The organism is Pseudidiomarina fusca (assembly GCF_032227045.1).
Taxonomy (GTDB): domain Bacteria; phylum Pseudomonadota; class Gammaproteobacteria; order Enterobacterales; family Alteromonadaceae; genus Pseudidiomarina; species Pseudidiomarina fusca.
Genome location: NZ_JANFPJ010000007.1, coordinates 1 through 43,585, shown reverse-complemented (window position 1 = coordinate 43,585; position 43,585 = coordinate 1). Strand labels below are relative to the sequence as shown.

Below are 43,585 nucleotides of genomic sequence, written 5' to 3'. Positions count from 1 at the left end.
GGGCGCTCGACTCGCAACAAGTTGCTCGCGTTTGTGGCGGGCGTTATACGTTTTCGGAGTACTGAGTTGGAGCAACTTTCAATTAAGCCAAATTACTTGGTCAAAACCGATAATATTGGATTTCTATTTCCGGTTGTCTGGTCTTCAATCGCTCTAATTTGGGGTGTACTGTTCCACGAAGTGTCAGGTGCAATTTTCATATCAATAATGTCATTATTCTTTGTATGGTTAACTTACAAGCTGACTTCGTTCGTTTTAAGCTTTCAGCAACATAGTGGTATCGTATCGAATGGGCATTATGATCAGGCTATTAAGTTTTTATGGTTTGTATCAGCGTTCGGTTTTCTTGTGTCTATAGCAAATGCCGTACTTTTTCAGCCAGAAAAACATATGTATTACCAAGCCGTATTTTCAATAGTCAGTTTTGGGTTTGCACTAGCCTCGGCGCGAAAATGGGGCTGTCACTATGTGGCTAAATGATATTTTAGCTAAAGCACGTATAACAAGGCGCAGCACTCGCGGCCTGCGGCCGCTGGGATGCCAACCGCTGCGCGGTCGTCACCCGTGTGCTTTGCGTTAGGCTTTTCAGAGATCGAGATGAAGTGGTTTAAAAGAATAATCATATCCTTATCGATAATCGGAGCTTTGCTCTTGGCTGTAGGAGCTGGGTTTGTCTGGTATGTCTTCTCCGATATTCAAGGACGCGATCACCTTGCCGACCAAGCTCTGATCTCAGATTTGGAAATAAACATGGGGAAGTACAAGAAATTAATCTCTATGTTCCGGGAGGACTCTCCAGCCACCGTTATTCACCCAACTTGGATAAGTCCTGATAATGTAATTTCAGAAACACGCTGGGATGAATACAAAACTCTATTTTCAGAGCTTGGCCTTGATGCGGGCATGAGGTCTTGGGGCGGTAATAGCATCTGGTTTATATCTACTGCCCAAGGTTTAGTGACAGGCGGTTCAAGTAAGGGCTACATGTACAAGCCAGAAAACCCCAAGCCCCTGTTTTCTAGCCTAGATAAAATACCAGAGGGCTTAGCAAGTAATGTCAAAGGATATAGGAAAATCAACGATGAATGGTATATCGTCTTTGACTGGGATGATTAAGTCTAACAAATGGCTGCTAGGGACTGCATTACGCTGCGCTTCATGCAGCCCCAGAGCCAGGCGTTAGTTTTTTGTAGAGATGGAGCTTAGTATATGTTTAAGAAGTTTATTTTGGCGCTAGGCATTATTGTGTTACTTACTGGTTGTAGTGCAACAGGACCTAAGTTTACTGAAACTGAAGCACCAGAGGTAAATAAGGCTAAAGTGTATTTTTATCGGCCTTGGGCTATGTTAGATGGCGCTGCATCGCCAGTAGTGCAGATAAATGGCGTAGATAGTTTTGAGATAGGTAATGGTGGCTTCCATGTAATAGACCTTAGTCCAGGCAATACAATAATTGCAGTTAAAGAGGGTGGCTTTATGTCCAATTGGCGTGCCGGTCCGTTACAGATATCTTTCGATGCACAAGCCAATAACACTTATTTTGTTCGCTTAACTGCGGCTCTTGATAACGCAGCTTATGTTGGTGGCGTAGCCAGTATTTCTGGTAACTACTCGCTTGGATTGGTTAATCCAGAAATCGCCAAGCAAGAACTGCGTGAAACTAAGAAAAACTAACAAGGCAAGTCAGCATCGCACCTTCGGTGCTGGACTCGCTAACGCTCGCCGCTGCTTGCGGCGTTAGGTAACTCAATGAACAGTGCCATCGATGATATTAGCGAAGATTACCAGGATTGGGGCTTAGATAATTTATCGTATAAGGATGGGTTACTCACCCTGAACCTAGTTACTTATATAAACGGCGATGATCCTATTAGGTTCATGGTGGTGTTCACCGATACCGTTTTATTCGAATCATACGATGAAAGTAGCCATTTTCAGGATTACCATTTGAACCGTGACTCAGGAGTTATTGGGGTATATACAGCATCGAGCTTACTTGAATATGCTAAAACGAAAACAAACGTCATGTGTTTAAGCAACGATAAGCTATCCCATTACTCCGTAATGACGACAAATGAAATCATTCATGTGTTAACCAGAACTGAGCCAGTGGTGGTAAATGTTACCTAACAAGCGCCATCAAAACGCCGCTTCGCGGCTCGACTCGCAACAAGTTGCTCGCGTTTGTGGCGGGCGTTAGGCATGTCTATGCATAAAATCATTATTATCTTAATTTTTTTATTATTTAACGATGAGTCAAGAGCTAATAGTGCTGTTGATAATATACCTAATTATGAGACACATGAGTTTCAGAGAGCACAAGAGCAAAACTATTCTGGTATGGTTTACATTTGCGTAGAGCTTTCAAAGAAAAATAATTACGCTGAAGATGGAGAGGCGCTTCTTGAAAAATTCAGAATAGCTTCAAAAATATCGCCAGAACACTCGGCAAAGATTAGAAAAGACGCTCAGCGTTGGTGGGCAAGTAAGCCTCAAAACATTGATTACAAATTTTTCTGGGACGATATGTGTGAAAAGCCTATGCAGAACATGCGTGGTTTTTTTGATCTTTAGTGGTTAAGTGTATTCCAGTTTTGATGTACGGTTTGCCTAACAATCCGCGTCATTCGGGGCCTGCGGCCCCTGCGACGCTCACAAGTTCGCGCGCATGCGCGGGGCGTTAACAGGTACTATATGGATAAGTATTCCCTAAAATTCGACGCGTTGGACCGAGAATCATATGCAGTATTCTTTTCTCTGGATGAAGCTACGGAGAAGTCTTTATCTGAATATCCGGAAACATTGAGCCGAGCACGGGGAGCTTTACACTTTGCTCACTTGCTTAGAAGCGGGGGAGAAGGGGATGGTAGAGAAAAGATGGCGGGTTCATACTTGCGAGCCTCATTGGCGGAATATGTTGCGATCGATGAAATGGCCAAGATAGAACTTCAAGATAAAAGGTTCTCTTTATTGGATACTGACTGCCCGCTTCCGCATGTACTAAAAATATTACGTAACTTCCAGATGCATATTGGAACGACAAAAGTTACAGAAGAAAATATGCAAATTTTATACTTGGAAGAGCCTTTCACCTTGGGTAAGTGGGTTGTGACGGATATTCATACAGGTAATTTACTTAATCTCCACGCCTTCCAAGCATCAAAGAAAAAGCCTCCCATCTACAGCGAGGAAACGGCAACGAAGATGGTGCAATGGCTAAATGATGCACAAGCTGCTTTTGGGTTTCCCGATCTGATATACAGAGGGGTGATGGATGCGTGTAATAGGATTGGTGCGAGAACCTGTTAACAAGGCCAGGCACAGCGACGGCTTTTCCGTTACGGCTGCGCCTCCACTACAAAGCCGCGCGTGCTGGCGGCGTTAGGCTAAAACATGAACATACTTATACTGACCTACGGAACCCGAGGCGATGTGCAGCCATATATCGCATTGGGGCAAGGCTTAAAGCGAGCTGGTCACTGTATCACATTAGCCACGAGCTCACGATTTAGAAAGATTATCGAGCATGCTGGGCTGCACTATGCATTCATGAACGACGGCATGCTAACTTTATTGGATGCCCCAGAAGACCAAGGCGCATTGGAAGACACAAACAACATATTTCAAGTTGTGAAGCGCACGCTAGGCTTACTCAAGAAAATAGGCCCAATACAGCGTGCCCTCGTGGACGAGAGTTGGGTCGCAGCACAGCAGTCCAAACCAGATATTATTGTGTTTCACCCCAAGGCCTTTACCGCCCCCGACATTTCCGAAAAGCTCGGTGTTCCAGTTCTGATGGCGCTTGTCGTGCCAGGGTTAGTGCCTACTGCTGAATATCCAAACATGATGTTGCCGCGGCTGAGGTTGGGTGGATGGTATAACAAATTCTCCTACAGCTTTGTGAATCGGCTGATTGGGTTGTCAGTGGCTAAGTACGCTCGAGCTTGGCGCAAGGCTCATCATCTGCCGAAAGCAAAGCGCTTTAGCCTCTTACATACCGCCGATGGCACACCCATTCCTGTTATTCATGGCTTTAGCAGTTTGGTCGTACCACGACCTGATGATTGGCCCCAAACTGCTAGTATCTGTGGTTACTGGCATACTGAAGATGACGACCATTATGAACCCTCACCAGAGCTTTCAGCCTTTTTGAACACAGGTCCACCGCCGGTGTATGTTGGTTTCGGCTCGATGACAGGACGTGACCCTGAACGGCTAACAGATATCGTCATTGAAGCACTTCAAAGAGCAGGCGTGCGGGGGATTCTGGCAACAGGCTGGGGCGGTATGGAAATTAAGGCATTGCCGGAGAGTATTATTGCAGTTGACCAAGTACCTCATTCGTGGCTATTCCCTCGTGTGTGCGGGCTTGTGCATCACGGAGGCGCAGGAACTACGGCTGCTGCCTTACAGGCGGGTAAAGCGTCTATTGTTATTCCGTTCTTTGGAGATCAGCCCTTTTGGGGAAATCGCTTACACTCGTTGAATGCCGGAGCCGCCCCTATCCCATTGAAAAAGCTGACGGTGGAAAGACTTGCGGCAGGCATTAAAGAGATAACCACAAATCAAACTATAATCGAACATGCCGCAGCGCTGGGAGCGAGTTTGCGAGAAAAACACGGCGTGGAGAAAGCTGTTGCAATAATTGAAAGCCTTGTATGCAAGCCTAACCAAGCATTGCAGCGGACAAGCCGCTGAATGCGGCGTTAGGCAGGTCAGTGCTATGGCATGGTTAGGAAGAAATGCAGTTTTTCTGATTAGCGGTTTCATCTTACTGCCAGCTGCTACATATGCACTATTAATGTGGTTAGCTTTTGGTTATGGTTTTGCTCGTGAACAATCCATATATGCAGTTTTAGTAGCACCGTTAATTTTGTCTTATTTTGCCGTATATATTTTATCTATTCGGTTTGCACTTAAACGGCTGAAGTTGTGCGGTAGTTACGGGTACTGGGATGTGTTGCCTGTTGTCTATTTTACAGCCCTATTTTTGTTTTTTTTCAGCGGTGGCTTGGGTTTTGATATCGCCTAACAATCGCCATCAAAAACGCGCCCTTTGGGCGCTCGACTCGCAACAAGTTGCTCGTCGCCCGTGTGCTTTGCGTTAGAGCTCATCATGAATCTGTTCGATCTGCGTAATCCATTTGTAGCTCTTATTGTGTTGGGGAGCTTAATAATCCTGATTTATTCTTCTTGGGGGATATATGCTGTCTCTGAGAGGAGTAGGCAGTTTGATCAATTTGAGCAGTATCGCGCTCATTGGCAGTCATTGAATCTCAAAAACTATGCTTATGTTATTGAAGAAGGCTGCATGTTGAGCTCTACGACTTCAGCTACAGTCCAAAAAGGAGAGCACATTTTCGAGCAGTTCGAAAAGCAACATTTTGGCGGTAAAGCAACGATTGCTTATTTGTTTGAACAGACGGAGCAAGCTATCAAGGAAGCACACCAATTGGAGTTGAGATATAACAGCGATTACGGATTTCCAGAGGAAATACGTGTCGATTGGTCCAAAGATATTATTGATGACGAGTGTTCTTATCGGGTCACGGAGTTTAAACAAAATGAGCTCTAACAAACGCCATCAAAAACGCGCCCGTTGGGCGCTCGACTCGCAACAAGTTGCTCGCGTGTGTGGCGGGCGTTATAAGGCAATGCAATGTGGAAGCATGTAATAACATCAAGTATTCAAGCCGCCTTTGTGGGGGCTGTTCTACTTATATTGGTTAGCCTGCCTGCGTATGGCGGTGCAGCAACAATATTTGGCTTTATTGCATTTCCTATAGCGGTGTTCTGGTGCATTGTGTTGGCGTACCCATTGATTAAGATTCGTCAGAAATATCAACTTCCGGAATATGCGTATTTTGTAATTGACTTAGCGGTCGGTTTTATATTTGGTGCGCTCACACCGGTTTTAATGTTTGGCGTGACTGGCACCGAGTTCAGTTTTCAATCAGCCACTTTTCTGGGTCTTTATGGTCTATTCGGTGCAGCGTGTGCCGTTACTGCATGGAACTATGTGCGTAAAAATGTCAGCTTATAACAAGGCTGTAAACCGGACCCAAATTACTACGCGGCAGTTTGTGCATTCGCTTCGCTCACTGTCGCACAAACTACCGCTCCGTAATTCGGCCCGGTTACAGCAGCGTTAGGTGCTAAAGGAGAGTCAAATGGAATTATCAAATTTTTTACCATTCGTAATGTTGCTGGTTTTTTCTGGACTGTCATTGCGAATATGGAAAACGGAAAGTAACAGTCAAGCAGTTTTAATGATTTGTATGGGCTGGGCAGCTATCAGTGTTCTCAGTTTAGTCGGTAGTATTATGCTATTTGTTGCAGGAGGTATAATTGTGCCAACTATTTTATTCACACTGTCCCCAGTTGCAGCCTATGTGGCAAATCAGTTTAAAAATGTACAACGCACCTAACAAAACAATAAACCACATTCGCTTCGCTCATTGGGAAAAAGCCTCGCTGGCACTTCGTGCCAAAGCACTCGGTTTTTCCCGTTATTGTAAGCGTTAGGCGAACAAGGAGTGTTTTTTTGATTCTTAGGTTTTTAATGATTCTCGCTGCGGCATTTTTCATGTCAGCGTGTACCACAGGAAAGCTCTATTACACCGAGCAATCTGGTAATCGTATTTTGGGTTGCGATGTGGAATTCGTTGGCCTTCCCAGCGTAGACAAATTTGCTGTCGAATATGCGTTAAGTCTTTGCGCTAAAAGTGTCGTCCATAAAGGTCATCAACTGGATGGCAATCAGCAATATCTCGTAAACCTAGACACATCAATTCCTGAGGCGCCATGTGGTCATGCTTGGAACCACGATCTAGCAAAAGCTAAATTTACAGAAGGCTTACTATCAAAGAAGCAATATGGTTATATTGTTGCTCACATAGATCTGGGGCTTGCGGTTGTAAATGAGTGTTCACCTAACAATGCGTAACACTCGCTCCCGTTGGTCGCTGGGACGCCAACCCGCTGCGCAGCTCGTCGCCCGTGTGCTTTGCGTTAACTGTCACGGAAGACCTCAGTGAAATTTGAAGTATCGAGCAATCTCAAAATCAGTCCCGAAGATGTCGATGGGCTCCTCACCATGAAGGGCGTGAATAGGGAGCTGAGTCCCATCATCCGTATGACGGCTCCCTCAGAGTGGTCAAGCAAGCCAATCTTTGAATGGCCTACGGGTAAGGTGCTCTTTTCTAGCTCGATACTCCTTTTCGGTATCCTTCCCATCGATCGGCACACGTTCTTCTTTCAATCCATTGATCGCCAACGGGGTTTTGCGGAGGCGTCGAGCTCTTTAACCAATAAGCTGTGGCACCATCGGCGGGAGATCGATAGAAGCGAGGCATCATGCCGAGTCACCGATACGGTCGAGTTCCAGTGTAGGTTGCCCCTGCTGGCATACGTTCTGGGGCCTGTTTACCGGTTCATCTTCAAGCACCGTCATCAGGTGCTAAGGTCTTTCTACGGTGGCAGCGCCAGTTAACCAGTCAATTAAGTTCGTTCCGGCCTGCGGCCTCCACCGGACGCCCCTGTTGGGCCGCCGCTTATTTCAGCGTAAAATTTTTTGCCTAACCTCGCAGACTATGCTGTAATACGTTGTAGTCACTAGGTATGAGGGGCATAGTCATGAGCGTCACCACAGTTCGCCTTCAAGCAGAAGTTGAACAGCATCTGGAAGCAATCGCCAGCAGGCTACACCGTAGCAAAGGCTGGGTAATTAACCAGGCATTGTCGGAATACATAGAAAAGCATCAGCTTGAGCAAGAGCGGTGGAAACAAACGTTAGAGGCAATGGAGTCTGCTGCCCAAGGTAAGGTTGTTGATGCCAGCGAGGTCCACAGTTGGCTTAATAGCTGGGGAACCGAAAACGAGCAAGATGCGCCGAGGTCAGGTAAGTGAAGCTGGTTTACACGGACGAAGCCATTGATGATTTGAAACGCCTCAGGGAGTTCATTGCGGTGCACAGCCCGTCGTCGGCAGTCAGGATTGCCGCCGAACTGGTTGGCAAAGTCGAATTACTTCCAGACTTCCCCAAAATGGGCGCACCAGTTGAAATGGCACCGGTGCCTGACTCTGTTCGAGATATGGTTTTCGGAAAATACGTCGTTCGATATTCAGTTCATGCCAGTGCCATCATTATTCTCCGAGTGTGGCATGGTCTTGAGGGTGAACGATAGCAATTTAACCAAACACGGCACTCGGACGCCCTTGTCTCCGCTTCGCTACGTCAAGGTCACCGGTGCGCTCTGCGTTATGTATAGGTACCCCATGAACCTTGTCGCTCCTTACTTGGAGGGAGGTTAGGTGGACACAAAAACGTATAAGTTAATCATTTAATCATTGGAGTATTGATGCTTAAAAAATTACTGCAGCATGTGGGTGCGTTTGTAATAGTTATGCTAGCTTTTGCAATGCTCAGTATACCGGCAATTGGCTTTACGTATTTACTGGCCTGGCTGCTAAGTTTCCTGTTTGATATCAATTTCGACAGTGCGATCACTCACGGTGTGCTCTTGGTACTAGCGGCTATTTGGACATTAGCTACCATCAATAGCAAAGAGGGCAGCGAAGAACTCTCCAACATGTTAACGTTGAAGCGCTAACGCATCAGCTGTCATAAAAACGTCATGTGGCACTGTTAGGTTGGCTGATTATCACAAATGAGATAAGTGAAACGATGACACAACACTTAGTACGTGAAACGACGTTAGGCGGGGCCATTATTCTCGGGCTTGGCTCAATTTTGGGTACTGGAGCGTATGTGAGTGTCGGCTTGAGCGCTGAATTAGCTGGGCCAAATCTAGTTATTGCCATTATTCTGGCTGCATTTACGGCGTTATTTAATGGCCTAAGCTCGGCTCAATTAGCCGCGGTACATCCAGTAAGTGGTGGCACCTATGAGTATGGCTATAAGTTTCTTAACCCCACCGCAGGCTTAACTGCGGGCACCTTATTTGTGCTCGCAAAAAGCGCATCAGCCGCTACCGCAGCACTTGCTGTTGCATGGTATTTGCATGGCTATCTCAATACACTTGTAAACACCCCAGCTTGGACCATTCATGGGATTGCAGCGGGATTATTGTTGCTTTTTACTAGCTTTGTACTCAGTGGGGTACGCCGTACCAATGGGCTCAATGCTATTCTCGTAACCCTTAGCCTGATTGGTTTAGTGGTGTTTATTGTTGCTGCATACAGTGAACCTAGCCCACCATTGATTTTTACCGAAGCATCGTTACAGCAATACGATAATGGTATGTTTTTTGCTGCTGCGCTGATGTTTGTAGCTTTTACCGGGTATGGCCGTATTGCTACTATGGGCGAAGAAGTGGTAAACCCACGCCAGACTATTCCCAAAGCCATTGTGCTCACGTTGGCTATCATTAGTCTGTTGTACATAGCCGTCGGCCTAGCTATTTTGCATGTTAGCGGTGCCGAGAGTTTTGCTCAGAGTAACTTTAATATAGCCCAATTAGTGGAGCATTCGACCTGGCATGGAGTGATCGTGCTAGGCGGTATTGTAGCCATGTGTGGCGTTATTCTAAATCTAGTACTTGGCGTATCGCGGGTCGTCTTGGCTATGGGCCGCCGTGGCGATTTACCTCGCAGCCTTGCTCGTCTCGATAGCCAACAAAAATCAGCACCAGCTGCAACTTGGTTAACCTTTGCCGTGATGGCTTTGATTGCTCTCGGTGGCGGTATTGAAACTGCATGGACATTGAGTGCTTTTACGGTCTTGGTCTATTATGGGTTAACTAATCTAGCTGCGCTTAAAGTTCAGCAAGCACAGCGTTTTGTGCCTAAATGGGTGTCTTTTTTGGGCTTAATCGCTTGTCTTGGTTTGGCTGTTTTTATTCCCTGGCCTACCATTGTTCTAGGCACTTTTTTAGTGTTATGTGTTATCGTTTTAAAACGAATAACATCCATAACTAACGGTAGCCCATGAGCCATCACCATCATGATCACAGTAAAGATCTTTCTTCCGAACGACTAGGCTGGGCCTTCGTTCTCAATTTCTGTTTTACTATCATTGAGTTTATTGGTGGGATATTAACCAATAGTACTGCGATTTTAGCTGATGCGGTACATGATTTAGGTGATAGCTTAGCCTTAGGGTTAGCTTGGGTACTCAATAAATTGGGGCGCAAGCAAGCTAATCCGCAATACACCTATGGCTACCGTCGGCTCAGCTTGGCGGGTGCTTTCATCAATGCGCTGGTGCTGATTGCTGGGTCTGTGTGGGTGCTCACTGAAGCGATTCCACGCCTGTGGGATCCGCAAATGCCTGTTACCGAGGGCATGATAGGCTTAGCGATTTTAGGCATAGCGGTGAATGGCTTTGCCGCTTATAAGTTATCAGCGGGCAAAACCTTAAATGAACGCGTGATTAATTGGCACCTACTAGAAGATGTTTTGGGTTGGGTTGCGGTATTGATTGTTGCCATCGTATTGATGTTTGTTGAATGGCCTATTCTCGATCCGTTGTTATCAGTAGCTTTTACGATTTTTATTTTAGTTAATGTAGTTCGTAACCTATTTCAGACGGCACGGCTGTTTTTTCAGGCTGCGCCAGACCAAAATACGATAAGCTCTGTTGAGCAACAACTGCGCCAGCTGGAGCAAGTAAAGGATGTGCATCATTTACATTTTTGGTCGTTAGATGGTGAGCATCATGTTTTAACTGCACATGTGGTCGTAGCTGTCGACTTAGATATAGCGCAGCGGCGCTTATTCAAACAACAAATTGATGCGGTACTGATGCCATTTGCATTGAGTCATACAACCATTGAATTAGAGTTTCCTGGTGAATTATGCCGTGACAACGAGTACCACGAGCATGAACACGAACACGAGCATCATCACCACCATTCACATTAAACCCAGTAGGTTTAGGAGGTAGGTATGTCGACGTCATTTCAAGGTAAAGTTGCTTTGGTTACCGGTGCCGGTTCAGGCTTAGGTGAAGCTATTGCTAAAGCCTTAGCGAGTAAAGGCGCGAAGGTGGTACTAACAGATATCAACCTAGCAGCAGCAGAACGAGTTACTAAGGCTATTCAGCAAGCCGGTGGTGATGCTACTGCTTTTCAGCAAGACACAGCAAAAGCCGAAGCTGCAGAGCAAGCGGTTAAGTTTGCCGAAGCCACTTACGGCGCATTACATTATGCCGTTAACAATGCGGGTATTGGTGGTGCTCAAGCGCCAGCGGGTGAGACCGATTTGGCTGAATGGCAGCGGGTGATTGATATCAATTTAAACGGTGTGCTGTATGGCATGAGATATCAAATACCTGCCATGCTTAAGGCTGGGGCTGAACACTGCGCTATTGTTAATATGGCATCTATCCATGGCATGGTGGCAGCACTTGGAAATGGTGCTTATACCGCCGCTAAACATGGGGTGGTGGGACTCACGAAAAACGCCGCAGCTGAATACGGCCCACAAGGCTTACGCATTAATTGTGTGGGCCCTGCCTACATAGACACACCATTATTAGAGAGTTTACCGCAAGAGTTACGCGATCAATTGGTGAGCCGGCACCCGCTAGGGCGTTTAGGCCGAGCCGATGAAGTTGCTCCGTTGGTATGCTTTTTATTGTCGTCTGAGGCATCTTTCATGACCGGTGGTTATTACTTGGTTGATGGTGGCTACACCAGTATTTAATGCTGTTAGCAACGGTCAGTCGTTACCGGTTAGAGTAACGACTGGCTATGCTAAGCGGGTCAACAAGACCCATGTTGTTGAGAAATTAAGCAAATCTAAATGCCAGCGGTAATAAAAAGACGACGACCGCCGCCCAAGCTACATAAAAGGGTATCAGTTTAATTTGCCACTGCTCCAACTGAACAAATCCTACTCGTGCTCGAATAAACAAGAAGTAATACCAGGCATAGCCGGCTAAACTAGTTAGCAACAATAAGTTTGCCCCTAAAACGGCGATTCTATTGGGAGTCAGACCGAGCTCTAAAATGCGGCCACCTATTGCCAAGAGGGCCAGAAGGTCAACACACAATGCTGTCGCAACTAGCAGCAATTGCAAATAATCAAAGAGACTAGGGCCTTGTGCAGGCGCTTTTGAACTGACACTGTAGAGCACTAATCCAAGTACCAGAATCAGCATCATATTTAACCCTAACAGTACATCTCGTTCTAAATTGAAGCCTTTGCCGGTGACGAGCATCACCATTAAAAAGACACTTAACAGCAGCGTAAACAAAGGAGTAAAGATCCGAGCAAGCACCGGTGCCATCGTCTCTATCGCCCCTTGTTTTGCGCCTACTAGATAGCCTACGATGACCACCGCGCCCATAGCTCCACAAGGAATGATCCATTGACTGGCGAACCATTCCACATCAATGTCAATAAACGAGAAGATACCTATGGTAAATGCTGTTAAAACGGCTCCGCCTAACGCAACAAGCACAAAATAAATAAAGTATTCGCCCGAGAAGCGGATAAAATCCATCTGCTTGGCATCCGAACGCCACCAGTTTCCGCTGTAGGTGACACCTACCATAAACCACAACAACAGTGGCAAATGCAGCATGGCCAAGACAGCCGTATCACCACCAGGTTGCCACGGCATAGCATTCATATAGATAGCCGCAAACAGGGTACAACTACCGACAAACAGCCAGCCCCGTTGCCCCAGCTGCCGTTCAATAACCCAATAGGCTGCTAACATGGGCAAGCAAAACAATGAAATATTATAGGCAAAAAACCATTCATGAGATGCCATGGATACCCCAAATAAAAGGGGAGCTTTAATGGCTATGGCTGCTACCAGCGCTAACAGCAATACCGTCAGCAGAGAAGCCGAACTAGTAGCAGGGCTAAAGACAAGATTTCGCCATAATCGGCCCGCATGTACCTCCGCAAATTCATGCGAAATAGCTGCGATTTGACCAAGCCGTTTGGTGGCGACTAAAAAGGCTTCGTCGGCTGCTAAACCGGCACCGATGAGTGCGTCGATTTCATCGCGTAAATGGCTTTCTAATTCATCCGCATCTTCTTCTTGAATGGCCGATTGGCGTAATAAATAGCGTCGCCATTCAGCAATATTTTGAGTCAGAACAAGATGGTCATCAGGCGGGTTGGAAGTCATAAGGATTATTCCATAATGTGTTTAGGGCGTTGTTGATCACCTGCCATTGTTGGCGCTGTTCAAGAATGGCTTGTTTGCCAAGGTCAGTAATGGCGTAGTATTTACGTTTTCTGCCGCTGTCAGCTAGGCGCCATCGGGCTACCAGATAACCTTGTTTTTCTAACCGATGTAATAAGGGGTACATCATGCCGTCAGTCCAAGTGAGAATGCCGCCAGATAGTTGCTCAACCCGCTTAACGATTTCATAGCCATAAGTTTCACCTTCAGCAATAACGCCTAATACAATAGGAGTGGATGATGCCGCCATCAGATCTTTGGATAAGTTCATATGTAACCTAATGAGTAAAATAAAATGCTTATACCTAGAACTTCTAGGTATAAATTCTATACCTAGATCTGTTATGTATGCAAGAACTATCATTTACTGCTAGGTTTAAGTATCAGTACTTATTGATAAATCAGAAGAAAGGAGCGTGCTATGGGTTTTTTATGGTTTTTATTGGTAGGCATTATTGCCGGTTGGCTAGCAGGTACCTTAATCAAAGGAGGCGGTTTTGGGCTGTTAGGCAATATGGTGATAGGTATTATTGGTGCCATGATTGGCGGCTTTTTGTTCAACGCACTTGGTGTTGCTAGTGGCGGTGGCATCATTTGGAGTATTGTGGTGGCAACAGTTGGAGCGGTGGTATTGCTAATTATTGTGCGCGCCCTTAAAAAGGCTTAGTTAGGTTAAGCAGGTCACCCTAGCTAGGCTTCTTTTCGAGCTGTGCTAGGGCGACGTTTTGCTGCAACTCGTTAGGTTGTTAGCTTATCTTGCGTGCGCAGCTCAAAATCGCTGGCATCGTGGCGTTCATGCAACTGCTTATGCAATTCTCCCCACGTTTTGTTGACGATACGACCGCGCTGCACTGCTGGGCGTTGTGCTATGTGTTCAGCCCAGCGCAAAACATGTTGATAGGTATGAGCTTCTATAAACTCTGCAGCATCATAAACTTGGTTGGTGACTAAGGCACCATACCAAGGCCAAATAGCCATATCGGCGATACTATATTCAGCGCCCGCCACATAGGGATGCAAGGCCAATTGCTTATCTAAAACATCAAGCTGCCGCTTTACTTCCATCGTGTAGCGATTAATCGGGTATTCAAATTTTTCTGGTGCGTAGGCATAAAAATGCCCAAAACCACCACCTAGAATAGGTGCGCTAGCCATTTGCCAAAACAACCAGTTAAGCGTTTCCGTTCGTGCAGCGGGTTGTTTAGGTAAGAAAGCATCAAACTTTTCAGCAAGATACAATAAAATCGAACCACTCTCGAAAACTCGTGTGGGTGGTGTGGTCGAGGTATCTAAAAGTGCTGGGATTTTTGAGTTTGGATTCACCTCGACAAAGCCACTGCTGAACTGTTCACCTTCAAGAATTTGAATCAAATGAGCATCGTATTCGGCGGCTTGAATGCCCTGCTCAATTAATTCTTCCAGCATAATAGTGACTTTCACGCCGTTGGGGGTAGCTAGCGAGTAAAGCTGTAGAGGATGCTTGCCACGAGGCAGCTCAGCTTGGTGAGTGGCGCCGGCCTGAGGGCGATTAATACTAGCAAACTTGCCACCGCTTGCTTGATCCCATTGCCACACTTTAGGTGGTGTATAAGATTGGGTCATACCATACTCCTTGTTATGCAGAGAATGGTTAGTTTAACGCAAAGCGGTGGCGTTTGGACTACTCTACCTCAATATCATTTTCTACCGATTTTACGCCTTCAATGCCCTCAGCCAATTGTTCGGCTAAATCGGCTTCGGCATCAGTTTTTACCAAACCACTTAGGACCACGTGGCCGTTAATAGTTTCTACATTGATTTGACCAGCGTTTAATTGGTCCGCTTCAAATAAGGCAGTTTTAACCCGAGCGGTAATTGCACTATCACTTAAAAAGTCGCCGGCGCGCTCTGAGGCATCTTTAGCGTAGTCGGCAGCATCATTGACTGCTTGCTTAGTAGCCTCGGTCGCTTGCTCTAAACTCGATCGTGCTTTATCGCGAGTTTCTTCTTGCTGCTGCTCAGAACAAGCAGCTAAACCACCTGTAGTTAACATAGCTACAATCACAAGAGTTGCTGTTGTTGGTGCTTTCATGATCAACCTCCATTAAGGTGATGAGTTAATGCAAATAAACGAAAAAATAGCATATACTGGTACTAAGCTTAGTAGAGCTTGATGGTATTTCTAGGTGGTTTACAAAGCTTTTGCGCTTTACATTAAGAAAAGATGGTTAAAGTTTGTTAAGAATGGGAGCTATGCAGGGTGCGCACTATTGGTAATGTTTTGTGGTTTTTGTTGGGCGGGATCCTCATGGGATTAGGCTGGCTATTAGCCGGTGTTATCGCATTTATTACGATTGTTGGGATTCCGTGGGCGCGTTCTTGCTTTGTGATTGGAGTGTTTGCTTTCTTCCCCTTTGGTAAAGAAGCTATCAGCCGTAACGAACTGACTTTGAGAGAAGATTTAGGAACAGGGCCATTAGGATGCCTAGGTAATATTGTTTGGTTTGTACTGTTTGGTTGGTGGCTGGCGCTGGGGCATTTAATATCGGCCGCGGCTCTTATTTTAACTATTATTGGTATCCCTTTTGCGATTCAACATATTAAGTTGGCGGCCCTAGCGTTATCCCCAGTAGGAAAAACCGTGGTCACCATTGAAGAAGCCAGTGCCGCTCGGCAGTTTAATGCCAGTGAAAAAATCTCGAAAATGCGCAATAAATAACAGCTTAATTAACTATGCTCGCTAATAATAAGAAGGATTTATGATGCAGTGGATGATTTATGGAGCTAACGGCTACACCGGTACTCTCATTGCGGAGCAGGCCGTCGCACGAGGCTTGCAGCCTATCTTAGCAGGTCGTAATCAGGCAGCGATAGAAGCCTTAGGTGAGCGCTTAGAATTACCGGTTCGTGTGGTAGATCTGGCCGACCAAGCGGCGTTGCACCAGGCCTTGGCCGAAGTTGATTTAGTCTTGCATTGTGCGGGGCCGTTTGAGCTCACCGCCGAACCTATGATTGAAGCCTGCCTAGCAACTCGTACTCATTATTTGGATATTACGGGTGAGTTGGCTGTGTTTGAATATGCCCATCAGCAACATCAACGGGCGCAAGCTGCAGGGATTGTACTCTGCCCAGGCGTTGGCTTTGATGTGATTCCGACCGATTGTCTAGCGGCACGGTTGCAGCAGCAATTACCTGATGCCACTCATTTAACTTTGGGGTTTGATTCGGCTTCACGGATGAGTCGTGGTACCGCAAAGACAAGCGTCCGGCGTTTAGGTGAAGGTGGTGCGATTCGCCAGCAAGGTGAGATAAAGATGGTTCCGTTGGCTTATAAAACACGGGACATAGATTTTGGTGGTGGTTCTAAATTAGCCATGACGATTCCTTGGGGCGATGTAGCGACCGCTTTTTACAGCACCGGTATTGGTAACGTTGAGGTATTCATACCCGCGTCACCTAACCTAGTTAAAAGATTAAAACGATTGAATCGATGGCGTTGGCTATTGCGATTAAATTGGGTTAAAAACTGGTTAGCGAAGAAAATAAATACACAACCCGCAGGCCCAGATCAGCAGCAATTAGAGCAAGCGCACACCTATGTTTGGGGTGAAGCGACGAATCGTGCAGGCGATCGGGTAGAATTGAAATTAACCGTAATGAATGGCTATAAGCTGACCAGCTTAGGTGCGCTGGATGTAGCGCAACAGGTTTTAATGCAAGCGCCAGAAGGTGGTTATTATACCCCTTCTAAGTTGCTTGGACCCGAGCTGGTTGACCGCTATTTAGTGACATCATGACGATTGAATCATAACGGAGATAAAGCATGTGTTGGTCACCATTGACACCCCTAATGAAAGTTACTATAACGGCGGTCATCGCAGGATTATTTACGTCTGTAACGCTAGCACAGGATGTTGATAACAGCTCAGAGCAACAACAAGGCAAAGATCCTGCGTTTGCGGTGACGGATGTTATTGGCACTTATTGGGAGCTTAGCGAAGAGCAAAAGCGAGGGATTTTTCAGCTACGTACTTACGAGCCAAATTTTATTCTGCCCGTGATCCATAGTTCGGATATCAATGAGCAACCTGTGTCTCCTACTCGAGGTCCCGCTAGTACCTTAGATAGCTACAAGCCGAATGAAGCTAAGATCCAGATCTCATTGCGTACGAAGCTACTTGAAGACGTGATTTTACCGGGCGCTGATTTGTGGGTGTCTTACACACAGACCTCGCTATGGCAGGTGTGGGATGGTGATAATTCATCTCCCTTCCGCAGCACGGATTACAACCCTGATGTGTTTGCTGTTGTGCCTATTCCAGAAAACCTTGATGTGTTGCCGGGTAAGGCGCGCATCCGCTTTGCTAAAGTAGGTTTTGCACACGAATCTAATGGACAAACGAAACCGGATTCGCGCAGTTGGAATTACTTTCACTTTGGTGGAATGATTGAGTACGGTGATTTATCGTGGGAAACCACCTGGAAGCAACGAGTGAATGAAACCGGTGATGACGATGATAATCCAGACCTTATCCGCTACCGTGGAAACTTTGAGAACCGCTTGTTATGGCGGGACTCGTTAAACACCTACAGCGTTACTCGCGTTACTCGAGAGTTATCTTGGGATAAAGGGTCGTGGCAAGTTGACTTTACCCACCCGCTTAACTCAAGTAAGCCCGACGGGTTACGTTTTTACATTCAATTCTTCTCCGGTTACGGTGAAACCTTATTGGATTACAACCACCGCCAAAACCGCATTGGAATAGGGTTTTTGTTGTTAAACATTTAAAAGGATGAGACATGAAGAACTCGACTAAATGGCTGTTGCGCTTGGTAATAATCGCCGCTATTGGCTGGTTCGGTTTTACCTACGTACAGTCGTTGGTATCGGCGCCACCTGAACATATCTCGAGTGGTAATGGACGCATCGAGGCCGTTGAAATTAATGTAGCAGCAAAAACGCCAGGCCGAATTACGGCTATTAAGGTACAAGAGGGCCAAATGGTGGCGGCTGGAGACGAGCTGGCGTTGATGGATACCGCCTCGCTTCAGGCGCAGTTGCACCAAGCCCAAGCGCAACTGCGACAAAGCCAGAGCCAAGTCGTTGCCGCTCAAAGTGAGGTTACTTTACGCGAGTCGGAGCAAGTTGCCGCGCAAGCGGTATTGGCTCAGCGGGTGGCGGAATTGGAGTTGGCGCAAGCGCGTTATCAACGAACCCAGCAGTTGGCCCAACAAGGCTCCATGTCGGCGCAAGATTTAGATAATGCTAAGGCGGCCTTGGTTGGGGCTGAAGCCGCTATTGCTGCTACCAAGGCGCAAGTTGCTGCCGCTGCGTCAGCCATCACGGCTGCGCAAACTCATGTCGCTGGTGCCGAAGCTGCAGTTCAAGCAATGCAAGCGACGGTCGAGCGTATCCAAGTTGAGTTAGATGATAGCTTGTTACTAGCACCACGAGCAGGGCGAGTGCAATTTATTGTCGCCCGCGAAGGCGAAGTTGTGGGCGCTGGTGGTCGAGTGCTTAATTTGCTGGATTTAAAAGAGGTCTATATGACTTTCTTTTTACCCACTGCCGTGGTCGGTAAGCTGGCGATTGGGAGTGAAGCTCGTATTCTGCTCGATGCTGCCCCCAATTATGTGATTCCCGCTACTATTTCATTTATTTCAGACGAAGCACAATTCACCCCGAAAACGGTAGAAACTGCATTGGAGCGCGAAAAACTGATGTTTCGGGTACGGGCTCAGGTGTCGCCTGCACTGCTTGAGCGCTACATCGACCAAGTAAAAACCGGTCTACCAGGGGTGGCCTATGTTCGCACCGATAGCTCTCAGCCGTGGCCCGCGCGATTACAGTTAGCGGCACCGCAAGCAAAGGGTGAGTAATGATGAACACAACGGCAGTGATTCAAGCCGCTGCGGTTTGTCACTGTTATGGTGCTACGCAGATACTTACGGATATTGAGCTCGCCATTCCTGCGGGGGTGACGGTAGGCTTGATTGGCCCTGATGGGGTGGGTAAATCAACCTTGCTGTCTTTAATTGCTGGCGCGAGAAAGTTACAGCAAGGTCAGCTTACGGTGTTGCAAGAAGATGTTCGGTCGAGCCGTGCGCGGACGCGTTTGTATCATCGGATTGCGTATATGCCGCAAGGTTTAGGTAAAAATCTTTACCCAACTTTGTCTGTCTATGAGAATGTAGAATTCTTTGCTGATTTATTTGGCTTAAGCAAACATATCCGTAAACCACGTATCATGCAGCTGTTGCAAGCGACTGGGTTGGCCGTTTTCGCCGATCGTCCAGCGGCAAAATTATCCGGCGGCATGAAACAAAAGCTAGGACTTTGTTGCGCGCTGATTCATGATCCTGATTGCCTCATTTTAGACGAACCCACCACCGGAATTGATCCCTTGTCGCGGCGACAATTCTGGCAACTTATCGCGCGCATTAAAGCACAACAGCCGGCGATGACAGTGGTTGTTGCTACTGCTTACATGGAGGAAGCCGCGGTCTTTGATTGGCTGATTGCTATGCATGATGGCCGTATTTTAACCCAATGTAGTCCCGCTGAATTATTGCAACAAACCCAATCAGAACACTTAGAGCAAGCCTTTGTAAGGTTGCTGCCGGATCACGCCGATTATCAACCATTCGTGTTGACGCCACGAGAGCATGACAGCGCTGCTACCGTGGCTATTGAAGCGCGTCATTTGACCATGAAATTTGGTGATTTCACGGCGGTAAAAGACGTTAATCTAACCGTCTATAAGGGTGAGATCTTCGGCTTTTTAGGTTCGAACGGTTGTGGCAAAACCACCACCATGAAGATGCTTACCGGCTTACTACAAGCCAGTGCAGGAGAGGCCTTCTTATTTGGTGCCCCAGCTGAAAAAAGCTCGGTGGCTATGCGAAAGCGTGTGGGCTATATGACCCAACAGTTTTCGTTGTTTGGTGAGCTGACAGTAACACAAAACTTAGCCTTACATGGACGCCTATTCGGGTTGCATGGTGCTGAATTAAAGGCGCGTATTAACACCATGGCGGAACAGTTTGCGTTAGGTGAAGTACTTGATGAGTTGCCTGATAGCTTGCCATTGGGTGAGCGCCAGCGCTTAAGTTTAGCCGTGGCTATGATTCATCAGCCCGAGCTCTTGATCTTAGATGAGCCGACCTCGGGCGTAGATCCCATTGCGCGCGATATTTTCTGGCGCATCATGATGCAATTAGCCCGCGAGCAGCAAGTGACTATTTTTATTTCCACCCATTTTATGAATGAGGCCGAGCGCTGCGACCGAATTTCTTTGATGCATGCAGGTGAAGTCTTAGTGAGCGATACTCCGGCAGCAATTACCGCCAGTAAACAGGCTGATTCGTTAGATGATGCCTTTGTGGCTTACTTGCAAGATGCCATCGCCGCGCAGCAGCGTACTACCGGTGCTACGGAACCGTCGCAAGCTGCAGAATTAGAGGTATCAACTAGACCAACTAGTAACACGGCAAAACAGCCATTAATATTTAGTTGGCAGCGTCTCTGGAGCTATTTGAGGCGCGAGAGTATCGAGTTGATTCGAGACCCCATCCGGTTAGTTATGGCCACGTTAGGCAGCGTCATTCTCATGGCGGTATTGGGTTATGGCCTTAACATGGATATCGAAGATTTATCTTTTGCGGTGTTAGATCAAGACCAAACTAGTTTGAGCCGTGACTATGTAGCTAGTTTAAGTGGTAGTAGGTATTTCGATGAGCGTCCTCCTCTGAGCAGTTACACAGAGTTAGATGCCCGTATGCGTAGTGGTGAGTTAAGTTTGGCGCTAGAAATACCAGCTGGATTTGCGCGTGATTTGCATCGTGGGCAAGGGGTTGAAATAGGTGCTTGGATAGACGGCTCACTGCCAATGCGCGGTGAAAATGTGCAAGGCTACGTGCAGGGTATTCATGCGCATTGGTTACAAGAGCAGGCACGTTTGCAGGGTTTAGATGGGTTGCAAGGCTTAGCTCAGATTGAGTCTCGATTTCGTTATAACCCTGATGTGAAAAGTCTACCAGCCATGATGCCAGCGGTGATTCCACTGCTGTTACTGATGTTTCCGGCTATTTTGACGTCGCTGGCGGTGGTGCGAGAAAAAGAGTTGGGCTCGATGCTAAATTTTTATGTGACGCCAACCTCCAAGCTCGAATTTTTGTTAGGTAAGCAACTGCCCTATGTCGCTATTGGCATGCTTAATTTCGTTATTTTGATGGTGCTGGCTGTTTATTTGTTTGATGTGCCTATTACCGGGAGTTTGACCGCTCTGACGCTGGCTTCGTTACTGTATGTGATTATTGCCACCACGTTTGGCTTGATCATGTCGGCTTTTGTAAAAAGTCAGATAGCTGCGCTATTTGGCACCACCTTAGCCACGATTTTACCGGCTGCACAATTTTCTGGTTTGATTACCCCAGTGCCCTCACTGGAGGGCGGCGCGCGCTGGTTAGGCGAGGTGTTTCCAACCACCTATCATATTATTGTCACCCGCGGGGTCTTCTCAAAAGGATTAAGTTTAGCGGACGCCGGCTCGGCACTGTGGCCATTAGCCGTTAGTATTCCGATTTTATTGGGCATCGGTGTGTGGTTATTGAATAAGCAGGAGCGCTAACATGCAAATGAAGAATATCCTGCATTTGGGATTGAAAGAATTACGCGCCATAGCCAGAGACCCCATTCTATTGCTGATTATTGTCATGGCCTTTACCTTATCGGTTTATACCGCAGCTTCAGCTATGCCAGAAACGCTACACAATACGCCGATTGGTGTGATAGATGATGATCGATCACAGCTTTCTAGCCGCATTGTCCAGGTGTTTGATGAGCCCTATTTCATGCCACCAGAGGCGGTTGATAGTCACCAAGCCGATCGGTTCATGGACGAAGGACGTTTTACCTTCATCGTACACATACCTAGTGGCTTTCAGCGTGATGTCTTAGCGGGTAACCAACCGGCTCTTCAAGTCTTAGTAGATGCCACTCGAATGAGCCAAGCTTTTACCGGTAACGGCTACATTCAGGCCATGATTCAACAAGAACTGCAAGACTTTGCACAAACGGATACTCAAGTTCCAGTGCAGTTAAGCATGCGTTCGCGATTTAACCCGGAACTCAATGGCAGCTGGTTTTCTGCCATCAATGAGGTGATTTCTCAGATCACCATGTTGTCGATTATTCTGACCGGAGCTGCGCTCTTACGTGAACGTGAACATGGAACCGTTGAGCATTTGCTAGTGATGCCGATTACTCCGTTCGAGATCATGGCTGCCAAAGTTTGGTCAATGGCATTGATTGTGTTGGTGGCGGCTAGTTTATCGCTACTCGTGGTGGTTGAAGGAGCGTTACAGATACCTCTAGCGGGTTCAGTCGGCTGGTTTATTATCGCTATGGCTTTTCATTTGTTTGCTACAACCTCACTAGGTATCTTCCTGGCCTCGTTTGCGCGCACGATGCCGCAGTTTGGGTTGTTGCTGATTCTTGTTATTTTACCGATGCAGATCCTTTCTGGTGGCATGACCCCGCGCGAGAGTATGCCGCAAGTGATTAGCTGGATCATGAGTGCGGCGCCAACCACCCATTTTATTGAATTAGGCCAAGCTATTTTATTTCGTGGGGCTGGGTTTGCTCATATTTGGCCGCAATTAGTGGCCCTCATTGTGATAGGATTAGCCTTCTTTATGATCGCTCTAGCCCGCTTTAGAAAGGCGCTGGCAAGTATGGCGTAATGACAACGGTTAGCTCGTCGTACCCTGATAAGAATAAAGGTAACAAGAACGGAACCTGCGCATGTCTGATAACTATTTACTGAAACTATACCATCAGTGTCTAAAGTACCCTTTTGGTCGCACGATTTTCTCGCGGATGTTTGCGCGCAAAGCACCTTACTTTGCCACCATAAAACCAACCATCACCGAGCTCAAACCTCATTATTGTGAGTTAAGGTTCAAAAAACGTAAGGCAGTGCAAAACCACATGGGTACTGTGCATGCGATTGCTTTGTGTAATGGTCTAGAAATGGCGATGGGGGCACTAGCTGAAGCCTCTATACCCAAACACCTAAGGTGGATTCCTAAAGGCATGACGGTGCAATATACCGCCAAAGCCGATAGTGATATCCGCATTATTGCCGAATGCTCTGCTGCTAGTTGGCAAGCGGGCGATAGTGCTATTTGTGTACGCGGGTTGCGAGCTGATGGTCAGGTAGTGATAGAAGGTACCATCACCATTTATATTTCTGAAAAACCACCACAGAAGTCATCATAACTAAGTAGAATGACGCTGCCGCAGTGCGAGTAATTCGCGTTCAATCGCAAACACATGAGGGTCATGGTCATCAAGATCTCGCAAGGCTTGCGCTAATAACAGTAAATATTCGTCATTGGGGCCACTAGGCCCTGCTGATTGTGCAATATGCCGAGCTATTTCCTGCTCACTAGCGGGGCCTAAATAAGCGTCATTATCAGGCCCTGCAACATAGACTAATCCGTTTACCGTGCCGCTACCGTCTAACCATTCAAATTCAGTGAAGAAGCGTAAGTAGCCATTTTTTTCACGATGGTCTAAATGCTCAAAAACTACTGGCGTAACTTGGTACGCCATACCACTACACTGCGCATTTTCGGCTTGAACGAGTGTGGCAACCCGGCCTGGAGCTGTTGGAGTGCCTCGATGGTCGTGAGAGCCTTGCCAAAACCGTCGCTGCCAGCCATGGATGCGCGCTGGGCGTCGTTGCAAATAGCTAAAGTCAGCTTTATAAATAAGTGAGCCATAGCCGAACAGCCAAACTGAATCGAGATGATCGAGCGGTTGCTGGGCCTGATTTATTGCAACAGTGTTATGTGACATGGGCGAATCGTTTACCAAGTGATGAGCGTTAACTAACTCGTTTATAATTTTTCCAGCATTGCGGCGGCGCCTGTGGTGCGTATTTTCGCAGCTTAGGCTGTCGCAAATTCCAAGGTTACCTCTTTGGTTACCCTGAGCTGCTTACCAGTTGGCAACAAAAACTGCAGCAAAGTACCACCCTATAGTTGCGTAGAACGGCGGCTTACATCCAGCGCTGCTGATTTTGTCCTACTTGCTGTATCCATTGCTGTTGTAGCTGTAATGCCGACGCCAGCGACTGATACTTGATAACTTCAGCACCCGCAGCAGTGTGCACAATGATGTGCGCAAACCCAAGCATTCTTAACCAAGGCGACTGGTACACATCCAGTTGCTGAATTTTATAATAGGGATACCAGTTTTCGGTCCGTCCCAGCACGCCGTGCTTGACGGCTAACCAAGTGCTGTCATAACTGAAGCCATAATTACGCCAGCGAAATACCACATAGGTTTGCATTAATCCCCATAGTAAGACGGCAATTAAGAAGCTGCTTGTGAGGCTCAGTTCGATCGCAAAATATCCGACCAAGCAGGCTATCGGGGCTAACCAAGCAACCCAAAAGGTAGGGCTTAATAACGCTAAAGCACTGATGGATTGCCAATGAACTTGATTGGCATTGGTGAGGTTTAGCTGCTGCCTAAGTTCATGTAAGAGTTCGGGGTTAACGACTGGCAGAATAAAGGCACTCGACCCAGCGGTATGCTGTGCCATGGTGGGTTGTAACTGACTTACCCGTACGCGAAAGCGTTTGAGTAGACGCGCTCGTAAATTTTGCTTGATCTGAACTCGTTGTAGTTTGGGATACCTGAAACTCACAGTACGGATACTAAAAAGGCCACTACGAGCCTGATAACGGTCTCCATTAATGCTGACAGCTAGATCATAATAAGTGATAACGGTTACCGCTATGGCAAGCACAAACAATAGGCTTAACACCGCAAGCACTAACCCGACATTTAACCACAGGCTACTTTCAATAAATCCGATATTTGCTTCTAGCCAGGGCACCATTTGCTCTTGTAGCCAATCGGTTTGCGACAGTGGATAACTTAACAGCGCCAGTAGCACAAAGATTTTATTGTCGATGACGCCGGCTTTAATGATTTCAGCTAAATTGAACTGAGTTTGCCATTGAGGTTCTTCTGCCGTTGCAGCTTGTGTCGCCTCGGTGGTGGCGCCAGGCTCGGATTCTACAGCGGGCGCGGTAGCCAGCATGAGCTGCCGCAACTGCTGTGCTTGCTGCATGGGTAAACCAGGGATCTCTACTTCTTTGCCCGCAGAGCCGGCGCTATCGACTTTTAAAATGGTGAGGTTAAAGGGGCGAAAGTACCAAGTTTGTTCGAGTTCGGCTTGTTGAATGCGCTCATATTTCAAGGTTAGGCTTTTTTTACCAAGGACGCCGGTTCGTAAATGCACCGCATCATTGCTTAGCGCAAATAAAAAGAAACGATGATTGAGCAAGGCGCTGATAAAAATATAAACCAAATAACTACCACCGAGTGCGTAAGGCACCCAAGCACTGTCGGTGACAAAGATAACTGCTAGCGCAGGCAGAAAATTCGTAAAGTTCTTGATGAACAACTTAATTTCTTTGGCGATAAAAAAGCCAAGGGTTAACCATGGTGTGCGCTGCCACTTAAGTTGTGGCTGGGTTGACTGCTCAGACATGCTCTTCAGTTTCCGTGGCTACTGGGCTAGATTCGGTTGCAATGGCATCAACCAAAGCGGCTTTCATAGCTTCTGCTGTGGCTAGTTTGAGCCCGGGAATACTCAGATCGGCACCACCGCTACCGGCCGTATATAAGGTTAAATGTGCTAAGCCCAACGTGCGCTCAATCAGTCCTTGTCGCACTTCAACATGCTGTATGCGATTAAGCGGCACCGCCCGAGTTAAACGCCACAAGGCGCCGCGGCGTAGATACATGGATGCATCTGTACGCGCGTAAGCGGTAAACTGAAAGCGTCGAGAGCTCCAAAAAAGCCCCAAAAAAAGTGTGATGACAGCCCAAGGAATCGCCAGCCATAGCGCATTGGGCAGCCATGAGGTATTAGGGACCCATAGATAAAAAACTGCGCCAACAATGGCGAGTAAGCCCATATCTAGTATGACAGCTATTTGTAAACTGGTTTTATAGGCCGGCTCAACCGGCTGCCAAGTAATACTCATCTAATCCATTCCTTACTTGAAAAAGTAATAGGTAACACCCATACCTATATTACATTCAATGAAAACCGGAGTTCGGCATGAAAATTCTAATGGTACTAACGTCACACGAACAACTAGGTGACAGTGGCCACAAAACTGGCTTTTGGGCAGAAGAGTTTGCCGCCCCCTACTATGCTTTTAAAGACGCTGGCGCTGAGGTTGTGCTAGCTAGCCCCAACGGAGGCCAACCTCCGATCGATCCTAATAGTCAGCAAGCTGCAGCTCAAACCAATGAGACTGTACGCTTGTTTGAAGATGAAGCAGCTCTGGAGCAACTCGCTAATACGCTTCAACTTAGTCAAGTAACAGCCGATGGTTTTGATGCTATCTTTTACCCCGGTGGCCATGGTCCGTTATGGGATTTAAGCGAAGATCCGCTATCCATTGGCCTGATTCAACAATTCTGGGAGCAGGATAAGCCAGTAGCAGCGGTATGTCATGCCCCTGCTGTTCTTGTTCATGCCAAAACTCCAGCCGGAAAGCCGCTCGTAGCCGGCCGCAAGGTGAGTGCTTTTACTAACAGCGAAGAAGCTGCAGTGGGCTTAACCGACGTTGTTCCCTTCTTATTAGAAGACAAGCTACAAGAGCTGGGCGCGCACTATCAAAAAGTAGACGACTGGAAGCCACTGGCAGTGGTTGATGGTAACCTTATTACCGGGCAAAACCCTGCTAGCTCAGCGGCAGTTGCACGAGCTCTATTGCAGCAGCTAAAGCACTAAAACCTGTCTTGCTAAGTGGTGCAAGAGTGACAGATTGAGTAGAAATTAAAACTGCAAATTTGTAACAAAAAAAGCCAACCGCAAGGTTGGCTTACCAACGGTGAGTCAGATTGATGCCTAACTGTAGCTCGCGCTCGGTACCTGGTTCAAAGGCTCGACCATTACCTTGATTAACTACGACCGAGCCCACATAAGTGCGGTTAGTGAGGTTATGCACTTTAAGCCAAGGCTCAAGTTGCCACTGCTGCCATGCCCACTGAGCCTGCCAACCTAAGTGCCAAAGGGTATGACTTGGGGCAATCACATCGTTGGTATCGGTTGCGGCAATATCGCCACGGTATTCGGTGACTAGGCTTATTTGCTGGTACGGATTGAGCTGCCAGTTCCATTGACTAAACAATTGTCGTTCGGCGACTCCGGGTAGGCGCGCACCATTGGCATAATTTGCACTTAGCCAAGTTAATGCAGAGCGCCAAGATAAAGCGTCGGTTAGCGCCCAATAACTTTCTAACTCGACCCCTTCACGCTCGGTTAAACCGGCGTTGGTATAAGTGGTGCGCCCATCGATACTTTGGTCAACTACGATTTCATCGGTGGTATCAATCACAAACCCGGTTAGCTGCAAACGTAAGCTTTGGCTTTGCCACTTCAAGCCAAGTTCCCATTGCTGATTAAAAGCTGGGCCTAACTGAGTATTTAAACCGGTTTCATTATTGCTGTAAGCTAACTCAGTTAGCGTAGCCGTCTCAAACCCACGACCACGGGCAATAAACACATCTAACTGGTCGCTCAGTTGATAGCTGGCGCCTAAGTTCCAACTCCATGCATGTTGCTGTTGCTCGCCACTATCATCGGGATTGCCAGCCACGATAAAGTAATCATTCACACGAAAGCTCATGTCACTGTAGCGTAAGCCAGCTTGCAGGGTGAGCTCAGGTTGAGGTTGCCAGCGAGTTAAGCTGTAGAGGCCTTGCTGAGTCACTTCACCCAGTTCATTGCGGCGTAATTCTCCGCGCTCGCCAAAGTTGTTCTCATAGCCAAAACGACGATCGTTTTGCTCTGCTACATGCAAACCCAACGTTGTGGTAACCGGTTGCGCCAGCTGCCATTGATAATCATAGCTAGCATCTAAGCCGGTAAAATCCCGACGCAAATCGATGACAGCACCCGATCCGCGTATATCATCGCCAGGAAATGGCAAATATTGCTCAATACTCCGCCAGCCCCGCCAGGTACTTACATTCCAGCCAGCTTGGCTACGCAGAGTTACCGATAGCTGTTGATGATGAATCCGTTTGCGCGTATTAAAACGCTCGGCACCGGCAAAGGTTTGTTGAGGATCTTGCTGCCACGCGCTTGGGGTAAGTGAGCCAGGGTCTTGTAGTAGCGGCGCATTATTGTCATCCGCACGAACAATCAATTCGATACTGTCGGTGAGGTTGTGATACCAACGTAAAGCATACTGGTCGCGCTCTGCTTTATTGTGCGCGCGAGGGCCATCGGTGCGAAATCTAGCACCCACGAGTTTTAATGCGTTAGTGTCGTTAACCCATTCACCGGTAACTACTTGGCGTTGCGTATTATTTGCTGCGCCAGAGGCGGCAAGACTTACAGATGAAGACTCTGGACGCGTACTAAACCACTGGATGATACCACCGGCACTATTACCATAAATAGTGGCAAGGGGGCCCCGCAAAACCTGCACATTAGCAGGCTCATCGAGCAGAATGCTGGAGGTTTGTGCTTGGCCATCGGGCATACTTAGCGGAATCCCGTCAAGCTGCAGCACCACCCCACGCACTCCAAAAGCTGAGCGCGCACCAAAACCGCGTAAGGTAATCCGCGAATCTTGAGCGTAGTTGCCACGTGAATCAGCTTGGACTCCGGCTAGGCCTTGTAATAGCTCCGCCGCATCCACTCGCATGCCAGATAGTTGCTGTGTAACCTCAAGATTAGAGGTGGCAGCGGCTGTTTGTTGCGCACTTTGCGGAGCGGCTGGATTAACGACAATAACTTCATCTACAGTAACGCTAGCCGAAGCTAGCGTTATCAAAGGCAGTAAGTAACCACTTACAAACATAAATTACTTCGCTGGTTTGATTTGGATTAACTGACCATTACGATCATCGGTAAGCAAATAAATATAGCCATCCGGACCTTGTTCAATGTCTCGTATACGCTGCTCAATGGCATCTTCAAATAAGGTTTCTTCGTGCATGACACGATTGCCGTGCAGGTCAAGTCGAGCCACTTGTGAGCCTTTCAATGCAGCCACGAGCAGATCGTTCTTCCATGCTGGGAATTGGTCGCCGGTATAAAAAATCATATTAGACACGGCAATGGACGGCACCCAGTAATAGTGTGGCTGCTCAGTACCAGCTACATGGGTCTTATCGCTGATGATGCTACCATCGTAATCAACACCATAGGTGGCCTCTGGCCAGCCATAGTTTTTGCCCGGCTGGGGGATGTTGATTTCGTCACCACCTTTGGGGCCATGTTCCGCCGTCCACAATTCACCTGTTTCGGGATGAAAGGCGGCACCTTGAACATTGCGGTGACCATAAGACCAAATTTCAGGCAGAGCATGGGCTTGGTCAACGAAAGGGTTATCGCTAGGGACTGAGCCATCGGGCTTGATGCGAACCACTTTACCATGATGATTATCCAAGGTTTGTGCATCGGCCATAGCGGAATAGCGGTCGCCCAGAGTGATAAATAAATGTCCATCAGGAGCAAAGACTAAGCGCGAGCCAAAATGCGCACCGCTTTTGTATTTTGGCGCACCTCTAAAAATAACTTCAACTTGGGTTAAACCATTATCACCAAGCTTGCCGCGGGCTACCGCCGTGCTATTACCCTCGCCCCCATCGGGGTCGGCTTCAGAGTAACTTAGATACACCCAGTTGTTGCTGTTAAAGTGGGGATCGATCGCAACATCGAGCAGGCCACCTTGGCTACGAGCAACAACTTCAGGAACCCCAGCTAAAGGCTTACTGACGATCCCATCGAGGTTTACTCGTCGCAGTTGGCCGCCCTTTTCGGTAACTAGCAAGTCACCACTTGGTAAAAAAGCCATACCCCAAGGGTTTGCTAAGGAGTTAGTGAGACTGGTTATTTCTACTTGATGGCGTTCGGTAGCAACGGATTCTGCATAGCTAGCGGTACTGGTTACGGCTAGTGCGCCAGCGATGGTTACGGCGAGCAATGTGCGAAACATAGGGTGCTCCTTGTTGAATAATAAATTTTTGGTCTCAATGTAAATATCGTTTAAAGCCAAATTTGGATTGTTTTGAGTTAGCTATACTTTGTAAAGAGTACGGTAAAGAACATTAACTACAAAATTAACTACAAAAGAATAGCGTCGTCATTTATCCAGTTATTACTTGCTACATAGCTGAGATAACACATTTGTTGGCGACCAGCTAAACTAATACAGGTTTGTCAGAGTATCGGATATTGGATAAAAGCACCAAGGAGAAAATAATGAATCTATTAAAAAGCAAAACGGTTAAAGCCGCGGCTCTAATTGCTGCAACCTTACACTTAAGTGCCTGTGGAACCATTCTTTATCCGGAGCGCAAAGGCCAAGTTAGCGGTCAAATTGACGCTGGCGTTGCGGCGTTAAATGGTATCGGGCTATTGTTTTTCTTAGTCCCGGGCGTAATAGCTTTTGCCGTGGATTTCTCGAACGGTACTATTTATTTGCCAAATTCAGCTGCTGCTAGCGGTGAGGATGATGTGCGTATTGTTCATGCGGGAAAAGATTTAACTGCCGATCAGTTACAAGAGTTAATTTCAGCAGAAGTAGGGCAACCTGTTGATTTATCGCAAGCGCAAATTCGGTCTGAGAAAGCCGCTACGCAAGCTGCTATCCATATGCGTCTAAATGAACTAACGGTAGCTCCGTAACTTAGCTACCGTTAGCCAGCCAGGGCCGTTAGTTAAGTAGCGGCTCTGGTAATAAGCTCGCAATACACTCGGCTAAGCGCCGAAACGTCTGCCGCCGGTTTGTGGTAGGTCGATAAATGAGGCCTATATCACGAGAAGCTTGCTGTCCGACTGGGGTAAGCGCTACTAAGTCCGTACCATTCAAAATCCCTCTATCGATAGCCATTTGCGGTATGAAAGTGGCGCCTAAACCAGCGTCGGCCATTTGCACCAAACTGTGCAAGCTGGTCGCGGTAAACGGATTAATTTTGCTTGAATCGGCTAACTCACACGCTGCCACCGCATGACCGGTTAAACAATGCTCTTTTTCTAACAAGAAAATGGAGTTGTCAGGTAAACGATTATATTGCACCGGCTCTTGTAAATTTTCAGCTAGCGATTTGTGCATGACTAATTTAAATGGGTCACGACCAAGCAAATAACTTTGATTACCCTGTACATCAAATGGCAAAGCTAGCACCAACACGTCTAATTCACCATTGCGCAGCAAGTTGAGTAAGCTGCTCGTGGTATCTTCACGAATGTTCAACTGTAAATTAGGGTATTCACGCTGCAGCTTCTTGGTTAAATCACCCAGCAAGAAGGGGGCAATGGTTGGAATACAGCCCAATCTTAGTGGGCCTTCCATGGTTTTGCCTTGGCTTTGCGCAAAATATAACAACTCTTCGGTTGAGGTGAGGATGTTTCGAGCTTGTTTAACTACCTCTTCCCCCATTCCGGTAAACAAAAAAGATTTGTGGTCGCGCTCTATGAGTTGGCAGCCTAGTTGTTCTTCTAAATTCTGAATACCACTACTTAAAGTGGACTGGCTGACATTGCAGGCTTGTGCAGCGCGATTAAAGTTCTGATGTTCATGTAGCGCTAACAGGTAACTTAGATTTTTTAAGCTGGGCAACTTACTCATATCGCTCTTACCTTTTCTGACTAGAAAGTATTGCGGAATAGTTCAATTAGTATTTTCGATTATGATAATCCGTTTTATTCGTTTTAACAAATTTAGTTAACCGCCTATTATAGTCTCCGAGCTGAGGCAAGCAGCCTCGTAAAAAGTTAATAACTTTATTTAACTCAGTCTGACAAGGAGACATTTATGTTAACAGTAGGCGATAAATTACCAGAATTTGAAGTGGTTGGTGTTAAACCTGGTTTCAACATGCCAGAAGAAAATGGTGTTAGCGCATTCGAAACCATTAATAACAGCAGCTTTGAAGGTAAATGGAAAATCATTTTCTTCTATCCAAAAGATTTCACGTTTGTGTGCCCAACTGAAATCGTTGAGTTCGCAAAATTAAACGAAGAGTTCGCTGACCGTGATGCAGTGGTTCTTGGTGGTAGCACTGACAACGAATTCGTGAAATTAGCATGGCGTCGTGAACACCCAGATCTTAAGAGCTTGAACCAGTGGTCATTTGCAGACAACGGCGTTAAGTCTTTAGTAGATGGTTTAGGCGTTCGTGACCAAGTAGAAAACGTAGCTTTACGTGCAACTTTCGTAGTTGACCCACACGGTGTCATTCAGCACGTATCAGTGAACAACTTGAACGTTGGTCGTAACCCAACAGAAGTACTACGTATTTTAGACGGTTTGCAAACTGACGAATTGTGTCCATGTAACCGTGCTGTTGGCGGTGACACCCTGTAAGACAACGTTACTTTCCCCACATTGAGTGACGTTCTAGGTGCCGCTTTAAGCGGCACCGTTTTTAAGCGGAGGAATTTTTATGAGCATTGCAGATTACAAACAAGGCTTGGGCGAGCACGGTAAAGATACCAAACTGAACTTGTCGAATATTTTCGGCAATGTGGATACTTCGGGTATGACCGCGACCCAGTTTTACGGAACTGCTTTATCTTTAGTTTATGCTATCGGTGATGAAGAGCTTATCGCTGCGGTTAAAACTGAAGCAGAAGGCAAAGTTGAAGATAACGTGGATGGCGCAGCGAAACTTGCGGCAACCCTGATGGCGATGAATAACATCTATTATCGCTTTTTACATTTATGCAGCGATAAGCAATTCGCCAAAATGCCGGCTGGCTTGCGCATGAATGGTATGGCTAACCCTGGCGTCGATAAAGCTGATTTTGAGTTGTACTCATTAGCTGTATCAGCCTTAAACGGTTGTGGTATGTGTATTGACTCGCACGTTGGCGTATTGTTAAAGCACAATATTTCAGCGCAAGCGATTCAGAACTCGATCAAAATGGCGGCGGTTCTGAACGCGGCAGCAACGGCTAAACGCATTGCCTAAGTTTGTTCGTCTGATGTCATATTCTCGTCACATGCACTCTTTATAGTGCCTGCAACTTCCCTGAGATCTGGTTGTTCTCTTTATACCCGGCCCCCAAGCCGGGTTTTTTTTGTCCGTAATTCAAGGATTATTGGTGGTTTATTGCGCTGGCCGCTAGACTGTATTTGGCATTATTGATTCAGATCAAAGAATAATAGAACTAATCATTCGGGTTATTTTTTATCTAGCTAAAGTATGGGCTGAAGCCGTGCAAAATGAGTCAATAGGCGTATAATCGCTGAGGAATTAGGCCACTAGCTGAGGGCGTCGTACGGTTATGGAACAAAAAGTTAAAGTGTTGGCTGCAAATCAAGTGAAAATTGAGCGGCCCGATCCAAATAAGCGCAGTAATGATTATTCTCCGCGTAATCGTATTTATGTGCGTGACGTGAAAGGCACCCTGGAATGGTTTCGCCGTGGCTTTGGTTTTATCTTATTAGCTATGTTTGCCCTAATTCCTTGGCTGCAATGGAACGGTGAGCAAGCCGTCTTACTTGATATCGCTGAACAGCGCTTTCGTATTTTTGGCTTAACCTTGTGGCCGCAAGATTTAACCATTTTGGCTTGGATAGCGATTGTTTCAGCTTTCGCACTCTTCTTTGTGACAACGCTTTATGGTCGGGTGTGGTGTGGCTTTATGTGCCCACAAACCACCTGGACTTTTATCTTTATGTGGTTTGAAAAGAAATTTGAGGGCTCACGCAATCAGCGGATGAGTTTAGATAAGCGGCCTTGGGATTTTGACAAGCTATGGCGCAAAACAGCAAAGCACGTATCTTGGGTGATAGTCGCCTTGCTGACGGCGATGATTTTTGTCGGATACTTTACCGATATTCGCTCGTTATTTACTAGTTTTTGGACTTTTGACGCGGGTTTTTGGGCCACCTTCAGCGTGATCTTTTTCGCTTTTTGTACCTACGGTAACGCAGGTTGGATGCGCGAAATCATGTGCACGCACATGTGTCCATATGCACGTTTTCAGTCAGCCATGTTTGATAAAGATACGGTTACTGTGTCTTACGATACCAATCGCGGCGAACCACGTGGTGGCCGGTCACGTAAAAAAGACCCTAAAGAGCTGGGGTTAGGCGACTGTATTGATTGCTATATGTGCGTTCAGGTTTGTCCAACCGGAATTGATATTCGTAATGGCTTACAGTACGAATGCATAAACTGCGGTGCCTGTGTCGATGCCTGTAACGATGTCATGGATAAAATGAATTATCCGCGCGGCTTGATTAGGTTTACTACCGAGCGCAATCTGCAAGGCGGTAGAACTCACAAACTACGTTTCAAAAGCGTCGGTTACTTTTTAGTGATGCTGGTGATGTCTGGCTTGTTGGTCTGGGATATTGCGACCCGAGTACCGCTAGAAGTTAACGTGATTCGCGATCGTAATCAGCTCTACACCTATAACATGGATGGTTGGGTACAAAACGTATTTACGCTGAAAGTTCTGAACAAATCCCAGTTAGCTGATGACTTTGTGATTACCGTAGAGGGTTACGATAATGCCAAACTCATGGGACAAACGGAGCTATCTATTGGTGGCGGTGATGTAGCTACGGTGCCGTTAACCTTAGCCATAGATCCTGCTGACTTACCTCCTCGCGGTAATGCGCCACAAGCTAGAGTTGAAATAAACTTTGTGGTGCAGAACAAACAAGGAGATGTGGTACAACGCCACGTTGCAACCTTCTTATATGATTGATGATGGTCAGCAAGACTTTAGCTTTACAGGGCTTAACCCAGATGTAATTGCAAACGGATTAGCGCAAGTTGGCGTTAATCCGCAATCTGGTTTATTGGCACTTAATAGTTATGAAAATCGAGTCTATCAATACCTTGCTGATGACAATCAGCGTTATGTAGCCAAGTTTTATCGTCCAGCCCGTTGGAGCGATGCACAAATTTTAGAAGAGCATGCATTTTGTGCTGAACTAGCCGCAGCTGAAGTGCCAGCAGTGGCGCCGCTGGTTCTCGCAGGGCAAACCTTGCATACCTATCAAGGTTATCGATTTGCAGTGTTTCCGAGTGTCGGTGGGCGAGCTGTAGAGCCAGGAGATCTTGGCCAGCTAGAGCGTATCGGTCGACAAATAGGACGCCTGCATGCGGTGGCGCAGCAAGGTCAGTTCCAGCATCGGCCTACTCTTAGTTTTCAAGAGTTTGTCACCGACTCTATGACCACACTGCAAGCCACAGAATTACTCCCACGTAATTTACAACCCGCATTTTGGGCTATTATCGAACCCCTCGTGGACTATTTGCGTACAGTTAAATGGGATTCTTTTACCACCCAACGATTGCATGGTGATTGCCATTTAGGCAATATGTTGCTGCGTGACGAGCAGTTAACCTTTGTTGATTTTGATGATGCGCGCTCCGGTGTGGCCGTGCAAGATTTGTGGATGATGTTAGCGGGCGACGACCGCTACGAGCGTACCTTGCAACTGCAAGCCTTAGTGGATGGTTACGAAGAGTTCTGTGAGTTTGACAAAAATCAAACGCAATTGATTGAACCCTTACGCAGTTTTCGCATCATACATTACATGGCGTGGTTAGCTCGACGCTGGAATGACGAAGCATTTCGACGAGCGTTTCCGTGGTTTGCTGAACAGCGATATTGGGAGCAGCAAATTCTGACCTTAAAAGAACAATTTGCTGCAGTGCAAGAAGAGCCGATTGATTTAGAACCAAACTTTAATCGATAATTTAATCTTTAGAACAAGTTAGGATGTTTACCCATGAAGAAGTTAATGTTTGCCGTATTGGCATTGTTCATGTTACCAGCTGCTGCACAGCAGTTTGAACAAGATGTACATTATGAAGTGATTGCTGAACAGGCAACAGATACCCCACAGGTTCATGAGTTCTTCTCTTTCTACTGTGTGCATTGTTATCGTTTTGAAGGTGTGGCAGAGGCTTTAGCCGAAGCTTACCCAGAGCAATTTAAAAAATCTCATGTATCTTTTATTAATTATCAAGGCATGGGCTTAGATATGTCGCGTGCCTACATTGTTGCGCGTCAGTTCAATAAAGAGAAAGAAATTAGCAAAGCGATTTTCTCGCGTAACTTTGCCCAGCGTAAAATGATTGGTTCAAAAGAAGATTTGCATGCCATATTTGAAGCCAATGGTATTTCTGCAAGCGATTTAGATAAAGCGATGAACAGTTTCTCTGTACGTGGTATGGCGAATAAAATGGACCGCGATGCGCAAAACCTTCAGGTAAACGCTACCCCAACGTTTATCGTGAATGGTAAGTATCGTTTAAAAACTGAAGGTTTCAGAGACAGCAACGACTTTGTTGGTGATTTTGTTAAAGCCGTTGGTTACTTATTAGAGCAGCGTTAAATCAATCACTTTGACGGCTTCGCCAGGCGCTGGCGAATGCCGTCAATAATTTTATCTTTGTGTTGCCAGCGCTGATTTAACCATTCTTGAAAATGCGTTTTATACGCCTCGTCTTGAAAATAATCCCCAATTAAATCATCAGTTACCGGTAATGTCTCAACGTGTACATAAACATCACGTAATTGCCCGGTAAGCAGCTCCCATACTGCCGGGCGCTTGTCGTTTGGATAAACGATGGTGATATCTAAAATCGCATCAAACTGCTGCCCCATAATTTGTAGTGTAAAGGCAGTACCACCAGCTTTGGGTGGTAATAAGTGCTGATAAGGGCTGTGCTTGCGTGCATGCTTATCGGCAGTGAAACGAGTGCCTTCACAAAAGTTAATCACGGTAGTAGGAATATGCCGAAATTTTTCACACTTACGCTGTGTGGTTTCAATGTCCTTGCCTTTTAATTTAGGATTTTTAGCAACTTGCTCGCGAGAGTAGCGTTTCATAAAAGGCATATCTAGCGTCCAGCAGCCTAATCCGACGACGGGTACCCAAAAGAGTTGCTGTTTTAGAAAAAACCGTGGCATGGGCATATTGCGACAGGCTAAATGCATCAACACCAGAATATCAACCCAGCTACGATGATTGGCGATAATCATGTACCACCTATCACGGTGTAGTAGGCTATCGCCTTCGATATGCCAACGCATAGGTTGGGTGAGCCGAAACAGTGCGGACATGGCATAACCCCAGACCCTAAATAATGCATTAGCTGCTACTGAGATACTGCGCTGAACTACGGGAATAGGTAGCAATAACTTGGGTAAGCCAATAATGATAATAGCTAGACCAATTAAGGCTGTTGTAACAAGCGCGAAAGTGAAGTTAAGAACGAGCCGAAAAGGCAGCAGCAAAACAGTCAGCATAAGGTATCCCAATTATTATTTTTAATGCGTCTATGATACGCAAAAGTAAAGCGCTTGCCAGAAGAACAAATATAGCCTAAATTATACTGTATATATGTACAGTATTCGAGGTGGTTTATGGCAACATCTGCAGCCGTTGAAGAATTGCTTCGCAAAGGCTTACTTTGGCAAGGCCAGGCAATGCCCGAGCAGCAACAGCAACAAGTCGTTGCGAGTGGCTGGCGCGAGCTAAATCAGTATTTAGCAGGAGGCTGGCCGGTCGGGAGTGTGAACGAATTGCAGCTCAGTCAGAGGTTTTCCGGCGAGCTAGCCTTGCTCTTACCGTTGATCAAGCAACAGGAGAGCACGACGGTGTGGCTTAATCCGCCAGCATTACCTTATGCGGCAGGATTAGACTATCAGCAGTTAGATTTACGTAAACAGTTGGTGATTCAAGAAGCTGATGCAAAATTAGCGGTTTGGGCGTTAGAGCAAGCGATTAAGCATCCAGCGGTGGGGCTTGTTTTGGCTTGGTGTGATGAATTAACGGCGGTACAAGTAAGGCGGCTACAAGCCGCAGCTGAAGCGGCGCAAAACCTAGTGTTTATTCTTACCACCAGCAGCACTACAGAAGCACGCTCTTATGTTACTAGGGTTCAGTTACATGGGCTTAAGGTTAAACCGGTGGCAGCGCCAACCCACCTTCACGCCAATAACGAGCGTTCTACCTCAGTAAGTTATGTCCCCATATTGCAGTTTGCTTTACGCAAGCGCCGCTCAGGTTGGCCGCTAGCCGATTTAGAATGTGCTATCCCCGATTATCTACCTAGGTGGCGTCAACGCTCAGGCCGAAGACTAACAGCTTAGGTGATGTATGAATAAGTGGGTGTATGTGCACTTTCCGCACCTATTATTAGATTATCAATTAGCGCTGCAACCACCTGAGTTGACAGACGCACCACAGATTTTGGTGACTAGTCAGCAGGGGCAACGGCTTGTTCATCAAGCCACAGCGGCGGCTTTACAGCAAGGCGTTCGGTTACAGATGGCTGAAGTGCTAGCCAGCACTTTAGTCACCCATTTACAGATACGGGATTATCACGAACAACAAGAACAACGCGTGTTACAACAATTAGCGCAATTGGTATATCAAGACGTTGCTCAGCTGGTGTTAATACCACCCCAAGGGTTGCTGTGTGAGGTAGCTAGTTTGGTACGCCTGCATGGGGGGTATCCAAACCTGATTAGCTATTTACAGCAGCGGCTACAACAATGGCCACTACGCTATCAGTTAAGCTGTGGTTATAGTCCGCTAAGTGCTCGTCTATTAGCGCAGGCGCAGCAAGGAGTGATAAATGAAAACCCTGCGGTTATTCAGCAGGCCTTAGCGGAGTTACCTATTACTGTCAGTGGCTTAACACCAAGTCAGCAGCAGCGCTTGCAAGAAGTAGGCATGCAAAGGCTTGGCCAGCTCATGCAGGTACCTCGAGCTGAGTTAGGTCGCCGGTTCGGCAAGGCGCTCGTGTTATATATGGCGGAGTTACAAGGTGAATTGCCATCACCACAACACTACTATCAGCCACCGCTATCGTTTCAGCAGTACCTAGATTTACTAGCAGAAATTCCTAGTTGGCCGCAGTTGTTATTCCCATTAAAACGGCTGTTGCAACAAGCAGAAGCTTTTTTACAGGGGCATCAACAAAGTACTCGGATGCTGCTAATCAAGGCCCATCATCGTCATGGCCAACCAACTCAGGTCCGAGTGGCGTTTGCGCATCCGGTCTGGCAACAACAAGATCTACTTCAGCTAAGCCAGCTTCATTTAGAACGCCAGCAATTGGTTCAGCCGGTATTGGGGCTAACAGTCGTGATCCAGCAAACCGAGCCCAGAGTTGCTAGTAACCAAGCACTCTTAACCGAAACTAAGCAATCCGAAACAAACATAGATAGCCTGGTGAGTTTATTGCAGGCTCGTTTAGGTACCGACAAAGTGCATCGGATAACCTTGCATCAGCACTGGCTACCAGAGCAACGAGGGCAATTACAAGCTTGGCAACGAGCGCAAGCAGTGCAAGCCGCTGGTCAGCACAGTTCGTTGCGAGTTAAGCGACCGTTGTGGTTACTGCCTGAGCCACAGCCGATTCAAGTACAAGATTGGGATCTGCATTGGGGACCGGAGCATTTAGCTACGGGCTGGTGGCTATCCGAGCCGGTACAGCGTGATTACTTTATTGGGGTGGACAAAAACCAGCGCCAAGCATGGTTGTTCAAAGATCAGCAAGGGTGGTATTTACATGGTTGGTTCAGTTAAGCCTGTCGCGCTGCATTGTTTAAGTAATTACAGCTTCTTACGTGGAGCCTCGCATCCGCATGAATTAATTGAGCAGGCTTACCAATTGGGTTATCAAGCCATCGCCATCACGGACGAATGTTCATTAGCGGGAATTGTGCGCGCTTATGTGGCGGCTCGTGAGTACCCTATTCAGTTATTGGTAGGAAGTGAGTTTCGGCTTGATGACGTGGGTACTTTGGTTGTTTTGGTACGAAATAAGCAGGGTTACGCGCAGTTGTGTGAGCTCATCACGCTAGCCCGTAGCCGTTGTAAAAAAGGTTCTTATTTATTGCAGTTAGATGACTTTAAACAGCGTCTGAGTGACTGCGAGATACTGTGGCGGCCGCTTACATCATTAGGGCTGACCCCTGCACTTCTAGCGCTAGCCCAGCGTTTACGTGGTTTGTTTGGCCAGCGGCTGTGGTTAGCCTACGGGCGCCATTACCAAGCGGATGATGCAGAACAATATAGTTTGTATCAGTCGTTGCAACAAAACACCGGGATCAAGGTCGCAGCCGCATGTCAGGTTACTTATCATCAGGCAAGCCGCCAACCCTTGGCCGATGTTTTAGTCGCGATACATGAACAGCAGCCGTTAGATTGTTGTTTAGCACAAATAAAATCGAATCAAGATTATGGACTACGAACCGCCGCAGAGTTGCAGCAATGCTATCCAGCCGAATGGTTAGCAACAGCAGCAGAGGTGGCAAAACAATGTCACTTTTGTTTAAGTGAATTGCAGTACCAATATCCGGCTGAACTGGTGCCCGCAGGAATGAACGCGACAGAGTACTTGCGTCAGTTAACCTATGCTGGGGCAGCACAGCGTTTTCCTCAAGGATTAAAAGCAGACGTTAAGGCAAAATTAGAGAAAGAATTGCAGCTTATTGCTCAGCTTAAGTATGAGTATTTCTTTTTAACCATTCACGACATTGTGCAATTTGCTCAGCAGCAAGACATTTTGTATCAAGGCCGTGGCTCTGCGGCAAACTCTGTTGTTTGTTATTGCCTGCAGATCACTGCGGTAAACCCGGATCAAATAGATGTACTCTTTGAGCGCTTTATTTCGGCAGAACGAGACGAGCCACCAGATATTGATGTTGATTTTGAACACCAGCGCCGTGAAGAAGTCATTCAATACATTTATCGTAAGTATGGTCGGCATCGGGCCGCGTTAGCTGCAACCGTGATTCGCTATCGTTTGCGCAGTGCCCTGCGTGACGTCGGTAAAGCGTTAGGCTATCCGGAGCAAGAATTACGCCACTATCTACAACAAATAGATAAGCGTGATACAGAATGTGATTGGCAGCAACAATTATCGGCCAAGGTACCTGGGCTCTTAGAAACCCAACGAGGCCGTTGGCTATTAACCTTGACGGAAGCCATTAAAGGTTTTCCAAGGCACTTATCGCAGCATGTCGGTGGTTTTGTTATTGCTGCGACTAACCTCAATCAATTGGTCCCCGTCGAAAATGCGAGCATGCCAGAGCGTACGGTTATTCAATGGGATAAAGACGATATCGAAGCGCTACGGCTCATAAAAGTAGATATCTTGGCATTAGGTATGCTCAGTGCTCTACAAAAAATGTTTAAGTTGGTACGCGAGCATTATCATCAAGATTACCATCTTGCGAATATTCCCCCTGCCGACCAGCAGGTATTCAAAATGTTGCAACAGGCCGATTCTGTAGGAGTGTTTCAAATAGAATCACGCGCACAAATGAATATGTTGCCGCGTTTAAAGCCCCATTGTTTTTATGATTTAGTGGTGCAGATTGCGATTGTACGGCCCGGGCCTATTCAGGGTGATATGGTCCATCCTTATTTACGCCGTCGAGCCGGGCAAGAGGCAGTAACTTATCCCAGCGCTGCAGTTAAGCAGGTTTTAGCTCGTACGCTAGGGGTGCCTATTTTTCAGGAGCAGGTGATTAAACTCGCCATGGTTGCCGCTGGCTTTAGTGGCGGTGAGGCCGATCAGCTACGTCGCGCTATGGCGAACTGGAAAAGTAACGGCGAATTGCAGCAGTTCGAACATAAGCTTATTCGTGGCATGCTGGCGCGCGGTTATAGTGACGAGTTTGCGCAACGTATTTTTGCCCAGATTTGTGGGTTTGGTGAATATGGCTTTCCAGAATCTCACTCAGCCAGTTTTGCTAACCTAGCTTATGCGTCGGCTTGGTTAAAGTATCATTATCCCCTAACCTTTTATTGTGCGCTTTTAAATAGTCTGCCTATGGGATTCTATTCGGCCGATCAACTAATTCAAGATGCACGTCGCCATCAGTTGGTAGTACTGCCTGCTAATATTCAACAGAGCCACTGGCATCACCAGCTCGTTCCTTTACAGCAAGGTTATGGCTTACAACTGGGATTACGATTAGTGAAAGGGTTAGCTGCTGACGAAATCAAGCAACTGATTGAGCAGCGTCCGCGCAGTGGTTTTCGTAACTTACAACAGTTGCGAGATCTAGGCTTATCTGCGGCCACTTTACAACGTCTCGCTGCTGCAGATGTGCTGGGCAGCCTAGCCGGTAATCGCTACCAAAGCCAATGGCAGAGTTTGGCCCACCAAACCGAGCAACTGCCCTTGTTTGCGCACCAGCAGACTGCCGAAGCAACACCTGATTATTTACCCAAACCAAGCGAATTTGCCGATATTGCGGGTGATTACCAAACAACAGGGGTGTCTTTACGGCGTCATCCACTAGCTCTACTTCGTGAGCAAGGTTGGCTGCGCCATAGTAAGTCGGCGCAATCGTTGCAGCTTTGTCGCCATAAGCAACTGGTTACGGTCACGGGGTTAGTGACTTGTCGACAGCGTCCAGGTAGTGCCGGTGGGGTTACTTTTATTACGTTGGAAGATGAAACCGGTATGGCGAACGTGGTTATCTGGGCGCGAGTTGCGAAAGCCTATCGCAAAGCATTTCTTACCAGTCAGCTATTAACAGTAAAAGGCATCTTAGAGCGAGAAGGAGAAGTCATACATATCATAGCGGGTGAACTTATTGATAGCTCTGAGCAATTAGCCCGTCTTGGAATGCAGGCTAATCGCTCACGAGACTTCCATTAACTTATTTGTTGCACATGAAGCAGATAATCTTCTTTTAATTGCACATAGTTATTTGCAGACTGCGGTAAAAAGTTTCGTTCTGCCTGAGATAGAGGACGGGCCTCTTTTACCGGGCTGCCTACATATAAGTAGCCACTCTTGAGCGTTTTACCTGGTGGAACCAAGCTGCCGGCCCCAATAATCACGTCATCTTCTACTACCGCACCATCCATGATCACCGCCGACATCCCAATTAAGACGCGATTACCTATGCTACAGCCATGCAACATCACATGATGTCCTACTGTAACGTCATCTCCGATTAATAACGGATGCCCATCCGGGTTGCCTTCACTAATTCTACTAACATGAAGCACCGAGTTATCCTGAACATTGGTACGCGCACCAATTCGGACGAAGTTCACATCACCACGAATAGCAACTAAGGGCCATACACTACTATGTTCACCTAGCTGTACGTCGCCCACAATAACGGCGCTTTGATCGACATAAACATGTTCACCTAATTGTGGCTCAATACCACGATAACTACGAATATCTCCGCTCATGAGTCTCTACTCCCTAATTTGTTATATTTTTGATCTTGCTAAAGTCGTACCTAAAAAGATAGCAGAAAGCGTCAATGCTGGCGAATCGAACAGTTTTTGCTGATTTAAAACGCGCTTCGCTTACAAAACCAGCAGTCAGTAAAAAAACACTTAAAAAGTTGAAAAAGGCGCTTG

48 protein-coding genes are annotated in these 43,585 nt (G+C 46.9%); 36 read left to right on the top strand and 12 right to left on the bottom strand.

What is annotated here, in order from left to right:
- The 18 genes from NOG12_RS05070 to NOG12_RS04985 form a co-directional block, all read left to right on the top strand.
- Positions 1 to 480 (top strand): hypothetical protein (locus NOG12_RS05070; protein ID WP_313932598.1); only part of this gene is annotated, 480 nt, incomplete at its 5' end.
- Between the two features lie 117 nt (positions 481 to 597).
- Positions 598 to 1,116 carry a hypothetical protein gene (locus NOG12_RS05065; RefSeq protein ID WP_313932597.1) on the top strand — a complete coding sequence of 173 codons (519 nt, stop codon included), beginning with the start codon at positions 598 to 600 and terminating at the stop codon, positions 1,114 to 1,116.
- A 93-nt stretch (positions 1,117 to 1,209) separates the two neighbouring features.
- Positions 1,210 to 1,674, top strand: coding sequence for a DUF2846 domain-containing protein (locus NOG12_RS05060; RefSeq protein WP_313932596.1), 465 nt, complete (start codon positions 1,210 to 1,212; stop codon positions 1,672 to 1,674).
- Positions 1,675 to 1,749: 75 nt separating this feature from the next.
- Positions 1,750 to 2,130 carry a hypothetical protein gene (locus NOG12_RS05055; RefSeq protein ID WP_313932595.1) on the top strand — a complete coding sequence of 127 codons (381 nt, stop codon included), beginning with the start codon at positions 1,750 to 1,752 and terminating at the stop codon, positions 2,128 to 2,130.
- 72 nt (positions 2,131 to 2,202) lie between these two features.
- Positions 2,203 to 2,574, top strand: coding sequence for a hypothetical protein (locus NOG12_RS05050; protein WP_313932594.1), 372 nt, complete (start codon positions 2,203 to 2,205; stop codon positions 2,572 to 2,574).
- 120 nt (positions 2,575 to 2,694) lie between these two features.
- Positions 2,695 to 3,309, top strand: a complete 615-nt coding sequence (locus NOG12_RS05045) for a hypothetical protein (protein ID WP_313932593.1) — start codon at positions 2,695 to 2,697, stop codon at positions 3,307 to 3,309.
- Positions 3,310 to 3,393: 84 nt separating this feature from the next.
- A complete protein-coding gene (locus NOG12_RS05040) occupies positions 3,394 to 4,698 on the top strand; it encodes a glycosyltransferase (protein ID WP_289117497.1) in 1,305 nt (434 codons plus the stop codon).
- A 25-nt stretch (positions 4,699 to 4,723) separates the two neighbouring features.
- The gene (locus tag NOG12_RS05035; RefSeq protein ID WP_153827420.1) at positions 4,724 to 5,032 is read left to right on the top strand and encodes a hypothetical protein; all 309 of its coding nucleotides are present in this window, start codon (positions 4,724 to 4,726) and stop codon (positions 5,030 to 5,032) included.
- A gap of 84 nt (positions 5,033 to 5,116) precedes the next feature.
- Positions 5,117 to 5,575 (top strand): DUF6174 domain-containing protein, encoded by a 459-nt coding sequence (locus NOG12_RS05030; protein WP_313932592.1) that lies wholly within the window; start codon positions 5,117 to 5,119, stop codon positions 5,573 to 5,575.
- Between the two features lie 84 nt (positions 5,576 to 5,659).
- Complete coding sequence (locus NOG12_RS05025) at positions 5,660 to 6,043, top strand: hypothetical protein (protein ID WP_313932591.1); 384 nt, start codon at positions 5,660 to 5,662, stop codon at positions 6,041 to 6,043.
- Between the two features lie 127 nt (positions 6,044 to 6,170).
- Positions 6,171 to 6,428 (top strand): hypothetical protein, encoded by a 258-nt coding sequence (locus tag NOG12_RS05020; RefSeq protein WP_313932590.1) that lies wholly within the window; start codon positions 6,171 to 6,173, stop codon positions 6,426 to 6,428.
- Positions 6,429 to 6,544: 116 nt separating this feature from the next.
- Positions 6,545 to 6,946 carry a hypothetical protein gene (locus NOG12_RS05015; RefSeq protein ID WP_313932589.1) on the top strand — a complete coding sequence of 134 codons (402 nt, stop codon included), beginning with the start codon at positions 6,545 to 6,547 and terminating at the stop codon, positions 6,944 to 6,946.
- Positions 6,947 to 7,635: 689 nt separating this feature from the next.
- Positions 7,636 to 7,908, top strand: a complete 273-nt coding sequence (locus tag NOG12_RS05010; protein ID WP_313932588.1) for a CopG family ribbon-helix-helix protein — start codon at positions 7,636 to 7,638, stop codon at positions 7,906 to 7,908.
- A complete protein-coding gene (locus tag NOG12_RS05005; RefSeq protein ID WP_034733600.1) occupies positions 7,905 to 8,186 on the top strand; it encodes a type II toxin-antitoxin system RelE/ParE family toxin in 282 nt (93 codons plus the stop codon). Before NOG12_RS05010 ends, NOG12_RS05005 begins: the two co-directional genes overlap by 4 nt.
- 174 nt (positions 8,187 to 8,360) lie before the next feature.
- Positions 8,361 to 8,612, top strand: coding sequence for a hypothetical protein (locus NOG12_RS05000; protein ID WP_313932587.1), 252 nt, complete (start codon positions 8,361 to 8,363; stop codon positions 8,610 to 8,612).
- 74 nt (positions 8,613 to 8,686) lie between these two features.
- Complete coding sequence (locus NOG12_RS04995; protein ID WP_313932586.1) at positions 8,687 to 9,952, top strand: APC family permease; 1,266 nt, start codon at positions 8,687 to 8,689, stop codon at positions 9,950 to 9,952.
- Complete coding sequence (locus tag NOG12_RS04990; protein ID WP_110076825.1) at positions 9,949 to 10,884, top strand: cation diffusion facilitator family transporter; 936 nt, start codon at positions 9,949 to 9,951, stop codon at positions 10,882 to 10,884. Before NOG12_RS04995 ends, NOG12_RS04990 begins: the two co-directional genes overlap by 4 nt.
- 24 nt (positions 10,885 to 10,908) lie before the next feature.
- On the top strand, positions 10,909 to 11,667 hold the full coding sequence (locus NOG12_RS04985) for an SDR family NAD(P)-dependent oxidoreductase (RefSeq protein ID WP_110076824.1): 759 nt from the start codon (positions 10,909 to 10,911) through the stop codon (positions 11,665 to 11,667).
- 85 nt (positions 11,668 to 11,752) lie between these two features.
- On the opposite strand, the gene NOG12_RS04980 is transcribed toward NOG12_RS04985, so the two are convergent.
- The gene (locus tag NOG12_RS04980; protein WP_153827167.1) at positions 11,753 to 13,108 is read right to left on the bottom strand and encodes a permease prefix domain 1-containing protein; all 1,356 of its coding nucleotides are present in this window, start codon (positions 13,106 to 13,108) and stop codon (positions 11,753 to 11,755) included.
- On the bottom strand, positions 13,089 to 13,436 hold the full coding sequence (locus tag NOG12_RS04975) for a PadR family transcriptional regulator (protein ID WP_313932585.1): 348 nt from the start codon (positions 13,434 to 13,436) through the stop codon (positions 13,089 to 13,091). The genes NOG12_RS04980 and NOG12_RS04975 overlap by 20 nt, the downstream gene beginning before the upstream one ends.
- Before the next feature lie 150 nt (positions 13,437 to 13,586).
- Between NOG12_RS04975 and NOG12_RS04970 the strand changes: the two genes are divergently transcribed.
- Entirely contained in the window at positions 13,587 to 13,832 is a 246-nt protein-coding gene (locus tag NOG12_RS04970; protein ID WP_153827169.1) for a GlsB/YeaQ/YmgE family stress response membrane protein, read from the top strand.
- Between the two features lie 71 nt (positions 13,833 to 13,903).
- Here NOG12_RS04970 and yghU read toward each other — a convergent pair whose 3' ends face one another.
- Together yghU and NOG12_RS04960 are read right to left on the bottom strand one after the other, a co-directional pair.
- The gene (gene yghU, locus NOG12_RS04965; RefSeq protein ID WP_313932584.1) at positions 13,904 to 14,767 is read right to left on the bottom strand and encodes a glutathione-dependent disulfide-bond oxidoreductase; all 864 of its coding nucleotides are present in this window, start codon (positions 14,765 to 14,767) and stop codon (positions 13,904 to 13,906) included.
- Between the two features lie 58 nt (positions 14,768 to 14,825).
- Positions 14,826 to 15,236, bottom strand: coding sequence for a BON domain-containing protein (locus tag NOG12_RS04960; RefSeq protein WP_313932583.1), 411 nt, complete (start codon positions 15,234 to 15,236; stop codon positions 14,826 to 14,828).
- A 168-nt stretch (positions 15,237 to 15,404) separates the two neighbouring features.
- Between NOG12_RS04960 and NOG12_RS04955 the strand changes: the two genes are divergently transcribed.
- From NOG12_RS04955 to NOG12_RS04925, 7 genes are all read left to right on the top strand, one after another.
- A complete protein-coding gene (locus NOG12_RS04955; RefSeq protein ID WP_313932582.1) occupies positions 15,405 to 15,863 on the top strand; it encodes a YccF domain-containing protein in 459 nt (152 codons plus the stop codon).
- A 40-nt stretch (positions 15,864 to 15,903) separates the two neighbouring features.
- Positions 15,904 to 16,941 carry a saccharopine dehydrogenase family protein gene (locus NOG12_RS04950; RefSeq protein WP_313932581.1) on the top strand — a complete coding sequence of 346 codons (1,038 nt, stop codon included), beginning with the start codon at positions 15,904 to 15,906 and terminating at the stop codon, positions 16,939 to 16,941.
- A gap of 53 nt (positions 16,942 to 16,994) precedes the next feature.
- On the top strand, positions 16,995 to 17,933 hold the full coding sequence (locus NOG12_RS04945) for a phospholipase A (protein ID WP_313932580.1): 939 nt from the start codon (positions 16,995 to 16,997) through the stop codon (positions 17,931 to 17,933).
- An 11-nt stretch (positions 17,934 to 17,944) separates the two neighbouring features.
- Positions 17,945 to 19,024 (top strand): HlyD family secretion protein, encoded by a 1,080-nt coding sequence (locus NOG12_RS04940; RefSeq protein ID WP_153827172.1) that lies wholly within the window; start codon positions 17,945 to 17,947, stop codon positions 19,022 to 19,024.
- Positions 19,024 to 21,774: a ribosome-associated ATPase/putative transporter RbbA gene (gene rbbA, locus NOG12_RS04935; RefSeq protein WP_313932579.1), complete on the top strand. Its 2,751-nt coding sequence runs from the start codon at positions 19,024 to 19,026 to the stop codon at positions 21,772 to 21,774. The genes NOG12_RS04940 and rbbA overlap by 1 nt, the downstream gene beginning before the upstream one ends.
- Before the next feature lies 1 nt (position 21,775).
- On the top strand, positions 21,776 to 22,888 hold the full coding sequence (locus NOG12_RS04930) for an ABC transporter permease (RefSeq protein ID WP_313932578.1): 1,113 nt from the start codon (positions 21,776 to 21,778) through the stop codon (positions 22,886 to 22,888).
- Positions 22,889 to 22,949: 61 nt separating this feature from the next.
- Positions 22,950 to 23,426, top strand: a complete 477-nt coding sequence (locus NOG12_RS04925; protein ID WP_313932577.1) for a hotdog fold domain-containing protein — start codon at positions 22,950 to 22,952, stop codon at positions 23,424 to 23,426.
- Here the strand turns inward: NOG12_RS04925 and NOG12_RS04920 are convergent, their stop codons facing one another.
- The 3 genes from NOG12_RS04920 to NOG12_RS04910 form a co-directional block, all read right to left on the bottom strand.
- Positions 23,427 to 24,008, bottom strand: coding sequence for a gamma-glutamylcyclotransferase (locus NOG12_RS04920; RefSeq protein WP_313932576.1), 582 nt, complete (start codon positions 24,006 to 24,008; stop codon positions 23,427 to 23,429).
- Positions 24,009 to 24,210: 202 nt separating this feature from the next.
- Positions 24,211 to 25,716, bottom strand: coding sequence for a PH domain-containing protein (locus NOG12_RS04915; RefSeq protein WP_313932575.1), 1,506 nt, complete (start codon positions 25,714 to 25,716; stop codon positions 24,211 to 24,213).
- Positions 25,709 to 26,215, bottom strand: coding sequence for a PH domain-containing protein (locus NOG12_RS04910; RefSeq protein WP_153827178.1), 507 nt, complete (start codon positions 26,213 to 26,215; stop codon positions 25,709 to 25,711). The genes NOG12_RS04915 and NOG12_RS04910 overlap by 8 nt, the downstream gene beginning before the upstream one ends.
- 77 nt (positions 26,216 to 26,292) lie before the next feature.
- Between NOG12_RS04910 and NOG12_RS04905 the strand changes: the two genes are divergently transcribed.
- Entirely contained in the window at positions 26,293 to 26,973 is a 681-nt protein-coding gene (locus NOG12_RS04905) for a type 1 glutamine amidotransferase domain-containing protein (protein ID WP_082388970.1), read from the top strand.
- A 91-nt stretch (positions 26,974 to 27,064) separates the two neighbouring features.
- Here the strand turns inward: NOG12_RS04905 and NOG12_RS04900 are convergent, their stop codons facing one another.
- Together NOG12_RS04900 and NOG12_RS04895 are read right to left on the bottom strand one after the other, a co-directional pair.
- Positions 27,065 to 29,053: a TonB-dependent receptor family protein gene (locus tag NOG12_RS04900; protein WP_313932574.1), complete on the bottom strand. Its 1,989-nt coding sequence runs from the start codon at positions 29,051 to 29,053 to the stop codon at positions 27,065 to 27,067.
- Positions 29,054 to 29,056: 3 nt separating this feature from the next.
- Positions 29,057 to 30,193, bottom strand: coding sequence for a PQQ-dependent sugar dehydrogenase (locus tag NOG12_RS04895; RefSeq protein ID WP_313932573.1), 1,137 nt, complete (start codon positions 30,191 to 30,193; stop codon positions 29,057 to 29,059).
- A 266-nt stretch (positions 30,194 to 30,459) separates the two neighbouring features.
- On the opposite strand from NOG12_RS04895, the gene NOG12_RS04890 reads away from it, so the two are divergent.
- Complete coding sequence (locus tag NOG12_RS04890) at positions 30,460 to 30,885, top strand: hypothetical protein (protein ID WP_313932572.1); 426 nt, start codon at positions 30,460 to 30,462, stop codon at positions 30,883 to 30,885.
- Positions 30,886 to 30,913: 28 nt separating this feature from the next.
- Here NOG12_RS04890 and NOG12_RS04885 read toward each other — a convergent pair whose 3' ends face one another.
- Positions 30,914 to 31,828, bottom strand: a complete 915-nt coding sequence (locus NOG12_RS04885) for a hydrogen peroxide-inducible genes activator (RefSeq protein WP_153827181.1) — start codon at positions 31,826 to 31,828, stop codon at positions 30,914 to 30,916.
- Positions 31,829 to 32,014: 186 nt separating this feature from the next.
- Between NOG12_RS04885 and NOG12_RS04880 the strand changes: the two genes are divergently transcribed.
- From NOG12_RS04880 to NOG12_RS04860, 5 genes are all read left to right on the top strand, one after another.
- A complete protein-coding gene (locus tag NOG12_RS04880; protein WP_153827182.1) occupies positions 32,015 to 32,566 on the top strand; it encodes a peroxiredoxin in 552 nt (183 codons plus the stop codon).
- Positions 32,567 to 32,645: 79 nt separating this feature from the next.
- Positions 32,646 to 33,173, top strand: a complete 528-nt coding sequence (locus NOG12_RS04875; protein ID WP_153827183.1) for a carboxymuconolactone decarboxylase family protein — start codon at positions 32,646 to 32,648, stop codon at positions 33,171 to 33,173.
- A 316-nt stretch (positions 33,174 to 33,489) separates the two neighbouring features.
- Entirely contained in the window at positions 33,490 to 34,923 is a 1,434-nt protein-coding gene (ccoG, locus tag NOG12_RS04870; RefSeq protein ID WP_110076803.1) for a cytochrome c oxidase accessory protein CcoG, read from the top strand.
- Positions 34,883 to 35,923 (top strand): serine/threonine protein kinase, encoded by a 1,041-nt coding sequence (locus NOG12_RS04865; RefSeq protein ID WP_228759574.1) that lies wholly within the window; start codon positions 34,883 to 34,885, stop codon positions 35,921 to 35,923. Before ccoG ends, NOG12_RS04865 begins: the two co-directional genes overlap by 41 nt.
- A 33-nt stretch (positions 35,924 to 35,956) precedes the next feature.
- Positions 35,957 to 36,565, top strand: coding sequence for a thiol:disulfide interchange protein DsbA/DsbL (locus tag NOG12_RS04860; RefSeq protein ID WP_110076801.1), 609 nt, complete (start codon positions 35,957 to 35,959; stop codon positions 36,563 to 36,565).
- Positions 36,566 to 36,570: 5 nt separating this feature from the next.
- Here NOG12_RS04860 and NOG12_RS04855 read toward each other — a convergent pair whose 3' ends face one another.
- Positions 36,571 to 37,482, bottom strand: coding sequence for an acyltransferase (locus NOG12_RS04855; RefSeq protein ID WP_313932571.1), 912 nt, complete (start codon positions 37,480 to 37,482; stop codon positions 36,571 to 36,573).
- A gap of 117 nt (positions 37,483 to 37,599) precedes the next feature.
- Between NOG12_RS04855 and NOG12_RS04850 the strand changes: the two genes are divergently transcribed.
- The 3 genes from NOG12_RS04850 to NOG12_RS04840 are packed head-to-tail and all read left to right on the top strand — an operon-like array spanning position 37,600 to position 42,863.
- Entirely contained in the window at positions 37,600 to 38,328 is a 729-nt protein-coding gene (locus tag NOG12_RS04850; protein ID WP_313932570.1) for a hypothetical protein, read from the top strand.
- Positions 38,329 to 38,335: 7 nt separating this feature from the next.
- Positions 38,336 to 39,772 (top strand): Y-family DNA polymerase, encoded by a 1,437-nt coding sequence (locus NOG12_RS04845; RefSeq protein WP_313932569.1) that lies wholly within the window; start codon positions 38,336 to 38,338, stop codon positions 39,770 to 39,772.
- Positions 39,756 to 42,863: an error-prone DNA polymerase gene (locus NOG12_RS04840; RefSeq protein WP_313932568.1), complete on the top strand. Its 3,108-nt coding sequence runs from the start codon at positions 39,756 to 39,758 to the stop codon at positions 42,861 to 42,863. The genes NOG12_RS04845 and NOG12_RS04840 overlap by 17 nt, the downstream gene beginning before the upstream one ends.
- Here NOG12_RS04840 and NOG12_RS04835 read toward each other — a convergent pair.
- The gene (locus tag NOG12_RS04835; RefSeq protein ID WP_110076796.1) at positions 42,860 to 43,411 is read right to left on the bottom strand and encodes a gamma carbonic anhydrase family protein; all 552 of its coding nucleotides are present in this window, start codon (positions 43,409 to 43,411) and stop codon (positions 42,860 to 42,862) included. The genes NOG12_RS04840 and NOG12_RS04835 overlap by 4 nt on opposite strands.
- Between the last annotated feature and the right edge of the window lie 174 nt (positions 43,412 to 43,585).

Coding starts and splice junctions, on each gene's coding strand:
- NOG12_RS05065 (WP_313932597.1), top strand. CDS start 598: ATGAAGTGGTTTAAAAGAATAATCATATCCTTATCGATAATCGGAGCT.
- NOG12_RS05060 (WP_313932596.1), top strand. CDS start 1,210: ATGTTTAAGAAGTTTATTTTGGCGCTAGGCATTATTGTGTTACTTACT.
- NOG12_RS05055 (WP_313932595.1), top strand. CDS start 1,750: ATGAACAGTGCCATCGATGATATTAGCGAAGATTACCAGGATTGGGGC.
- NOG12_RS05050 (WP_313932594.1), top strand. CDS start 2,203: ATGTCTATGCATAAAATCATTATTATCTTAATTTTTTTATTATTTAAC.
- NOG12_RS05045 (WP_313932593.1), top strand. CDS start 2,695: ATGGATAAGTATTCCCTAAAATTCGACGCGTTGGACCGAGAATCATAT.
- NOG12_RS05040 (WP_289117497.1), top strand. CDS start 3,394: ATGAACATACTTATACTGACCTACGGAACCCGAGGCGATGTGCAGCCA.
- NOG12_RS05035 (WP_153827420.1), top strand. CDS start 4,724: ATGGCATGGTTAGGAAGAAATGCAGTTTTTCTGATTAGCGGTTTCATC.
- NOG12_RS05030 (WP_313932592.1), top strand. CDS start 5,117: ATGAATCTGTTCGATCTGCGTAATCCATTTGTAGCTCTTATTGTGTTG.
- NOG12_RS05025 (WP_313932591.1), top strand. CDS start 5,660: ATGTGGAAGCATGTAATAACATCAAGTATTCAAGCCGCCTTTGTGGGG.
- NOG12_RS05020 (WP_313932590.1), top strand. CDS start 6,171: ATGGAATTATCAAATTTTTTACCATTCGTAATGTTGCTGGTTTTTTCT.
- NOG12_RS05010 (WP_313932588.1), top strand. CDS start 7,636: ATGAGCGTCACCACAGTTCGCCTTCAAGCAGAAGTTGAACAGCATCTG.
- NOG12_RS05000 (WP_313932587.1), top strand. CDS start 8,361: ATGCTTAAAAAATTACTGCAGCATGTGGGTGCGTTTGTAATAGTTATG.
- NOG12_RS04995 (WP_313932586.1), top strand. CDS start 8,687: ATGACACAACACTTAGTACGTGAAACGACGTTAGGCGGGGCCATTATT.
- NOG12_RS04990 (WP_110076825.1), top strand. CDS start 9,949: ATGAGCCATCACCATCATGATCACAGTAAAGATCTTTCTTCCGAACGA.
- NOG12_RS04985 (WP_110076824.1), top strand. CDS start 10,909: ATGTCGACGTCATTTCAAGGTAAAGTTGCTTTGGTTACCGGTGCCGGT.
- NOG12_RS04980 (WP_153827167.1), bottom strand. CDS start 13,108: ATGACTTCCAACCCGCCTGATGACCATCTTGTTCTGACTCAAAATATT.
- NOG12_RS04975 (WP_313932585.1), bottom strand. CDS start 13,436: ATGAACTTATCCAAAGATCTGATGGCGGCATCATCCACTCCTATTGTA.
- NOG12_RS04970 (WP_153827169.1), top strand. CDS start 13,587: ATGGGTTTTTTATGGTTTTTATTGGTAGGCATTATTGCCGGTTGGCTA.
- yghU (WP_313932584.1), bottom strand. CDS start 14,767: ATGACCCAATCTTATACACCACCTAAAGTGTGGCAATGGGATCAAGCA.
- NOG12_RS04960 (WP_313932583.1), bottom strand. CDS start 15,236: ATGAAAGCACCAACAACAGCAACTCTTGTGATTGTAGCTATGTTAACT.
- NOG12_RS04950 (WP_313932581.1), top strand. CDS start 15,904: ATGATGCAGTGGATGATTTATGGAGCTAACGGCTACACCGGTACTCTC.
- NOG12_RS04945 (WP_313932580.1), top strand. CDS start 16,995: ATGAAAGTTACTATAACGGCGGTCATCGCAGGATTATTTACGTCTGTA.
- NOG12_RS04940 (WP_153827172.1), top strand. CDS start 17,945: ATGAAGAACTCGACTAAATGGCTGTTGCGCTTGGTAATAATCGCCGCT.
- rbbA (WP_313932579.1), top strand. CDS start 19,024: ATGATGAACACAACGGCAGTGATTCAAGCCGCTGCGGTTTGTCACTGT.
- NOG12_RS04930 (WP_313932578.1), top strand. CDS start 21,776: ATGCAAATGAAGAATATCCTGCATTTGGGATTGAAAGAATTACGCGCC.
- NOG12_RS04925 (WP_313932577.1), top strand. CDS start 22,950: ATGTCTGATAACTATTTACTGAAACTATACCATCAGTGTCTAAAGTAC.
- NOG12_RS04920 (WP_313932576.1), bottom strand. CDS start 24,008: ATGTCACATAACACTGTTGCAATAAATCAGGCCCAGCAACCGCTCGAT.
- NOG12_RS04915 (WP_313932575.1), bottom strand. CDS start 25,716: ATGTCTGAGCAGTCAACCCAGCCACAACTTAAGTGGCAGCGCACACCA.
- NOG12_RS04910 (WP_153827178.1), bottom strand. CDS start 26,215: ATGAGTATTACTTGGCAGCCGGTTGAGCCGGCCTATAAAACCAGTTTA.
- NOG12_RS04905 (WP_082388970.1), top strand. CDS start 26,293: ATGAAAATTCTAATGGTACTAACGTCACACGAACAACTAGGTGACAGT.
- NOG12_RS04900 (WP_313932574.1), bottom strand. CDS start 29,053: ATGTTTGTAAGTGGTTACTTACTGCCTTTGATAACGCTAGCTTCGGCT.
- NOG12_RS04895 (WP_313932573.1), bottom strand. CDS start 30,193: ATGTTTCGCACATTGCTCGCCGTAACCATCGCTGGCGCACTAGCCGTA.
- NOG12_RS04890 (WP_313932572.1), top strand. CDS start 30,460: ATGAATCTATTAAAAAGCAAAACGGTTAAAGCCGCGGCTCTAATTGCT.
- NOG12_RS04885 (WP_153827181.1), bottom strand. CDS start 31,828: ATGAGTAAGTTGCCCAGCTTAAAAAATCTAAGTTACCTGTTAGCGCTA.
- NOG12_RS04880 (WP_153827182.1), top strand. CDS start 32,015: ATGTTAACAGTAGGCGATAAATTACCAGAATTTGAAGTGGTTGGTGTT.
- NOG12_RS04875 (WP_153827183.1), top strand. CDS start 32,646: ATGAGCATTGCAGATTACAAACAAGGCTTGGGCGAGCACGGTAAAGAT.
- ccoG (WP_110076803.1), top strand. CDS start 33,490: ATGGAACAAAAAGTTAAAGTGTTGGCTGCAAATCAAGTGAAAATTGAG.
- NOG12_RS04865 (WP_228759574.1), top strand. CDS start 34,883: ATGTGGTACAACGCCACGTTGCAACCTTCTTATATGATTGATGATGGT.
- NOG12_RS04860 (WP_110076801.1), top strand. CDS start 35,957: ATGAAGAAGTTAATGTTTGCCGTATTGGCATTGTTCATGTTACCAGCT.
- NOG12_RS04855 (WP_313932571.1), bottom strand. CDS start 37,482: ATGCTGACTGTTTTGCTGCTGCCTTTTCGGCTCGTTCTTAACTTCACT.
- NOG12_RS04850 (WP_313932570.1), top strand. CDS start 37,600: ATGGCAACATCTGCAGCCGTTGAAGAATTGCTTCGCAAAGGCTTACTT.
- NOG12_RS04845 (WP_313932569.1), top strand. CDS start 38,336: ATGAATAAGTGGGTGTATGTGCACTTTCCGCACCTATTATTAGATTAT.
- NOG12_RS04840 (WP_313932568.1), top strand. CDS start 39,756: ATGGTTGGTTCAGTTAAGCCTGTCGCGCTGCATTGTTTAAGTAATTAC.
- NOG12_RS04835 (WP_110076796.1), bottom strand. CDS start 43,411: ATGAGCGGAGATATTCGTAGTTATCGTGGTATTGAGCCACAATTAGGT.